40 protein-coding genes and 1 riboswitch are annotated in these 47491 nt (G+C 64.5%); of the genes, 12 read left to right on the forward strand and 28 right to left on the reverse strand.

Annotated features, from left to right (window positions below):
- Both NK214_RS21395 and NK214_RS21400 read right to left on the reverse strand, forming a co-directional pair.
- On the reverse strand, nucleotides 1-556 hold a 556-nt coding region (locus tag NK214_RS21395), incomplete at its 3' end, for a response regulator (RefSeq protein WP_253315458.1).
- A complete protein-coding gene (locus NK214_RS21400; RefSeq protein WP_253315459.1) occupies nucleotides 532-3885 on the reverse strand; it encodes an ATP-binding protein in 3354 nt (1117 codons plus the stop codon). The genes NK214_RS21400 and NK214_RS21395, both read right to left, overlap by 25 nt.
- 266 nt (nucleotides 3886-4151) lie before the next feature.
- Here NK214_RS21400 and NK214_RS21405 point away from each other — a divergent pair, with 266 nt between their 5' ends.
- Nucleotides 4152-4307 (forward strand): DUF5993 family protein, encoded by a 156-nt coding sequence (locus tag NK214_RS21405; RefSeq protein WP_158274275.1) that lies wholly within the window; start codon nucleotides 4152-4154, stop codon nucleotides 4305-4307.
- Between the two features lie 10 nt (nucleotides 4308-4317).
- Nucleotides 4318-4866 carry a disulfide bond formation protein B gene (locus NK214_RS21410; protein WP_107799321.1) on the forward strand — a complete coding sequence of 183 codons (549 nt, stop codon included), beginning with the start codon at nucleotides 4318-4320 and terminating at the stop codon, nucleotides 4864-4866.
- Nucleotides 4867-4884: 18 nt separating this feature from the next.
- Here the strand turns inward: NK214_RS21410 and NK214_RS21415 are convergent, their stop codons facing one another.
- Nucleotides 4885-5811, reverse strand: a complete 927-nt coding sequence (locus NK214_RS21415) for a DMT family transporter (RefSeq protein ID WP_107799322.1) — start codon at nucleotides 5809-5811, stop codon at nucleotides 4885-4887.
- Between the two features lie 120 nt (nucleotides 5812-5931).
- Here NK214_RS21415 and NK214_RS21420 point away from each other — a divergent pair, with 120 nt between their 5' ends.
- Complete coding sequence (locus NK214_RS21420) at nucleotides 5932-6837, forward strand: LysR substrate-binding domain-containing protein (protein WP_253315460.1); 906 nt, start codon at nucleotides 5932-5934, stop codon at nucleotides 6835-6837.
- 4 nt (nucleotides 6838-6841) lie between these two features.
- Here NK214_RS21420 and NK214_RS21425 read toward each other — a convergent pair whose 3' ends face one another.
- Nucleotides 6842-7117, reverse strand: coding sequence for a hypothetical protein (locus NK214_RS21425; RefSeq protein WP_107801776.1), 276 nt, complete (start codon nucleotides 7115-7117; stop codon nucleotides 6842-6844).
- A gap of 447 nt (nucleotides 7118-7564) precedes the next feature.
- Nucleotides 7565-8239 (reverse strand): hypothetical protein, encoded by a 675-nt coding sequence (locus NK214_RS21430; RefSeq protein WP_253315461.1) that lies wholly within the window; start codon nucleotides 8237-8239, stop codon nucleotides 7565-7567.
- A gap of 263 nt (nucleotides 8240-8502) precedes the next feature.
- On the opposite strand from NK214_RS21430, the gene NK214_RS21435 reads away from it, so the two are divergent.
- Both NK214_RS21435 and NK214_RS21440 read left to right on the forward strand, forming a co-directional pair.
- Nucleotides 8503-8979, forward strand: coding sequence for a MarR family winged helix-turn-helix transcriptional regulator (locus NK214_RS21435; RefSeq protein WP_253315462.1), 477 nt, complete (start codon nucleotides 8503-8505; stop codon nucleotides 8977-8979).
- Entirely contained in the window at nucleotides 8976-9500 is a 525-nt protein-coding gene (locus NK214_RS21440; RefSeq protein ID WP_107799326.1) for a DUF2269 family protein, read from the forward strand. The genes NK214_RS21435 and NK214_RS21440 overlap by 4 nt, the downstream gene beginning before the upstream one ends.
- Here NK214_RS21440 and NK214_RS21445 read toward each other — a convergent pair.
- Nucleotides 9469-10338, reverse strand: a complete 870-nt coding sequence (locus tag NK214_RS21445; RefSeq protein ID WP_253315463.1) for a LysR substrate-binding domain-containing protein — start codon at nucleotides 10336-10338, stop codon at nucleotides 9469-9471. The two genes, NK214_RS21440 and NK214_RS21445, sit on opposite strands and share 32 nt — an antisense overlap.
- 101 nt (nucleotides 10339-10439) lie before the next feature.
- On the opposite strand from NK214_RS21445, the gene NK214_RS21450 reads away from it, so the two are divergent.
- A complete protein-coding gene (locus NK214_RS21450; RefSeq protein ID WP_253315464.1) occupies nucleotides 10440-11513 on the forward strand; it encodes an alkene reductase in 1074 nt (357 codons plus the stop codon).
- Between the two features lie 33 nt (nucleotides 11514-11546).
- Here the strand turns inward: NK214_RS21450 and NK214_RS21455 are convergent, their stop codons facing one another.
- The 5 genes from NK214_RS21455 to NK214_RS21475 form a co-directional block, all read right to left on the reverse strand.
- Nucleotides 11547-12461: a tetratricopeptide repeat protein gene (locus NK214_RS21455; RefSeq protein WP_253315465.1), complete on the reverse strand. Its 915-nt coding sequence runs from the start codon at nucleotides 12459-12461 to the stop codon at nucleotides 11547-11549.
- A gap of 38 nt (nucleotides 12462-12499) precedes the next feature.
- Nucleotides 12500-13618, reverse strand: coding sequence for a hypothetical protein (locus NK214_RS21460; RefSeq protein ID WP_253315466.1), 1119 nt, complete (start codon nucleotides 13616-13618; stop codon nucleotides 12500-12502).
- Between the two features lie 120 nt (nucleotides 13619-13738).
- On the reverse strand, nucleotides 13739-14251 hold the full coding sequence (locus NK214_RS21465; RefSeq protein WP_253315467.1) for a hypothetical protein: 513 nt from the start codon (nucleotides 14249-14251) through the stop codon (nucleotides 13739-13741).
- A 600-nt stretch (nucleotides 14252-14851) separates the two neighbouring features.
- Entirely contained in the window at nucleotides 14852-15688 is an 837-nt protein-coding gene (locus NK214_RS21470) for a hypothetical protein (RefSeq protein ID WP_253315468.1), read from the reverse strand.
- Nucleotides 15689-15823: 135 nt separating this feature from the next.
- Nucleotides 15824-18655, reverse strand: a complete 2832-nt coding sequence (locus NK214_RS21475; RefSeq protein WP_253315469.1) for a valine--tRNA ligase — start codon at nucleotides 18653-18655, stop codon at nucleotides 15824-15826.
- Between the two features lie 117 nt (nucleotides 18656-18772).
- Between NK214_RS21475 and NK214_RS21480 the strand changes: the two genes are divergently transcribed.
- From NK214_RS21480 to NK214_RS21490, 3 genes are all read left to right on the forward strand, one after another.
- Entirely contained in the window at nucleotides 18773-19999 is a 1227-nt protein-coding gene (locus NK214_RS21480; protein ID WP_107801778.1) for a diguanylate cyclase, read from the forward strand.
- 179 nt (nucleotides 20000-20178) lie between these two features.
- Nucleotides 20179-22065, forward strand: coding sequence for an amidohydrolase (locus tag NK214_RS21485; RefSeq protein ID WP_253315470.1), 1887 nt, complete (start codon nucleotides 20179-20181; stop codon nucleotides 22063-22065).
- A gap of 138 nt (nucleotides 22066-22203) precedes the next feature.
- A complete protein-coding gene (locus NK214_RS21490) occupies nucleotides 22204-24039 on the forward strand; it encodes an amidohydrolase (RefSeq protein ID WP_253315471.1) in 1836 nt (611 codons plus the stop codon).
- A 96-nt stretch (nucleotides 24040-24135) separates the two neighbouring features.
- On the opposite strand, the gene NK214_RS21495 is transcribed toward NK214_RS21490, so the two are convergent.
- The 3 genes from NK214_RS21495 to NK214_RS21505 all read right to left on the reverse strand — a co-directional run bounded on the left by NK214_RS21495 (nucleotide 24136) and on the right by NK214_RS21505 (nucleotide 25613).
- Nucleotides 24136-24468, reverse strand: coding sequence for a multidrug efflux SMR transporter (locus tag NK214_RS21495; protein WP_081544619.1), 333 nt, complete (start codon nucleotides 24466-24468; stop codon nucleotides 24136-24138).
- Nucleotides 24469-24921, reverse strand: a complete 453-nt coding sequence (locus tag NK214_RS21500; RefSeq protein WP_107799342.1) for a multidrug/biocide efflux PACE transporter — start codon at nucleotides 24919-24921, stop codon at nucleotides 24469-24471.
- 242 nt (nucleotides 24922-25163) lie between these two features.
- Nucleotides 25164-25613 (reverse strand): multidrug/biocide efflux PACE transporter, encoded by a 450-nt coding sequence (locus NK214_RS21505; RefSeq protein ID WP_107799343.1) that lies wholly within the window; start codon nucleotides 25611-25613, stop codon nucleotides 25164-25166.
- A 136-nt stretch (nucleotides 25614-25749) separates the two neighbouring features.
- Here NK214_RS21505 and NK214_RS21510 point away from each other — a divergent pair, with 136 nt between their 5' ends.
- Nucleotides 25750-26610, forward strand: a complete 861-nt coding sequence (locus tag NK214_RS21510; RefSeq protein WP_107799344.1) for a LysR family transcriptional regulator — start codon at nucleotides 25750-25752, stop codon at nucleotides 26608-26610.
- A gap of 44 nt (nucleotides 26611-26654) precedes the next feature.
- Here the strand turns inward: NK214_RS21510 and NK214_RS21515 are convergent, their stop codons facing one another.
- The 3 genes from NK214_RS21515 to speA all read right to left on the reverse strand — a co-directional run bounded on the left by NK214_RS21515 (nucleotide 26655) and on the right by speA (nucleotide 29908).
- Nucleotides 26655-27089, reverse strand: coding sequence for a hypothetical protein (locus NK214_RS21515; protein WP_107799345.1), 435 nt, complete (start codon nucleotides 27087-27089; stop codon nucleotides 26655-26657).
- A gap of 219 nt (nucleotides 27090-27308) precedes the next feature.
- On the reverse strand, nucleotides 27309-27764 hold the full coding sequence (locus NK214_RS21520) for an RICIN domain-containing protein (protein ID WP_107799346.1): 456 nt from the start codon (nucleotides 27762-27764) through the stop codon (nucleotides 27309-27311).
- A 263-nt stretch (nucleotides 27765-28027) separates the two neighbouring features.
- Nucleotides 28028-29908 carry an arginine decarboxylase gene (gene speA / locus NK214_RS21525; protein ID WP_107799347.1) on the reverse strand — a complete coding sequence of 627 codons (1881 nt, stop codon included), beginning with the start codon at nucleotides 29906-29908 and terminating at the stop codon, nucleotides 28028-28030.
- Nucleotides 29909-30563: 655 nt separating this feature from the next.
- On the opposite strand from speA, the gene astE reads away from it, so the two are divergent.
- The gene (astE, locus tag NK214_RS21530; protein ID WP_253315472.1) at nucleotides 30564-31562 is read left to right on the forward strand and encodes a succinylglutamate desuccinylase; all 999 of its coding nucleotides are present in this window, start codon (nucleotides 30564-30566) and stop codon (nucleotides 31560-31562) included.
- 118 nt (nucleotides 31563-31680) lie between these two features.
- Here the strand turns inward: astE and bla are convergent, their stop codons facing one another.
- Nucleotides 31681-32568, reverse strand: a complete 888-nt coding sequence (gene bla / locus NK214_RS21535; protein ID WP_253315473.1) for a class A beta-lactamase — start codon at nucleotides 32566-32568, stop codon at nucleotides 31681-31683.
- 216 nt (nucleotides 32569-32784) lie between these two features.
- Between bla and NK214_RS21540 the strand changes: the two genes are divergently transcribed.
- A complete protein-coding gene (locus tag NK214_RS21540) occupies nucleotides 32785-33108 on the forward strand; it encodes a DUF3761 domain-containing protein (RefSeq protein WP_227108053.1) in 324 nt (107 codons plus the stop codon).
- 199 nt (nucleotides 33109-33307) lie between these two features.
- Here the strand turns inward: NK214_RS21540 and NK214_RS21545 are convergent, their stop codons facing one another.
- From NK214_RS21545 to NK214_RS21590, 10 genes are all read right to left on the reverse strand, one after another.
- Nucleotides 33308-34288, reverse strand: a complete 981-nt coding sequence (locus NK214_RS21545) for a sodium:calcium antiporter (protein ID WP_107799351.1) — start codon at nucleotides 34286-34288, stop codon at nucleotides 33308-33310.
- 56 nt (nucleotides 34289-34344) lie between these two features.
- A riboswitch (yybP-ykoY riboswitch) is annotated at nucleotides 34345-34489 on the reverse strand.
- 110 nt (nucleotides 34490-34599) lie between these two features.
- The gene (locus NK214_RS21550) at nucleotides 34600-36765 is read right to left on the reverse strand and encodes a penicillin acylase family protein (protein ID WP_253315474.1); all 2166 of its coding nucleotides are present in this window, start codon (nucleotides 36763-36765) and stop codon (nucleotides 34600-34602) included.
- 402 nt (nucleotides 36766-37167) lie between these two features.
- Nucleotides 37168-38277 (reverse strand): ABC transporter permease, encoded by a 1110-nt coding sequence (locus NK214_RS21555; protein ID WP_107799353.1) that lies wholly within the window; start codon nucleotides 38275-38277, stop codon nucleotides 37168-37170.
- Nucleotides 38270-39217, reverse strand: a complete 948-nt coding sequence (locus NK214_RS21560) for an ABC transporter ATP-binding protein (protein ID WP_107799354.1) — start codon at nucleotides 39215-39217, stop codon at nucleotides 38270-38272. The genes NK214_RS21555 and NK214_RS21560 overlap by 8 nt, the downstream gene beginning before the upstream one ends.
- 94 nt (nucleotides 39218-39311) lie before the next feature.
- Nucleotides 39312-40091, reverse strand: coding sequence for an amidohydrolase (locus NK214_RS21565; RefSeq protein WP_253315475.1), 780 nt, complete (start codon nucleotides 40089-40091; stop codon nucleotides 39312-39314).
- The gene (locus tag NK214_RS21570; protein WP_107799356.1) at nucleotides 40073-40705 is read right to left on the reverse strand and encodes a hypothetical protein; all 633 of its coding nucleotides are present in this window, start codon (nucleotides 40703-40705) and stop codon (nucleotides 40073-40075) included. Before NK214_RS21570 ends, NK214_RS21565 begins: the two co-directional genes overlap by 19 nt.
- Before the next feature lie 211 nt (nucleotides 40706-40916).
- Nucleotides 40917-42173 (reverse strand): thioester reductase domain-containing protein, encoded by a 1257-nt coding sequence (locus tag NK214_RS21575; protein ID WP_107799357.1) that lies wholly within the window; start codon nucleotides 42171-42173, stop codon nucleotides 40917-40919.
- 156 nt (nucleotides 42174-42329) lie between these two features.
- Nucleotides 42330-43094, reverse strand: a complete 765-nt coding sequence (locus tag NK214_RS21580; protein ID WP_227108043.1) for an SDR family NAD(P)-dependent oxidoreductase — start codon at nucleotides 43092-43094, stop codon at nucleotides 42330-42332.
- A complete protein-coding gene (locus NK214_RS21585) occupies nucleotides 43091-46183 on the reverse strand; it encodes a PfaD family polyunsaturated fatty acid/polyketide biosynthesis protein (RefSeq protein WP_253315476.1) in 3093 nt (1030 codons plus the stop codon). The genes NK214_RS21580 and NK214_RS21585 overlap by 4 nt, the downstream gene beginning before the upstream one ends.
- The gene (locus NK214_RS21590; RefSeq protein WP_253315477.1) at nucleotides 46184-47452 is read right to left on the reverse strand and encodes a hypothetical protein; all 1269 of its coding nucleotides are present in this window, start codon (nucleotides 47450-47452) and stop codon (nucleotides 46184-46186) included.
- Nucleotides 47453-47491 lie beyond the last annotated feature (39 nt).

The raw sequence follows: 47491 nt of genomic DNA on the forward strand, positions 1-47491 counted from the left end.
CATGTAACGTATTCCGGCCGGGCGGGCCGGGGCTTAGTCTGATCCTGCAGTGCAACAATTCCTCGCCGGGCCGGCCGCTGGTCGGGTCCGCCGCCAGCAAGGCCTGCCCCGAAGCCTCCAGCGCCTGCCGCGCCCGGCACAGCTGGCGCGCGCTGCCGATATGGGCGGCCAGCCGCGCCAGCACCTCCGCCGGCCGCAGCGGCTTGATCACGTAATCCGCGCCGCCGGCGGCAAACGCCGCCAGCACGTGCTCGCTGTCGCTGAGCCCGGTCATGAACACGATGGGAATCGCCTGCGTTTCCGCCCCCGCCTTCAAGCGCCGCGCCGTCTCGAAGCCGTCCATGCCCGGCATCAACGCGTCCAGCAGAATGATGTCCGGCCGGCACTCGGCGGCGCGGCACAAGGCCGCCGCGCCGTCCGTGGCCAGCAAGACCCGGTAGCCGGCCAGGTCCAGCGCATCGTGCAGCAAGGCCAGGTTTTCCGGCTGATCGTCCACGATCAGCGCCGTCGCCCGCTCCGGCCGCGGCGCGCTCACGCCGGCGCTCCCGGCAGCCATCGCAGCAACTCGTCCAGCCGGCAGCCGTCCAGCAGGCTCCGCGCCCGCGCCAGAAACGGTCCGTAAGCCGGGTCCGCCCCCAGCGCGCCCACCTCCAAGCGCAGCAGGGCGGCGCGCGCGCCGCGCAGATAGCCGCGCCGTAAAGCCTGCCGCAACTCGTCCAGCGCCTCCTCCGGCGGCCAGCGCAGCGCCGGCTCCTCGCCGCTCAGCCACTCCAGCTGCAAGCGTCGGCCTATCCAGTCCAGCAGCTGCTCGACGCGGATGGGCTTGACGAAGAAATCCTCGGCGCGGATGCCCGCGTCGTTGTCCTGCCCCCGTTCGAAGGCGTTGGCGGAAATCACCGCCAGCGCAGGCGCGTCGCCGTGCCGGCGCCGGATGCGCCGCAGGGTTTCCCAGCCGTCCAGGCCCGGCATCGCCAGATCCATGCACACCAGATCCGGCAGCGTCCGCGCCTGCTCCAGCCAGTCCAGGCAAGCCTGGCCGCCGGCCGCCTGCTCCACCTCGAAACCCAAAGGCCGCAAGGCGCTGGCCAGCATCTCCCGGTCCTGCTCATGATTGTCCACCAGCAGCACCCGCCGCCTCCGGCCCTGGTAGCCGACGCGCGCCGACAAGGGCGCCGCCGGCGCGGCGCCCAGCCGCGGCAGGAACAGGCGCAACGTGAACACGCAGCCCCCGCCCGGCCGGCTGTCCAGCCTCAGCTCCCCGCCCATCAGCGAGGTCAGCATGCCCGCAATGGTCAGGCCCAGCCCGCTGCCGCTCTGGCCGGCGGCCCCGCCGCCGCGCTCAAACGGCTCGAACACGCGCTCGGCCTCCTCCGGCGCGATGCCGGGCCCGGTGTCGGCAATTTCAAAACACGCCACCTCGCCCTGATAGCGCAGGCCCAGGCTGACCTCGCCATGCGCGGTGAACTTGACCGCGTTGCCCAGCAAATTGATCAGAATCTGCCGCAGCCGCCGTTCGTCGGCGCGCACCATGGCCGGCCACTCGCCTTGCGGCAGGAAGCGGAAGCCCAGGCCCTTGTCCCGCGCCTGCAGCTGGAACATCGCCGTCAATTGGCCGATCAGCGCGGCGAAGTCCAGCGGCCGCGGCTCCAGGCTGAGCCGGCCGCTTTCTATCCGCGCCAGATCCAGCGTGCCCTCGATCACCGACAGCAGGTGATCCCCGCTGCGGCGGATCACCGCCAGCGCCGGCCGTTTCGACGGCGGAATCTCCGGGTCCCCGTCCAGGATCTGCGCATAGCCCAGCATGCTGTTCAGCGGCGTGCGCAGCTCATGGCTGAGCGTGCTCACGTAGCGGCTCTTGGCCTGATTGGCCTGCTCCGCGTCGCGGCGCGCCTTTTGCAGCAAGGCGTCGGTGCGGCGGTGGGAAGCGATCTCGCGCAATAAGCGCTGGGTCTGCCGCTTGGACTCTTGCCGCGCCACCTGCCGGCTCTGCCGCAACAAGACCAGCCACCAGGCCAGCACGCTGCAGCCCAGCAGCAGGCCCGCGCCCAATTGCGGCAGCCGCGCCGCCAGCCCCTCCAAGGCCGGGCGGCTCCGCGCCCAAAAGGACAAGCCGGCCATAAGCAGGCCCAGCCCCGCCAGCATGGGCGTCATCAGCAGCAGATAATCGGCCAGGCCGCGTTGCAGATACGGCCGGCAGCCCCGCGGCAGCAGCCGGCTCAGCCAGGCGCGCCACTGCTTGTCCAGCCGCGCCTTGGGCTTGCAGCGGTCCTCGCAGCGCGCGTCCAGCGTGCAGCACAGGGAGCAGATCCAGCCGCGATACGCCGGGCAACTGACCATGTCCGGCGGCTCGTACAGGCGACGGCACAATACGCAGCGCTGCGGCGGAGCCGGCGGCGGAGCCGGCGGCGACGCCGGCTGTCGCGCCAGGTAATAACGGCCGCCGCTGAGCCAGGCCAGCGCTGGCGTGGCCAGCAAGGCGGTCAGCAAAGACAGGAAGGGGGCCAGCGGCTGCATCTGCTCGCCCAGCGCCCCCAGGTGCGCCGACACCGAAACCGCCGAGGCCAGGAGCAGCGAACCCAGCCCCACCGGATTGACGTCGTAGAGATAGCCGCGGCGGAACTCAATGCCCGGCGGGCTCAGCCCCAGCGGCTTGTTGATGGCCAAATCCGCCGCCACGGTCACCATCCAGGCAATGGCCAGATTGGCGAACAGCGCCAGCACGTGCGCCAGCGCCTGGAAAATCTCCAGCTCCATCAGCAAGAGCGCGATCAAGAGATTGAAAGCCACCCACACCACCCGCCCCGGATGGCTATGGGTCAGCCGCGCGAAGAAATTGGACCAGGCCAGCGAACCGGCGTAGGCATTGGTGACATTGATCTTCAGCTGCGACAGCAGCACGAACAGCACCGTCGCCGCCAGCGCCAGCCGGCCGTCGCCCCAGATCCGGGCGTAGCCGAACCAATACAGGCGCGCCGGATCCGGCGCCGGCCCGCCGGCCTGACCATGGTCCAGAACCAGCCAGGCCAGCAGCGCGCCGCCCAGCATCTTCAGCATGCCGGGCAATACCCAACCCGGGCCGCCGGCCAGGCAGGCCAGCCACCAGCGGCGGCGCTGGCCGGTGGCGGGCGGCGGCATGAAGCGCAGATAGTCCGCCTGCTCCCCCATCTGCGCGATCAAGGCGATGCCGATGCCGAAAGCCGCACCAAAACGACGCAGATCAAAGCCGCCCGCACCGCCTTCCGCCCCGGCGTAGTGCCAAAAGCCGCTCAAGGCCTCCGGCTGGCGCGCCAGCACGAAACCATAGGGCAGCAACAACAAGCCCAGCCACAGCGGCTGGGTCCAGACTTGCAGCCGGCTGATGGCGGTGACGCCGTGGGCCACCAGCGGCAGCACCGCCACGGTGCACAGCACATAGCCCCAGGCCGGCGGCAGGCCAAAGCCCAACTCCAGCGCATAGGCCATGATGGCCGCTTCCAGCGCGAAGAAAATAAAGGTGAAGGCCGCGTACAGCAAAGAGGTGACGGCGGAACCCAGATAGCCGAAGCCGGCGCCGCGGGTCAGCAGATCCATGTCCACGCCGTAGCGGGCGGCGTAGACGCTGATAGGCAGGCCGGCCAGCAGAATCACCAGCCCCACCGCCAGAATGGCCCAGGCCGCATTGACGAAGCCGCCCGCCGTCAGCATCGCCGCGCCCACCGCCTCCAACACCAGAAAAGCGGCGGCGCCGCCCAGCGCGGTGTGCGCCACCCGCCACGGCGACCAGCGCCGAAAGCTCTGCGGGGTATAGCGCAAGGCATAGTCTTCCAGCGACTCGCGCGCCACCCAACTGTTGTAATCGCGGCGAACTTTCACCGCGTAAAGCGGCGCGGGATGGGAAGCGGACATGGCGGCGGCCTTGAGGTGATGCTAACAACTGCTTTAATGCAAAAAGCCTGCCAAGCGCCGCCGCGCGCGGCAAAAGGCCGCCGCTTCCCATCGCCTCCCTGCGCGCCGTTTTATACGATACGAATGGCGAATGTACTGATTCAGTGGAGAATTTCGCGCCGCCGCCTGCAAACAAGCTATTCACACAACATTAAGCAAGCGCTAATATTGATTGGCAACCACCACCCAGGCCGGCTCCGCCGGCCCGCCACATTAAGGAATTCCCGATGGATACCCTGCTGTTTCTGCTATTGGCCGCCTCATTGCTGGCCTTGATCCTGCGCAAGCGCCAATGGGCCTACGCCTGCTGGGGCCTGGCCTTCGCGCTCACGCTGTACTGGTTCAAGTTCCACGCCACCAGCAGTCTGCCCATTTCGCTGTGAGGAGCCCGACATGACGCACAACCTCACCGACAAGTTGAACCAACTGGGCCTGCTGCTGATCAACCTGATGCTGCTGGTCGCCTTCTACTTCCAGTTCGCCCAGCATGAGCTGCCCTGCCCGCTCTGCCTGCTGCAACGCGTGGCCTTGTGCGCCATCGCGGTGGCGCTGGCCGCCAATGTGCTGCTGGGCGACAAGCCCGGCCATTACGGCATGATGCTGCTGGCCGCCGCCGCCGGCTTCGCCGTGGCCGGCCGTCAAGTGCTGCTGCACATCGCCCCCGGCGACGCCGGCTTCGGCCCGCCCATCCTGGGCCTGCATTTCTACACCTGGGCCGCCATCGCCTTTTTCGCCGTCTTCATCGGCTGCGGCCTGCTGCTGATGCAGTGCCAGCGCGAACACAGCTTCGACCGTCAGCCCCCGGCGCAGCTGGGCCGGCTGGCCAAGGCCGGCGTCGCCCTGACCATGGCCCTGCTGCTGGGCAACGCCCTGTCCGTATTCCTGGAATGCGGGCTGGCGGCTTGCGGAGAAAGCCCGATCAGCTATCTGCTGCTCAATTAAGCCCGCGCCGCGCCGCCGCTAGATCGACCAATCCTCGTCCGGCGCGGCGGCGCGCGCCGCCGGCGCTTCCGGCCGCAGCACCAGCCACAGCGCCAGCGCGATCAAGGCGCCGCCCAGCGCCTGGGACAGCGTCGCCGTCTCTCCCAGCGCCAGCCAGCTCCAGAAAATGCCGAAAGGCGGAATCAGAAACGTCACCGTCAGCGCCTTCAGCGGGCCGACGTCGGCGATCAGTCGGAAATACAAGACATAGGCCAGCGACGTGCACAGCAGGCCCAAGGCCAGCATCGCCAGCCACACCTCCGCCCCCGCCTCCGGCCACCCCAGCGGCTGGGAGCTCGCCTGCCAGGCCATCAAGGGCAATAGCAGCAAGACCGCGCCCAACTGGCTGCCCAGAGCCACCACGCGGCTGTCCAGCCCGCCGCGGTCCGCAATCCAGCGCTTGGTCAGAAAACCGGCCAGGCCGTAACAGGCGGTGGCCGCCAGGCAGGCCGCCACGCCCCACAAAGCCGCCGTTCCCGTCGCCAGCGGGCCCGTCTGCGTCAGCACCGCCACGCCGGCCAGACCGATCAGCACGCCGGCCAGCTTGTTGGCGCTAATGCGCTCCCCAAACGCCGCCGCGCCGATCAACACCCCCATCAGCGGCGTGCTGGCGTTCAGGATCGCGCTATAGCCGGCCGGCAACACCCGGGCCGCCAGCGCGAACAACAGAAAGGGCAAGCCGGAATTGATCACCCCCAGCAGCAAGGTGGCGGCCAGCTTGCCCTTGAAGGACAGCCCCACCCGCAACAAGGCGATCAGCCCCAGCAGGCCCGCCGCCCCCAGCGCCACCCGGCCAAACGCCGTCGGCAAGGCGCCCAGCGCCGGCGCGGCGATGCGCATGAACAAAAAGCTGCCGCCCCACAAGGCCGCCAACAACAGCAAACGACTCAAGCTCGCCATTCCCATGATGCCTCTCCCTTCGCCTTGTATTTAACTTTGCTAAACCAGATACTGAAATCATCAACCGCATAGATGCCGCAAACAAACGATTTTTCCTGCCTGACAATTTAGAAAATCTAAACTCATATGCCCAAACCGCCGCTGGAATCCCTGCGCTTCTTCGAAGCCGCCGCGCGCCGGCTCAGCGTCAAGCTGGCCGCCGAAGAACTGCACGTCACCCCCGGCGCGGTCTCCCAGCAACTGCGCAAGCTGGAAGACTGCCTGGGCCAGCCGCTGTTCGAGCGCCGCGCGCGCGGCCTGACGCTCAACGCCGCCGGCCGCGACTACCTGGCCGCCTGCCGGCAAGCGCTGGACCTGATAGACCACGCCACCGCGCGGCTGACCGGCGCCCGCCGCGTAATCCTGCTCAGCTGCACCCCCTCGTTTGGCGCGCAATGGCTGCTGCCCCGGCTGCAGGGCTTCATGCGCGAGCACCCGCGGATCGACGTCCACGTCAGCACCGGCAACCGCGTGGTCGACCTCGCCGCCGAAAACATCCACTTCGCCGTGCGCCACGGCCTGGGCGATTACCCCGGCCTCAGCGCCTGCAAGCTGCTGGACGACGAACTGACGCCGGTATGCGCGCCCGCGCTGCCGGCGCGGCTGGACGCCCTCGGCGGCGAGCGGCTGCTGCACGACGAACACCGCGGCGACTGGCGGCTGTGGAGCCGCGCCGCCGGCCTGGAACTGGACTGCGAACAAGGCGTGGTCTGCGTGGACTCCAACGCCGCCATAGAGGCCGCGCTGGCCGGCCGCGGCTACGCGCTGGCGCGGCGCTCCTTGCTGCAAGCCGAACTGGCCGCCGGCCGGCTGCGGGAACTGCCGGCGCCGCCGCTGCGCAGCGCCCTCGCTTATTACCTGATACACCGTCCGGATCTCATGCGCGACCCGGAAATGGGCGTCTTCAAACAATGGCTGCTGGAACAAGCCGCGGCGACCCAAAACAAAAGCCCGCCGGACGGCGGGCTTGTTGCGCAACAGCGTCTTGGCTAAGGGCTTACAGACGCACGTTCTCGATGCGGGTCACATGCGGCGGCTTGCCGCCCAGCGGCTGGTAGATGTACACCGCCACCAGATGCGGCTGCGCGCCGGGATACACCACCTCCGCGCTGGCCAGGAAAATATAGTTCTCTCCGGCCACCACTTGCGTGGACACCGCCAGCGGCACGTATTTCACGCCCAGCAAACCTTCCGTGGCCTGATGGAAAACCTTGCGGTCTTTTTCATCCACCGGCTGGAAACCGGACCAACCACCCAGCAATTGTTCAGACATGATCATGCTCCCGTAATGAGTTATCCAACACTGGAAACAACACGGAGCCCGCTTCGCTTGCCCCGCCCAATGCCGGTATAGCAAGGGCTTCCGCGCCAGGGCAAGGCTTTAGTTATTACTACGTAATTCATATTTCAAACTAAATTCCCATTTATCATTTTCATATCGCCAAACAGACTTTGGCCAGCCGCTCGGCGTCGCCGGCCAAGCCGCGCTCATATGAAAAAAGCCCCGCGCGGGGGCTGGATTCATCATGGGCATCGCGTCAGCATACGGACAGACGCGCAGCGTAAAGCGGCTCTCAGAACGTGTTTACGATCTCGCGAGCTAAGGCGAGCCAAGGCGAAAACCGCTGAGAAAGCGGAATGTACACACGGCATATGAGCATTTCGAAGCGCTACTCGCCGTGCCGCGCCTCACGACGCGCAGCAAATCGTAAACAGGTTCTCAGAAATTCAAAGCCCAATCCGGTTGCAAGGCCTTGATCAAGCCCGGCGGCAGACGCTCGCCCTCCACCAGCAAGGAACACTCCAGCGAGAAATGCCGGGGGTCGGACTTGGAGGCCGTCAACAACAAACGCGGCACGTCCGCGTACTGCTGCTCGGGCTTGATGGTTTTCCACGCGCCCTTGTCCCATTGGCGGTACAACGTACAGACGCCGCCCTTTTCCTTGTCGCAGCTGAATGTCAGATCCGGCCGCTGGGCGACGAATTGCTGGAGCGTCATATCCCGCTGCCCCAGCAAGCGGAAACCCCAGTTATAGGACTCCAACACCCCGTTGACGTCCATCGGACCATTGGTGTTGTGGAAGTGTTCTTCCACGTAATCGCGCAAGGCCCACTGCGGCGTCAACGCCACCGGCTGATCGATGGCGGAATGGCGCAGCAGCGACGTCAAGCCTTCGGACGCGCCGCTGACGTCCTCCTCCATCTCCAGCGCCTGATCGCGGACAGGCTGCATCCGCAACGCGGCGCGGCCGTTTTCCACCGTCACCGGCAGGCCGGGAACAGCCTTGCCGGGCTGGGCGATGTAGCGAAAGAAACTGCCGTCGCAATTGAACATCTGGCGCAGCGCCTCATCATCGGCATGGGCGTGCAGGCTGAGCAACATCAAGAAGGGCAAGCATTTTTTCATTGGCTTTGAACAGAGCTTTTTAGGAAGCCGACGATGCTAACATAGAAATTACATTTTCATTTTTGACTGTATTTACAAGTACATACGCATTCATCATCCATTGCCGCCCAATGAACGCGCCCGCCCGGCCTGAAGCCCCCGCCCTGCCTCGCCGCCTCCAAGCAACCGTATTCATGCCTAGACCAAAATGAGCTTGCAGTCTGACAACTAGTTGTCAATAATGGCAACCGGTTGTCAAATAGAGAAACCCCATGTCCACCCAACAAAACCATCGCCCTCAAGACATCACCGAGCTGATGTTGCTGATCTTCCGCCTGAACGGCGCCCTGCTGGAAAGAGGCGACCAACTGGTGGCCCACCTGGGCATCAATAGCGCGCGCTGGCAGGTGCTCGGCGCGGTGGGCCTGGCCGACGGCCCGCAAACCGCGCCGCAAATCGCCGCCCGCATGGGCATCAGCCGCCAAGGCGCGCAAAAACAGCTGTACAAGCTGGTGGAGGAAGGCTATTTCGACGTGCTGCCCAACCCCCAACACGCCCGCTCTCCGCTGTACCGACTGAGCGCCAAGGGCGAACGCACCGTGGCCGGCACCCAAGATTGCCAGGCGCGGTGGACCGCGCAACTGGCGCAACAGCTGCCCGACGCGGACTTCGACGCCGCCCGCCAAACCCTGCAACAACTGCTGCGCGTGCTGGAAACGCTCAGCCCGCCCATTGGAGAAGAGAAATGAACCGCTTCCTCAAACTCATCCACTTCATCGCGCTGGCCCTGTTCCTGGGCAGCATTCTGGCCTGGATCGTGCTGTCCGAAACCGGCCCGGCCGCCCCGGCACTGCTGGCGCAGACGCGGCAGTACATCCATATCGGCACCTGGGCGCTGACCGTGCCCGGCCTGTGGCTGATGTTGATCAGCGGCCTGCTGCTGGGCTACCGGCGTTACGGCCCGCGCAACCGCTTCTTCCAGCTCAAGCTGGGCCTGACGCTGCTGATCCTGCTCAACGCCAGCTTCGTGGTGGTGCCGGCGGTGGACATGGCCAATCAACTGGCCCAAGCCGCGCTGCTTGAGGGTGCGGGCGGCGAGCTGGGCGCGGACTTCCACGCCGCCACCCTGCGCGAGGCGATAGGCGGCGGGCTCAACATCCTGCTGATCGTGATCACCGCCGCCGTCGGCGTTTGGCGGCCCGGCGCTCGCGGCCGCTTCACGGCGGACGGCCATGGCGTCAACGCAGGCGCTGCTGTAAAAACTCGATGAAGCGCTGGGTCTTGGCCGGCAGCAAACGGGTTTCCGTCAGCGCGTACACCGGCACCGGCGTGCCGTGCCAGCCGGGCATGATCCGGCGCAGGCCGCCGCTGGCCACCTCGTCCGCGACAATCTCCTCCGGCATCAGCACAATGCCCATGTCCAGCGTCGCCAGCCGCTTGGCCAGGCCGATGCTGTTCAAGGCGAAGCGCCCGCCCGCCGCAACGGCGAGCTCCCGCCCTTCGCCGTGGAAGGTCCAGGCGTCGGGCTTCAGCACGCTCAGGCACTGATGCCCCGCCAGCTCCGCCGGGCTTGCCGGCTCGCCCGCGCGGGCCAGATAGCCGGGCGACGCGTACAGCCCGGGCGTCAGCGCGCCCAAGGTCCGCGCGATCAATTGCGAACTCTCCGGCGTCCCCATGCGCACCGCCACGTCGAAAGGCTCGCTCACCAGATCGACGCGCCGGGGAGTCAGGTCCAAATCGAAATCGATGCCGGGATGAAGCCGCGCAAACTCGGCGATCATCGGCGCCAGATAGGTCACGGCGAAATCCACCGGCAGCGAGGCGCGCAACACCCCGCTGGGCTGGGCCAGCATCTCGCCCAATCGCTCGTGCGCCAGCCGGGCCTCGTCGACGATGCGCCGGCAGCGCTCGTAGTAAAGCAGCCCGGCCTCGGTCAGCTCTATCCGGCGAGTGGTGCGGTGCAGCAGCCGCAGCCCTATCGACTTCTCCAGCGCGGCAATCCGCCGCGACAGCGTGGAGTTCGGCACCCCGATCGCCTCCGCCGCATTGCGGAAGCCCTTGGCCTTGACCACCTCGACGAACAAAGCCATATCGTTTAGCAATTCCACTCATTGCTCCAAAAATGGATCAGTATTATCCAAAATACCCTATTTATCTCACAAATAAAGCCGGCGATGATGAGAGCACCCCACCAATAGGAGAAAGCGCAATGAACACCGTATTCGACCCCGCCCGCCTCGCCGGCCTCACCCTGAGCAACCGCCTGGTCATGGCCCCGATGACCCGTTCCCGCGCCCAGGCGGACGGCAGCCCAAGCCCGCTGGCCGCCCGTTATTACGCCCAGCGCGCCGGCCTCGGCCTGATCATCAGCGAAGGCACCCAGCCGTCCGACGCGGGCCAAGGCTACCTCGCCACCCCCGGCATCTACACCGACGCCCACGTCGCCGGCTGGAAACACACCACGGACGCCGTCCATGCCCAGGGCGGGCGTATCTTCATCCAGCTGATGCACGCCGGCCGCATGAGCCACCCGGACAACACCCCGCGCCATGAGCTGGGCGTCGCGCCCTCCGCCATCGCCCCGGGCGCCGGCATGTTCACCGCCACGGGGATGCAGCCGATTCCCAGCCCGCGCGCGCTGAGCGCCGAACAAGTGCGCCAGACGGTGCAGGACTTCCGCCACGCCGCCCGCCGCGCCATTGAAGCCGGCGCCGACGGCGTGGAAATCCACGGCGCCAACGCCTACCTGGTCCAGCAATTCCTCGCGCCCAGCGCCAACACCCGCGACGACGAATACGGCGGCTCCCTGGAAAACCGCGCCCGTTTCGCCATCGAAGTGGCCACCGCCATCGCCGAGGAAATCGGCCCGGACAGAACCGCCATCCGTCTATCGCCCGGCCTGAGCATCTGGGGCATAGACGAAGGCGAACAAGGCCCGGCGCTATACCGCTATCTGGTGAGCGAACTGAACAAGCTGGGACTGGCCTACCTGCACCTGATGCACCTGGGCGACGAGGCCTTGCTGGCCGATCTGCGCCAACGCTGGCAAGGCGCGCTGATCCTCAACCGCCCAGGCCGCCCGCGCGAGCAGATCGGCGCCGATATCGCCGCCGGCCTGGCGGAGCTGGAATCCTACGGCGCCATGGTGTTGGCCAATCCGGACTTTGTGGAACGGCTCAAACGGAATGCGCCGCTGAACGCGGCCGACAAGAACAGCTTCTACGGCGGGAACGAGCAGGGTTATACCGACTACCCCGCCCTGAGCGACGCGCAGCCGGCTTAATAGCGGCGATGGCAGCGGCCAGCCGGGCGCCGGCTAGCCGCCCTGCTTCGCATACTGGACGATGTAGCGCCGCGCCAGCTTCTTGGCCGCCGCCAGCCAGGCGCCGCTCAACTTGGGCTCGACCTGCTCCAGACTGCGCGACGCGGTAGGGCTGCCGTTCACCTTGGCCACCGCGAACCAGGCGTAAGCCTCACCGGGATCCGCGCGTACACCCTTGCCCAGCAAATACATCCAGCCCAGGCTGACCTGCGCGTTGCCCAGACCTTGCACCGCCGCCAGGCGGTACAACTCCACCGCCTTGGCCGCATCCGCCTGCATGCCCAAACCGTTGGCGTACATCCAGCCCAGATTGACTTGCGCCAGGTCGTAGCCACGCGCCACACCCTTGCGATACCAGTCTGCTGCCTGGCCATAATCCTGCTCCACGCCGCGCCCGCCCTGATACATCCAGCCTAAGCTGACCTCGGCGTCCACCAGGCCCTGCTGCGCCGCCTTGCGGAACCAGTTAGCGGCCTCGGCATCGTTCTGCTCCACGCCAACGCCATGCAGATACATGAAGCCAAGATCATGCTGCCGCTCTGCCTCGCCTTGTTCCGCCGCTTTGAGCAGCGTGGCGAAGGCTTGACGGTACAGCTCGGCCGCCGCCTCATAATCCCCCTCCCTGCCTTCGGCAACATAAAGATTGGCCAAGCTAATCTGCGCGCTGGTATTACCCTGCTCGGCTGCCTTGCGCAGCCACAGCAAGGCCTGCTGTTTATCCTTCACAACCTTGACGCCGTCCTTGTACATCGCGCCCAACGCCGCCTGAGCGCTGGCGTCGTTGTTCTGCGCCTGCTGTCGTATCTGTTCCAGCGGCTTGTCCAGCCACGCCTGATAGGGCGTGGCCGCGTCCACACCGCCGGCCAGCGCCAACAATCCAAACACTACAGCACCTAGTTTTATCTTCATTAGCCTTCGCCTTTACCCATTCTCAAATACGGCCAGCTCTAGTCCGCACGCGGCACCTTGACCACGAAATGCTTGCCGCTCGTGAGCTTGCCCATAAACACCTCGCCGGACTTGCTCATCAAGAAGGGAAACGCCTCCAATTCCACGCCTTTGGGAATCTCCACTCCGTGTTGTTGCAGATAGTCGGTGAACTTGATCGCCGTGTCGGAATCACTCCAGATCACAGGGTAAGGATCGCCTGTTTTTTGCAAGCGGCGCGCGAACACATTCATCTTCAATTCGCTCCCACTGCCTATCATCACCCGGCCATCGGCGCTGATGCTGGATACGCCGCCCTCCGGTTCCGCGCCAATACCGTTCAGCACTTTCACGCCACCGCTCTGGGTCCAGACAATGGGCACGCTTTGAAACAGCCAACCTCCATTTATTGGCCGCTTGTTGTGATCGGCATGGCCAACAATGATCGAGCCATCCTGGCTGCCATCAAAGAAGACCGGCCCGCTAGCGCCAATTCCGTACAGCGCTTGCAAACTCTGCGGCTGCCAACCCAGGGCCCGAGTCCAGGTAAAGAAGGTGGACAGACCGGCCTCCTCTAACCTCTTCCCATACCTAACAGCCAAGAAGTAATGTTGGCCAAACTTCTTGGGGGTAAGCTTTTCCGTGGTCAAAAGGTCCGGCATCTTCGGCACCTCCTCCTGGCGGGCATTGGTGCACCAGGTATCGCCCTGCGGCAGCGCCGCCGCGCAAGCGTAATCACTCGCGACATAGGGCACCGGATAAGCTTCTCCATCCTTACCCACCGAGAAGCTGACCCAGGCGTTGTTGTTGTGATAGGTATTCACCACCGGGCCGACACCGTCCTGAACGAAGTGATATTCCGCCTCGGCATTCTCGCCGCCATAAGGCTTGACGCCTTGTTGGCTGATCACCACGAAGCGGCCCTTGATCTGCTTGAAGATAAAAGCGCCGCCACTGAGCTTGCCAGCTACCCAGGAACCGTCTTCCGCCACATGATCCAAACTCAAGTTGCCCTTGACCGGGAACTGATCCTCGACAATCCAAAACTGCTTGGCGGCGGGAAAACCCTCCGCGCGCGCGCCCATAACGGAGCCACATAACAGTAAGCCCAAGCCAATCTTCTGAACGATGCTGTGCATGCTTATTCTTTCTTTTTCAATAAAAAAACCCCGCCAGCGTCAACTGGCAGGGCATTCTATGAAATTAGCCTAAAGCCGCCAAGCACGGTTTGACCCAGGCCAAGCCGCGCTCAAGCTCGCTCAACGCTTACGCTTGCCCTCCAGCCACGCCATCAGATCCCGGCTGCGCTGCAACTGGTGCATCGCCTCCACGTGGCGATACAGGTTCAACTGCCGCCCGGCCACGCACAGCAAGGTCTCCAGGTAGTTGAAAAAGCCGCGGCGCAAGCCGTTGCGGTGGCTGCGGTCGCTGTGGTCCATATCCCTGGCAATGCGCAGCAGCAAGCCGCGGCCGGCGTCCAGCTCATTGCTTTTCAGCCACAGCGCCAGGTGCGCGGCGTACTGGCGGCCCAGCATGCAGGCCTCGGCGTAATCCTCGGGTTCGGCCGGCTGCCAGTAATGCGGATGATTGCGGCCCGGAATGAAGCGGACAAAAGGCAGGCGGGTTGCCTTGATTTCCACGGAAACACAGCGGTACTGCGAGCGCCGCAGCGCCGGCTGTTGCGGGGGAACGCTGTCCTGCTGGACGGCGGGATCCTTGGAATGGGATGGAGTGGATTCGATGTTGGGCATCGGACGGACTGACTTCGCCATTGCAACCTCCTTGGATGAGAGGGCCTGGCCGGCAAAGCGGCAAGGCGGGCACATGACAAGGCTAGTCTCACCGCTCCCTCGGACCGGCGCGCCCGTAGGCGCCCCCGCCATGGCCCGCCCAGATTTTAGGCAAAGCAATAGCAACCGGACACGAAAAAGCCGCGAAAACGCGGCGTGTCCGCCGGGGGAGATTACAGGAGACTAATCCTGGCGCTGTTTGTGCGGCAGCGCGGGGGCCATTGTTGGCTAGATGGCGGGGGGAGTCAAGCCAGAGCGGCTCCGGTTCATAGCAAACGAGACCGACTCGCCTGTTAGCTGCAAAGCTGGCCGCGCATCCGACGCGCCCCAGCTCCCTTCAAGCCTGCCGACGGGTGGCAGGCCCGAGGTTTTAAGCGGCTGCTTGTTCGAGCAGCGCGACGTTAGCGCGCTGCGAGTTCAGCCGCGCCTCGGGCCTGACGGGAACCGGCGGGACGCCGCAGGCCAGGCTTGCAGGGCGGCCTTTGGGGTGAAGGGGAATTTGGCCGCGCAAATTCCCCTTCCCGTTCGCCGGGCGGAACCGGCCCTAAATCATCATCCGCGCAGCGGATTCGATCCCAAACCTTACCTTCGACAAGGAAAATAATAAGACCTACCAGATTTTCTCACGCTACCATTGTAAATGGTATGTCTATGCTTTTTTACTGCTGCTTCATAATGTTTTTTAATATACTTTTTTTCAATATTAGTTCCCACCTGCCAAGAATATGCCGCAGGAAAGACCCAGGCAACAACAACCATTGGAACAAGATATATATGCAACTTTAAAGCCAACCACAGAGTAAACCCCAACAGAAGTTCAAGCAAAAGAACCGCATACGCATTTCCATGTTCCCGCATATGCCGATAAGAAGTCATTATGTCGCTAAAAGTGTAAAATCTCAAAAAGGTTAATTTGTCATAAAAATCAAACACATTAACGATATCATCCTCACTTTTTGGCTGCATCCCCATTTGTACAACAATCAGAAAAAAAACAATTACACCCAAAATTGATATTAGTTTAAATTGATGTCCGGTCAACTCCATATCAAAGTAACCACAAAAATAGAGAACTCCACCAGTCAAAGCTAGCCAACTGGAAAAAACAAAAAACACAGCCTTATCAAAGCATCGACCAATTGTTTTTTTCCTTTCTTGATAGCGAGAAACATGCAGCACCAGCATTGGCGCACTTGCGATATAACAAAAGGTCAGCCCCATAAAAGCCACAATCACATAATTTACAACCGTTTCTTTGGAAAAAACAAATGATCTTATTTGTGATGTTTCGGCCAAATTCAAAACCAAAAACCAACAAATTAGAGACCCGACCAAAGTTCCAAGGCTATATCTAATAATATAGCCCTCCCACCAATTTGATTTAGCTGACTCCACACTTAGCTTATCTTGACTCTGCATATTTCCCCCTAAATATCACACCAAACAATATGACGAAAGAATCAAAAATTCAAGCATGCAAATCAAATTAGCGATTACCCATGTAAAAAAACCCGCCTCACGGCGGGTTTCTTCACTTCCAGATCAGGCTTAAGTTCAAGCCAGCTTGGCCAACTGCACCTTGATCTTGTCCAGCTTGTCGTTCAGCTCGGCCAACTGCGCCTTGTCTCGCTCCACCAGGTGGGCCGGGGCTTTGTCGACATAGCCCGGCTTTTCCAGCTTGGCGGTGAGCTTGGCCAGTTCGGCTTCCGCCTTGCCCTGCTCCTTCGTCAGGCGCGCGGTTTCCGCCGCCTTGTCCACTTCCACCTTCAGCATCAGGCGGGCGTCGCCGGAGATGGCCACCGGGGCGTCGTCTTCCGGCAGCGCGGCAACGATGGAACCTTCGGTCAGCCGCGCCAGCAGTTTCAGGTAGGGCACGAAGTCCGCCACCGTGGCGTCGCCGGTTTCGATGAACAGCGGCGCTTTGACGGCCGGGCCGATGCCCATTTCGCCGCGCAGATTGCGCACCGCGTTGACCATGTCCTTGAACGCGTCCATCCGGGCGTTGGCGGCGGCGTTGATCTTGCCGGCGTCCGCCACCGGCCACGGGGCCAGCATGATGGACGGGGTGGTCTTGGCGTTGGCCAGCGGGGCCACGGTCTGCCACAGCTCTTCGGTGATGAAGGGCATCAGCGGGTGGGTCAGGCGCAGCGCCACTTCCAGCACGCGGACGATGGTGCGGCGGGTGGCGCGCTGCTGGGCTTCGTTGCCGGTTTGCAGCTGCACCTTGGCCAGTTCCACGTACCAGTCGCAGTATTCGTTCCAGATGAATTCGTAGATGGTCTGGGCGGCGATGTCGAAGCGGTAGGTTTCCAGCGCGTTGGTGACGTCGATCTCGGCCTGTTGCAGGCGGCCGATGATCCACTGGTCAACAAAGGAGTATTCCAGCGGCAGGCTTTCGTCCTGACCACAGTCCTTGCCTTCCACGTTCATCATCACGAAGCGGGTGGCGTTCCACAGCTTGTTGCAGAAGTTGCGGTAGCCTTCGGCGCGTTTGAAGTCGAAGTTGACGCTGCGGCCCAGAGTGGCGTAGCTGGCCATGGTGAAGCGCAGCGCGTCGGTGCCGTAAGCCGGGATGCCTTCCGGGAACAGCTTTTCCGTGGCCTTGGCGATGGCCGGGGCTTTTTCCGGGCGGCGCAGGCCGGTGGTGCGCTTGGCCACCAGCGGTTCCAGCGCGATGCCGTCGATCAGGTCCACCGGGTCGATGACGTTGCCCTCGGACTTGGACATCTTCTTGCCTTCGTGGTCGCGCACCATGCCGTGGATGTAGACGTCGCGGAACGGGACCTTGCCGGTGAAGTGCTTGGTCATCATGATCATCCGGGCCACCCAGAAGAAGATGATTTCGTAGCCGGTCACCAGCACGTTGGAGGTGAGGAAGGCGCGCAGTTCGGGGGTGTCTTGCGGCCAGCCCAGGGTGGAGAACGGCACCAGGGCGGAGCTGAACCAGGTGTCCAGCACGTCTTGTTCGCGGCGCAGGGTCTTGCCCGGCGCTTGCGCCTGGGCGTCGGCTTCGCTGCGGGCCACGTAGATATTGCCGTCTTCGTCGTACCAGGCCGGGATTTGGTGGCCCCACCACAGTTGGCGGCTGATGCACCAGTCCTGGATGTTCTTCATCCACTGGTTGTAGGTGTTGACCCAGTTTTCCGGGATGAAGCGCACTTCGCCGCTTTCCACGGCTTCAATCGCCTTGGCGGCGATGGATTGGCCGGTGGGGTCCGGATTGCCGTCTTTGTCCAGCGCCACTTTGTCCATGGCGACGAACCATTGGTCGGTCAGCAGCGGTTCGATCACGGTGCCGGTGCGGTCGCCGCGCGGAACCATCAGTTTGTGCGGCTTGGTGTCCAGCAGATAGCCCTGGGCTTGCAGGTCCGCCAGCATGGCTTTGCGCGCGTCCTGGGTGCTGAGGCCGGCGTAGGCGGCCGGCAGTTCGATCACGCCCTGGGCGCTGCCGTCGAAGCCGAAGATTTGCGCCTTGGCCAGGATTTTGGCTTCCAGGCTCATCACGTTGATGAGCTGGGTGCTGTGGCGCTTGCCCACTTGGTAGTCGTTGAAGTCGTGCGCCGGGGTGATCTTGACGAAGCCGGTGCCGAACTCTTTGTCCACGTATTCGTCCGCGATCACCGGGATCTGGCGGCCGGTGAGCGGCAGTTCCAGCTGCTTGCCCAGCAGGTGCTGATAGCGCTCGTCGTCCGGGGCGATGGCCACGGCCACGTCGCCCAGCAGGGTTTCCGGGCGAGTGGTGGCGACGGTGACGAACTCGTCGCTTCCCACCACCGGGTATTTGATGTGCCACATGTGGCCGTCTTCTTCCTCGGAAACCACTTCGAGGTCGGAGATGGCGGTGCCCAGCTTGGAGTCCCAGTTGGACAGGCGCTTGCCGCGGTAGATCAGGCCTTGTTCGAACAGGCGGACGAAGACTTCAGTCACCACTTCGGCGCGGGTGTCGTCCATGGTGAAGTATTCACGGTCCCAGTCCACGGAGCAGCCGACGCGGCGCATCTGGCTAGTGATGGTGCCGCCGGACTGCTCTTTCCATTCCCACACTTTGGAGGTGAAGGCGTCGCGGCCCAGGTCGTGGCGGTTGACGCCCTGCTCGGCCAGTTGGCGCTCCACCACGATCTGGGTGGCGATGCCGGCGTGGTCGGTGCCGGGCACCCACAAGGTGTTGTCGCCCTTCATCCGGTAATACCGGGTCAGACCGTCCATAATAGTCTGATTGAAGGCGTGGCCCATGTGCAGGGTGCCGGTCACATTGGGCGGCGGCAGCTGGATGGCGAAGGACGGTTTGGCGGTGTCCATGCTGGGCTTGAAGTAGCCGGCCTGTTCCCACTGATCGTACCAGCGACGTTCGATGTCGCCGGGTTCAAAGCTTTTGGCAAGTTCCATGGTGATGAATCGTAGTTCTTCTAGAATGGAAAAAATGGGTCGATTATACCCGGTTTTGGAGTGTTCTCCGAGAGCCGGCGCGGGCGGATCAGGCGGTAGGCAAGGGATATGCGGACGATGAGCGAAGAAACGCGCGTTTTGGTGATTGAAGACAGCATGGTGTTGATCCGCCCCTTGTGCCGCATGGTGGAGGAAATCGGCCTTACGCCGGTGCCGGTGTGTTCGCTGCTGGAGGTGCGCGAGGCGCTGACGTCCGGCCAGCATTTCCTCGCCGCGGTGGCGGATTACAATTTGCCGGATTCGCCCGGCGGCGAGCATTTGCCCTTGCTGTTTCAAGAGGCCATCCCCACCATCGTGCTGACTTCGCGCACCGACGGCGAGGTGCGCGACCGCATCTTGCAGCTGCCGGTGGTGGATTACGTCAGCAAGGAAAGCCCGGCGGCCTTTGATTACGTGATGCGGATGCTGACCCGCATCCGCAAGAATCCGGGCATCAAGGTGTTGGTGGTGGACGATTCCGCGTCCTACCGCCAGTTTCTGCGCGAAAACCTGGAGCGCCACCGCTACCAGGTGCTGGAGGCGGAGGACGCCAAGCAGGCGCTGGAGATTTTGCACCGCGACAAGCACATCAAGCTGGTGCTGAGCGACAACGACATGCCGGGCATGGACGGGGTACGGATGACCAGCACGATACGCCGCTTCCTGGATCACGACCGCCTGGCCATCATCGGCATTTCCGGCAACCAGGACCCCACCATGACCACGCGCTTCATCAAGGCCGGGGCGGACGATTTCCTGCAAAAGCCGTTTAACTTTGAGGAGTTCTTCTGCCGCGTCACCCGCAATGTGGAGTTTGTGGAGAATCTGGAATCCCTGAAGGAAACCGCGGACCGCGACCCGCTGACCAATTTGTCCAACCGCCGGCATTTTTTTGAGCAGGTGATGCAGTTGAAGAACGGCTACGGGGTGGCGGTGCTGGACATCGATCACTTCAAGCGGGTGAACGATCAATACGGCCACGATGTGGGCGATCAGGTGATCTGCAACACCGCGCGGCTGATGGAGCAGTTTTTCCCGGACGGCATCGTGGCGCGCTTTGGCGGCGAGGAGTTCGTGATTCTCAGCCCCAGCCCCATCGAGCTGGACATGGTGTGCCGGCTGGAGAGCCTGCGCCTGGCGATAGAGGGCTGTATTCTGACCACCGCCAAGGGCGGGCTGCGCTACACGGTGAGCATAGGCGTGGCGGCGTCCGACATGCCCGAGGTCAGCCGGCTGCTGAAGCTGGCGGACGAGCGGCTGTATCACGCCAAGCAGCACGGCCGCAATCAGGTGTGCGGCGGCTGAGAGCCGGTTCACAATCCGCTGTGCGCCGCGAGGCCGGGCGCGGCGGCCCGCCCCCGCCCGAATGGCCAGTTCGGCGTTTTTTTGCGCCGGGACGCCGCCTATAATGACATCGCTTTTTCCGTTCCTCGCGCGCGGCCCCGCGCTTCTCCCGGAGCCGGCGTTTCAACCGGACATCCGCCATGAGTCATCATCACCCGCACGGTCCAGGCTGCGCCTGCTGCACTCTTCCCTTGTTGGCTCAGCTGCACGATGAGCTGTTTGAGCGGCCGGACTGGCAGGACGAGGCCAAACGGCTGATCCGCCAGCAGGAAAAACGGTTGTTGCCGCCCTCGCCGCCGCAGACGCTGATCATTTACGGCGGGCCCATCCATACCCTGGCCAGCAGCGGGAGGCAGACGGTGGACGCCGTCGGCATCGCCAAGGGCCGCATCGTGGCGACGGGTTCGCGCGAGGAGGTGCGGCAGGCCATGGCCGCCGCCGGCCATAAGAAACCGGAGGAGATGTCGCTGGAAGGCGGCACCCTGCTGCCCGGCTTCGTCGATCCCCACATGCACATCCTGCCCAGCGCCTTGTTCTCGTCCTGGCAATACGTGGGCGCGTTCTCCGGCCAGACGCTGAAGCCGGATTACAACATCGCCGGGGTGGTGGACACGGTGCGCGCGGCGCTGGCCGACCCCAAGAAACAGCAAAAGGCCAAGGACGGCGCGGCCTGGGTGCTGGGTTTCGGCCTGGATCCCTCGCTGATGCGGGAGTGGACCGAGCCGGATCTGGACTGGTTCGCCCAGTTTGGCGATCAGACTCCCATTTTCCTGATGAACGCTTCCGGCCATATCGGCTACGCCAACGCGCCGGCGCTGGCCAAGGCCGGCATCAGCCTGGAGTGCAAGGGCGTGCTGGTGGAGGAACAGGTGCTGCAGATGATGCCGGCGCTGCCCTCCCCGTCCCCGACCACGCTGCTCGCCAGCATCAGCCAGGTGCTGCACGGCGCGGCCAAGATGGGCAACACCACGCTGTTCGACGCCGGCCTGGGTTCCGGCAAGGGGGTGTTCGAGGTCTTGCTGCTGGACCTGGTGGCCCAGACCGCGCTGAACCCGGTGCGCATCGCCGCCGCGCTGTTTTCCAACGAGACGCGGCAGATGGACGAGTGGACGCGGCTGTTCCGCCCGGACCTGGACGGCATGGAGGACAAGCGCTTCAGCATCAAGGCGCTGAAACTGGTGTCGGACGGCTCCAACCAGGGGCTGACCGGCTATCAGACCGAGGCCTATAAATGCTATCCGCAGCACCAGGTGCCCAATGTGCCGGCCACCGGCCTGTTCAATTTCCGCCCGCCCAGCGCCTTTACCCCGCATTTGCGGCAGGCGGTGGAGCACGGCTGGCCGGCCATGGTGCACGCCAACGGCGACCGCGCCATCGACGAGGTGCTGCAGGCTTACGAGCACGCGCTGAATCACCCGTCCGCGCCGCTGCGCCCGGATTGCGCCGGCGCGCGGCTGCGTCATCGCATCGAACACGCTTCGCTATTGACCGACGAGCACATTTCCCAGATGGCGCAGCTGCAGTTGTCGCCCAGTTTTTTGATCGGCCACGTCGGCTATTGGGGCCACGCCTTCCAGCAGACCATTCTGGGCGAGGCGCGCGCCAAGCTGCTGGACCGCTGTCTGTCCGCCAAGCGCGCCGGCCTGCGCATCAGCCTGCATTCGGATCACTTCGTCACCCCGCTGGGCGGCTTGCGCATGATGGAGCAGGCGATTTTCCGCGCGATGGAGGCGGCGCCGGAACAGGCCGGCGGCAAGCCGGCGCTGAATCCGGCGGAACGGCTGGACCGGCTCAGCGCCTTGCGCGCGGTGACGCTGGACGCCGCCTGGCAATGCCATATGGACCACGTCGTGGGTTCGCTTGAGCCGGGCAAGCTGGCGGATCTGGTGGTGCTGGAGCAGGACCCGCTGGACCCGGCGGTGAGCAATCTGCGCGATATCGCGGTGCTGCAGACCTGGCGCTCCGGCGCGCCGGTGTATCTGAACGCCAAGCTGGGTTGCGCGACGGAGTCGGCGCCGCCGGTCTGAGGCGCGCGGCGGCGCAAGGGCCCGGCGCGGGCCGGGCCTTGCTCAGCTTTTGTCAGCCTGGCGCCCTTGCCATCGGCATACAATTCGCCCTGTGCGCGGCGCCGCCGCGCCGTCCCGACGCCATGCACAGGAGCGCCCATGTCCCTTCCCCATCAACCCGGCTGCGCGTGCTGCACGCTGCCCCGGCTGTCCACCCAGCTGGACGCCTTGCAACATCACAACTGGACCGAAAGCCTGTCCGGCCTGATCCGCGTCGCCGCCGAGCGCGCCAAGCTGGCGCTGCATCAGGACGCGGCCATTTTCCACGGCGGCCCCATCTACACGCTGCAAGGCGGACAGTCCGGCCGGGTGGAAGCGCTGGGCGTCGCCCACGGCAAGGTGGTGTCGGTGGGCAGCCTGCGGCAGGTAGAGGCCGATATGCAGGCCCAGCCGCGCGCGGAGCGGATCGATCTGCGCGGCAAGACCCTGCTGCCGGGCATGGTGGACCCGCATATGCACATCCTGCCCAGCGCGCTGTACCGCAACTGGGTCAATCTGAGCCCCTTCGAGGATCAGATCCTGCGCCCGGGCTACAATCTGGGCTGGATTGCCGAGAAGCTGCGCAACGAGCTGACCGCCCGGCACGGCCACGCGCGCGCCGACGCGCCGCAATGGCTGACCGGCTTTGGCGTGGACCCCTCTCTGATGACGGAATGGCAGGAGCCGGATCAGCCCTTTCTGGACCAGATCAGCACCGAGACGCCCATCTTCCTGATCAACGCCTCCGGCCACCTGGGTTACGCCAACTCCCCGGCGATGAAGCTGGCCGGGCTGGACCCCGACACCAAGGGGGTCACCACCGAGGCCGACGTCGGCAAGGTGCTGGCGGTGATTCCCGGCCTGGCCGCTCCGCACTTGCTGAGCAAGCTGCAGGAAATCCTGCACGAGGCCGCGTCCAGAGGCATGACCACGCTGTTCGACGCCGGCCTGGGCGCCGCCATGGGCCAGCTGGAAATCACGCTGCTGCGCGCCTTCGCCCAAAGCCCGCTGGCGCCGGTGCGCATCGGCGCGGCGCTGTACTCCAACCAGGACTGGCTGCAAGAGCAGTGGCTGCACACCTTCCAGCCCAATCACATTCCGCACGACGACGACCGCTTCAGCATCCGCGCGCTCAAGCTGATCGCCGACGGCTCCAATCAGGGCCTGACCGGCTACCAATCGCAAGACTATTGCTGCGCGGACCAGCACAGCGTGCCCAATGTCTCTCCGCGCGGCCTGTTCAACTTCGAGCCGCCCATCACCTTCGCCGCCCAGTTGCAGCGCGCGCTGAACGCCGGCTGGCCGGTGCTGGTGCACGCCAACGGCGATCAGGCGGTGGATTACGTGCTGGCCGCCTTCGAACTGGCGCTATACGACGAAAACGCCAAGGACGGCGCGCCCAATCCCAAGCTGGCGCTGCGCTCGCGCATCGAACACGCCTCGCTGCTGAGCGACGCCAGCATCGCCACCATGGCGCGGCTGAAGCTGTCGCCCAGCTTCCTGATCGGCCACGTCGGTTACTGGGGCCACACCTTCAAGACCACCATCCTGGGCCGCGAGCGCGCCCAGATGCTGGACCGCTGTCAGTCCGCGCTCAAGGCCGGTCTGCGCATCAGCCTGCATTCGGATCACTTCGTGTCGCCGCTGGGCACGCTGCGGATGATGGAACAGGCGGTGACGCGGGTGATGGAGGCGGACCCGGAGCGGCAGGCGCTGAATCCGGCGGAGTGTCTGGACCGGCTCTCCGCGCTGCGCGCGGTGACGCTGGACGCCGCCTGGCAGTGCCATATGGACCACATCGTCGGCTCGCTGGAACCGGGCAAACTGGCGGACCTGGCCATCCTGGAACAGGACCCGCTGGACCCGGCGGTGCCGGCCGGATCGCTGCGCGACATCCCGGTGCATCAAACCTGGCTGGCCGGCAAGCCGGTCTTCCACAATCCCAAGACGCACTGAGCGGCGCTATCACGCAAAATAAAACCGGCCGGGATTCCCGGCCGGTTTTTGCGTTCCGCCCTCTTCCGCCGCGCGGGCCGAGAGCGGGACTTCGACTCAATGCGCCACGGACTTGGACATCAGATTCATCACCAAGACCCCGGCCACGATCAGGCCCATGCCTATCATCGCCGGCGCGTCCAGCTTCTGGCCGTACATGACCCAGCCGACGATGGAGACCAGCACGATGCCGACGCCGGACCACAGCGCGTAAGCCACGCCCACCGGGATCTGACGCAGGGTCAGCGACAGCATGTAGAAGGCCAGCATATAGCCGGCGGCCGTCAGCAAGGATGGGCCGATCCGGGTAAAGCCGTCGGAGGCCTTCAGCGAGGAGGTGGCGATCACCTCGCTGACGATGGCGACGGCCAGGAACAACCAGGTTTTCATTCAAGACTCCAGTTCGGCGCAAGGCTTGCCGCCGCGCTCGCGCAGCTTGGCGCGCAGGGCGTCGTACAGCCAGTTGAATACATAAGTGTAAGGCAGGAAGAAGGCGAAGAAGCCCAAATCCAGCAAGAAAGCCTGCCAGTAGCTGACGTTCAGCCACCAGGCCGCCAAGGGCACCAGCATGAACACCAGGCCGCCCTCGAACATCAGTGCGTGCAAGCAGCGCACGCCCACCGTGCGGCTCCAGCCCATCGCCGCTTCCAGGCGGTCGAACAGCATATTGAACACCACGTTCCACAACATGGCCGCGGTGGACATCATGAAGGCCAGCGCGCCCATGTGCAGCAGGCTTTGTTCCATCACCAAGGAAGCCAAGGGCACCAGCAGGGCCATCGCGCACAGTTCGTACATCACGGCGTGGAAGCCTCGCTCCAGCCAGGATTTTTGTTTGTCCATACTATTTCACAATCATGACCGTTTAAAGAATCCGTTCACGATCCGCTGCGCCGCGGCGGGATTGTTGGACAGAGGCTTGAAGACCACTTCGAAACGCGCATGAAGCGCTCGCGCATTCCGCTGTCTCGGCCGCAAAGCCTTGTCTCGCCATGGTCCGCAAGATCGTGAACGTCAAGATAGTCGCTATTCTGATTGGTTTTTCGGATGGTTAAAAAATAATAACCATCGATAAAACCGATACATCAAGCCATGCCGGCGCGGGCGCGGCTCAGGCGGCGCAACAGGCTGGCGCGCAGTCCGTCGTACAGCCAGTTGAAAACAAAGGTATAGGGCAGGAAGAACAGGAAAAAGCCGATATCCAACAAGAAGGCCTGCCAGTAACTGATCTCCAGCCACCAGGCCGCCAGCGGCACCAGCAGAATCACCAAGCCGCCCTCGAACAAGAGCGCGTGCGCCGCCCGCAACGCCGGGGTCCGCGTCCAGCCGCGCCGCCGTTCCACGCGTTCGAACAGCGCGTTGAAGACGATGTTCCACGACATCGCCGCCGTGGTCATCATCAGGGCCAGCGCGCCGATCTGCGCGGTGTCCTGATTCAATAGCCAGCTGGCCAAGAGCATCAACAACATCACGGCGCACAGTTCGTAAGCCACGGCGTAGAAGGCGCGCTCCAGCCAGGATTTCTTTACTTGCATCGATTCTCCTTGATCCGCCGCGGCGCTTGGAAGCGGTGTGCGACCTGCTGCGCCGCGGCTTGATTGGCAAGACAATGACGCGATTTTTATTGGTTTTTCGGATAGGATAAAGATGGATTAAATCGGAGAAACCGATATGAGCATGTCGCTAGACGCGCTGGCGGCGTTTGCCAACGCCGCCGAACTGGGCTCGTTTTCCGCCGCGGCGCGGCGGCTGGGCAAGAGCCAGTCCACCATCAGCGAGGCCATCGCCAATCTGGAAATCGATCTGGCGGTGCAGTTGTTCGACCGCGGCAGCCGCCAGCCGGCGCTGACCCAGGCCGGCCGTCATCTGCTGGGCTACGCGCGGCAGATGCTGGCCATAGGCGATGAATTGAACCAGCAGGCGCAGTTGCTGACCGCCGGACTGGAGCCTCGGCTGACCCTGGTCTTGTCCGACACCTACCAGTCATCCCGCTTTCAGGAGGTGACGCGGCAGTTGGAACGGCACTTCGAGGCCTTGGAGCTGGAATGCCTGGTGGGCGAGCAGGACGACGTGCTGGACTTGATCCAGACCGGACGCGCGCACCTGGGCTGCATGGCGGCGCTGGAGCAGTACCCGGCCGATATCGGCCACGCCACGCTGGGCGAGGTCAGCGAAGTGGCTTTGTACGTGGCGCGCAGCCATCCGCTGGCGGCGCTGGAGCAGGTGGACCGGCAGGCGCTGAGCGGCCACCGGGAGTTGCGGCTGAACACTTACACCGAAAGCAAGCCGGACACGCTGAGCCGGCGCTGCTGGTTTGCGCCCAGCTATCTGATGCTGCTGGAAATGGCGATCCTGGGCGCCGGCTGGGCCGAGTTGCCGCGCTGGCTGGCGGATTCCTTCGGCGCCGGCCGCCTGAGCGAACTGCATGCGCCGGGCTGGCCCAAGGCGCGCCACATCGATCTGGTGTGGTCGCGGCGGCGGCCGCTGGGCCTGGCCGCCGTCTGGGTGCGCGAGCAGTTGCTGCGCTCCTGACAAGGCCGCCGCGCGTGACGCCAGGCGCGGCGGACGCCGAGGACTCAGCCGCCGGGCGCGGTCATCGGCCGCAGAATCCACATCGGCGGCCGGCCGGGATGCAGCTTGCGCAGCCGCAAGGCCGGCGGGAAGATTTTTTCCATGCCGAAGCCGAAGGCCAGGGTGCGATCGGCCTGGCTGACGATGTTGCCGGGCTGGGAGAACACATCCCAGCGCTGGCTGGGCAGCGCGGGTTCCGGCAGCAGATCCAGTTGCAAGGGCGAGCCGTCGGCCACTTCATTGGCGGCGATCACCAATTGATTGCCGCTGGTGGCCAGCGCGAACAGCCCGCGGTCGAAGTCGATATTGAACAAGGCGGCGAAATTGTTCTGGAACGGCTGCAGGCTGAGCCGGGAGCCCTTGATCGAATCCTCGGCCACAATGGCGTAATCCGGGAAATAGGCCGAGGTGATGAAATACGAAGTGCTGCTGAAACCCATCTCTTGCTCCTTGCATGAACCCAAAAAGCGGCGGCGAGCCTTAGAACCTGTTTACGATCTGCTGCGCGTTGGCGAGACGGCGTTGAAAACTCCTTCGAAATGCTCATGTACCAACCGTACATTCCGCTTTCTCAGCCGTTTTCGCCTTGTTTCGCCCTTGCTCGCAAAACCTTGAACAGACTCTTTGCGCCCGCCGCCGCGATCTTTGCCCTTCGCTGATTAAGCGGTTTCCAGCACCAGTTCCGAGCGTTGCGCCGAGGTCAGCGGCTTGAGCGCCCATTGCTGAGCCGGCGAAGCGTTGAACTCGTACAGCCAGATCAGGCTGCCCACGCCGCCGCGGCTTTGGTTGTCTATCACCAGATTGTTGTTTTGACGGCTGGAGATATAGCCCGGACGGGAGAACAGGTCCCATTGCTGGCTGAGCGAGGACGGATTGTACGGACGCAGCACCAAGGGCTTGCCGCTGGACAGGTCGGAAATGTCGATCACCAGCTGGTTGCCGCTGGTGGCCAGCGCGAACACGCCGTTGGCGAAGTCGATGTTGAACAGCGACAGGAAGTTGCCTTGGATGGGCTGCAGGTACAGCTGGGAACCGCTCATCGAATCTTTGGCGGTAATGCCCAGCGCGGTGTTTTGGCTATAGGTGAGGAAGTAAGGAACGCTAGAGAAAGACATATGGCAACCCCCATGTTTATGCCAATCAATTATTGGCTTTCTCAAACTAGCAAGGTTTGCCCGTATTGCAAGCGCCGGCCCGAAACCGGCCGCGCCCGGCGTAAAATCCAGATAAAAATCCGATCAGAAACACGAACTTAGACGACGATAAGTGAAATTGCTTAAAGTCATCCGGCACAGAACGGTCTGCTCGGCAACAGACGCGGCGCCAACAAAAACAGCCGGGCGTCAGCCCGGCTGTTTTGATCCGTCCCAGCAGTCGATCAGACCGACAAATAAGACGATTGCTTCAGGCCGCGGCAGAACTCGGCGAAGAACAGGCTGCGCTCTTCGCTGCTGAGGTCGGCGGCGCGCGACTTGGCTTCGTAGCGGTTGAGGATGTCTTCCGGCGACAGGTGCACGTAACGCAGCATGTCTTCTATGGTGTCGTGCTCTTCCACGCCGGAGAACTCCAGCTCGCCGCCGTCGCGCACATAGACGTTGACCGAGTCGGTGTCGCCGAACAGATTGTGCATATCGCCCAGGATTTCCTGGTAAGCGCCCACCAGGAAGACGGCGATCAGATACTCGTCGCCCTGCTTCACCTCGTGCACGGACAGGCTGGATTCTATGCTCTGCTGGTCCACGTACTGCTTGAGCTTGCCGTCGGAGTCGCAGGTCAGATCCTGCAGCACCGCGCGGCGGGTGGGCTGCTCGTTCAGACGGTGCAGCGGGGTGATCGGCAAAATCTGGTCAATGGCCCAAGTGTCCGGCAGGCTCTGGAACACCGAGAAATTGCAGAAGTACTTGTCGGCCAGACGGTCGGTCAGTTCGTCGTACACCTGGCGCTGCGAACGCTGGCTGGCTTGCAGCTGGCTGTGCAGGCGGCGGCACAAGGCGGCGTGCACGTCCTCGGCCAGCGCCTTTTCCTTCAGCGACAGCCGGCCGGCGGCGTACAGATCGGTGACTTCCGACACGTAGTGGCTGGCGCGGTAGTAGATTTCGGTGACCAGGTCGTCGTCGTTGAGCTGAACCAGTTCAAACAGCTTGCGCACCGGCTGCGACAAGGCGGCGATGTCGTCCACCTGCGGCACTTCGTCCGGCAGGCGCTCCACATCGGTCACGTTCATGATCAGCACGGCGTGGTGGGCGGTCATCGCGCGGCCGGATTCGGACAGGATGCGCGGATGCGGAATGCCGTTCTCGCCGCAGAACTCGGACAGCATGGACACGATCACGTGCGCGTACTCGTCCATATCGTAGTTGATGGAGCTGTCGTTGCGCGAATGGGTGCCGTCGTAATCCACGCCCAGGCCGCCGCCCACGTCCACGTGGTCGATGGGCAGACCCAGCGCGCGCAGTTCCGCGAAGTAGCGGATGGCCTCGCCAAAGCCGCTGCGGTAATCGCCGATGTGGGCGATCTGCGACCCCATGTGGAAGTGCATCAGGCGCACGCAGTCGGCCAGGCCGGCGGCGGTGAGCTTGTCCGCGGCGGAGATCAGCTGACCGGCGGACAGGCCGAACTTGCCCTTCTCGCCGCCGGTATCCGCCCACTTGCTGGACGCCAGCGAGGACAGACGCACGCGCATGCCGATATTGGGACGGATGCCCAGCTTGCGGGATTCATCGATCACCAGCTCCACTTCGGATTCTTTCTCGATGACGATGAACACCTGGTGGCCCAGACGTTCGCCCATCAAGGCCAGGCGGATGTAGTCGCGGTCCTTGTAGCCGTTGCAGACGATGGTGCAGCCCTTGGGCGCCAGCGCCAGCACCGCCATCAGTTCCGGCTTGGAGCCGGCTTCCAGGCCGATGGACACGTCCGGCGTGGCGATGATGCTCTTCACCACCGCTTCTTGCTGGTTGACCTTGATCGGATAGATGGCGGTATAACGATTGCCGTAGCCTTGTTCGGCGATGGCCTTGTCGAAGGCCGCGCACAGACGCGTGACGCGGTCTTGCAGAATGTCGGGAAAACGCACCAGCAACGGCAGGTCCAGGCCCTTGCCGGACAGTTCGCCCACCAAACGATGCAGGTCGATTTCCTTGTTTTGGCGCACATTCGGACGCACGACGATATTGCCGTTGGCGCCCATGTCGAAGTACCCCGCTCCCCAATGCCGGATGCCGTACAACGCCCGGCTATCAGCCACAGACCAAGCCATGAGTTTTCCCCTCAAGAACTGACGGAAAGCCCTGAACCCCGCGCAATGATGGGTGGACAGGGATTTCCAAAGGACGCGCCCAGGCCGCCGCCGAAAAAGCGATGAGCCAGCCGCAGGAGCATCCTTATGATGGATAACCCCGCTCCTTAGTGCGCGGCTTTCGGGCTGAACAGCTTTTATGTGGGCCTGGGATGTCGGAGCGAAACAATTGAATTGTAGGTTTGCAAAGCTGCAAACGAGCGCGGATTGTAACAACATCACGCGGCTTGACAAGTAAAAAAATGTATAAAAATCCGCATGTCCAATTTAATCGACAAGCCCGCGCCGGGCGGCCCGGCAAGCCTTGCCGGGCAAGGCTTGAGCAAAAACAGCCCCCTATATTTTTCTCATGCCGGCAAGCGGCCGTTTCTCCGCCCGGGGACCTCGCGGTTCCGGCAATGGACTTGTCCAAAATATTCAACAAGAGCGCGCCCCGGCCCCTTGCTCCGCCGCGCCAAAAAACCACAGCGCGGCCCGGCGCGCCAAGCCGCGCCGAACAAGGCTTTTAGCCCAAATACGGCATGTTTTTTCAAATCTGCGCCACGCGCCGCCACCTGCCGCGCCGGCTCTGGTTACAATGCCCCGGTCATCACTAGCCGCAAGCACGAGCCAGCCCATGCGCGAGCATCACCACGATTTTCTGTCCTGGACCATGAATCCCGCCTCCCCGGCCTCCGCCGAATGGCAGCTCCACTCCGGCGTGCGGGCGCGCTGGCTGGATTACGGCGTCGTCGAGCTGGAACCCCTCTCCGCTGCCGACGATTCCCTGCTGCTGTCCAGCGGCGTGCACGGCAATGAGACCGCGCCTATCGAGGTGCTCAACGCCATCCTGGCCGACATCGCCGGCGGCAGGCTGGCGCTGCGCTGCCGGCTGCTGGTGATCTTCGGCAATCTGGACGCGATGCGGCTGGGCAAGCGTTATCTGGATTACGATATGAACCGGCTGTTCAACGGCGCGCACGCGCGCCAGCCGGAAGCGCGCGAAGCGGCGCGCGCGGCGCGTTTGGAACAGGCAGCGGCGGACTTTTTCGCCTCCGCCCGCGGCCGGCGCTGGCATTACGATCTGCACACCGCGATCCGCGGCTCGGTGTTCGAGAAGTTCGCCATCTACCCCTATCTGCACGAACGCCCGCACAGCCGCGCGCAACTGGCCTGGCTGAAGAGCTGCCAGGTGGAAACCGTGCTGCTGCACAGCCAGCCGGCCAATACCTTCAGCTACTTCACCAGCCGCCACTGCCAGGCGGACGCCTTCACGCTGGAGCTGGGCAAGGCGCGGCCCTTCGGCCAAAACGATCTGTCCCGCTTCGCCGGCATCGACCAGGCGCTGCGCCGGCTGCTGGCGGAGCCGGAGCAAGAACTGCCCGGCTACCGCGACGGCGACCTGCCGCTGTTCCAGGCCAAGTACGACATCGTCAAACACAGCGAAGCCTTCCGCCTGCACCTGGCCGACGACGTGGAAAACTTCACCGCGTTGCCGGACGGCTTCCTGATCGCCGAGGACGGCGAACACCGCTATGTGGCCGTCGGCGGCGATGAGCGCATCCTGTTCCCCAATCCCACGGTCAAGCCCGGACTACGCGCCGGCATCGTGGTGGCGCCGGCGCGGCTGCCTTAAACGCGATTCAAGGTTCCGCGCGGACGCCCAGCGCTCAAGGGGGCCGCGCGCGACAACGCCGCGGCCATGGCCGCGGCGTCGTTCATTCCGGCAGGACCTGCCCGCCCCGCGCGGCGTTTCAAGCGAACTCGGCGGCCGCCACCCTCGCCACCGCGGCGATCACCGCGTTGCGCTCGTCCATCATCGCCGTCGAGCCCCAGTAATAGACCGACAGCAACAACGGCGACTTGCCCGGCCGCCAGGCCACGGCCACATTGTTGGCGGCGCCGTGGCCGCCGCTGCCGGTCTTGTCCCCCACCCGCCACTCCGCCGGCAAGCCGGCGCGGATGCGCAGATTGCCGGTGGTGTTGCCCAGCAGCCAGTCGTTCAGCAAACCGCGCTGCCGCTCCGGCAATAGCGGGGAAAACAGCAGCGCGCGCAGATTGGCCGTCATCGCCGCCGGCGTGGTGGTGTCGCGCGGATCGTCCGGCTCGGCGCGGTTCAGTTCCGGCTCGACGCGGTCAAGCCGGCTCAGGCCGTCGCCCAACGAACGGGCGAAGCGGGTCACCTCCTGCGGCCCGCCCAACTGCTCCAGCAGCAGATTGGCGGCGGTGTTGTCGCCGAAGCGCATCGCCGCGTCGCACAAGTCTTTCACCGACATGCCCTGCTCCACGTATTGTTCGGAGATGGGCGAATAGTCGATCAATTGCTCGCGCCGGTAGCCGACATGGCGGTAGAGCAGATCCGGCTGCGTCGCGCTGCGTTGCAATAAGGCGCCCACCAGCAGCAGCGTGAACGTGCTGCACATCGGGAAGCGCTCATCCGCCCGGTAAGCCAGCGTCCGCCCGCTGTCCGCCTCTTGCGCGAACACGCCGATGCGGCCGCCGGCATTGCGTTCCAGCTCCGCCAATTGACGCGCGGCCGGGGCTTCGCCCGGCACCCGCAACGGCGGGCGCGCGCAACCCCAGATCAACGGCGTGGCGGCCAAGGCCGCCAGCAAGACGCGCCGCTGCGCAAAATCATCCATAGATCAATCCCCAGATTCGGTATGACGGCGCGGCCCGTCGCAACGGCCGGCCATCGCGGTTTAGTTCCCCCGATGCGCATTGCCGCTATCCGCCGCAATGACAATGAACTAAAGTGCGATACATATTCTTTTGCGCCTGAACCCAGAAAATAGATGCGTCAAAACATCACGAACAGGTTCAAGCACTTTTAATGACACATTAAACAATCGAATGACATGAAAAAGCCTGCACAGTTCCGTATCCCCGCTTTGCGGCGCATCGCCGGCCTGCTCGGCCTCAGCCTGGCCCTGCTGGCCGCGCCGCTTGAAGCCAAAACGCCGCACACGCATCGGCACGCCAGCGCGCCGGCGCAAGAGCAGTTGCTGGAACACGGCAGCTACACCAACTCCGACGGCGTGGAGGTGCACAGCCCGGCCCATACCCGCTCCGGCAAAGCGCCGGCCGGCGCCAGCGCGCGCTGCCGCGACGGCAGCTATAGCTTCAGCCAGCACCGGCGCGGCACGTGTTCGCATCATGGCGGCGTGGCGGCCTGGCTCTGAGAACCTGTTTACGATCTGCTGCGCGTCGGCGATACGGCGTTGAAAACATCTTCGAAATGCTCATGTACCACGCGTACATTCCGCTTTCTCAGCCATTTTCGCCTTGTCTCGCCTTAGCTCGCGAGATCGTAAACACGTTCTGAGAACCCGTTCATAGTCTGCGACGCTTCAGCGATACGGCGTTGAACGGGCTCTTGCCTCACACCAGACAGCCGGCAAACAGCAGGTACACCGCGCCCGCGCCCAAGAGCCAGCGGCCGTCCACGCTGCCGCGGCGGAACAACAGCCACAAGCCGGCGATCGCCGCCATCGTGGCCAGGCCGGACCACAGCAGGACGCCGTCGAACATCCACGGGGTGAAGAACAGGCCGAAGGCGCTGGGAATCGTCGCCTGTATCATCATCGCGCCGGAGATATTGGCCAAAGCCAGACGCTCCTTGCCCTGGCGCAGCCAGATCAGCGCGTTCATGATTTCCGGCAATTCCGTGGCCACCGGGCTCAGCAGCAAGGCCACCAGATGCGGCGCCATGCCCCAGTGTCCGGCCAGCGCTTCCAGCTGCGCGACGAAACCGTGCGCCGCCGCCGCGATCACCGCCAAGGCCAGCAGGGCCTGCGTCGCCGCCCAGCCCAGGCCGCCGCCGGCGCGCAGCTTCAAGGCGTCCAGTTCTTCCTCTTCCGGCGCGGTGTCCGCGCTGCGGATCTCGCGCCAGACATAGGCGGCGTAAGCGGCCAGGAACAGCACGCCCAGCCAGGGCTTGATGGCGAAGGCCAGCAGGCCCAGCGCCACCTTGAACGCGAAAATCAGCAAAAACGCCAGTTGGTCGCCGGCCAGCCGGCGGTGATCGACGCGCAGCAGGTAGTCGCCGCGCCCCAGCCGGCTGCGGTTGCGCCACAGCGCGAAGCCCACCACCGCGTACGCCAGCGTAGCCAGCACCAGCGGCCCGCCCAGGGCGGCGCCGACGCCGATGTCCTTATGTTGCGGCGTGCCGCCGAAGGCCATCGCGGTCAAGGTGACGGCGCTTTCCGGCAAGGCGGTGCCGAAAGCGGCGAGCACGGTGCCGACGGCGCTGGCGCCCAGGTTCAGATGGCGTCCGCACCATTCGATGGCGTTGACGAAGTATTGACAGGAAAGATAGATCAGGACGGCGAGGCCGAGCAGAAACGACAGGGTCAACAGCATAGATAGTCTTGGGCCGGGCAAGCGGATGGACAATGGCGCAACGACACGGCTTGCCCGGCGGCAAACGCATCGTGGCCAAAGGTCTCGCTTGGCGGCGCCGGCAATGCCGGCCGCTGACCGCGCCATGAGGAAAGCTCCTCAAGTTTGTTGACGCGGCCTCTTCGGTGGGGCCGAAGATGGCTACTCCCCAATGACAACGGCGCCATTGTGCCAGCCTGGGCGCAATGGCGCAAACCTAGGCGTCCGTCATGCGACGCCCACAGCGGATGAAGGCGAAGGGCCGCGACGTCGCCGCCGCGGCCGCCTCGGCGCTAGCGGCGGAACCACTCGCGCTTGGACAGCGCCGCCTCCACCTGCTCGCGATTGAGCAAGGCGTCGCGCATGGCGTTCCGCGCCGCCAGCTCCATCTGGTCGCCGTAGTAAGGCGATTGCGGCTGGCTGCTGTTGCCGTAGGTGTTGATCACCTTGGCGCGCAGCGGCCGGCCGAACTCCACCAGGGCGGTGAAGGTGTCGCCGAAGATGGCGCGCTGGCGGCCGTCGCTGTCGCCGATATAACTGAAGGTGCGGAAAGCCCCCAAACCCTCGGCGCCGCCGCTGGCCGGCTGGTCCAAGCGCGCCGCGCCGCCGGCGGGGCCGCGCCGCAGCCGGTAGACTTCGCCGAAGGCGATGTCCAGCGGCACGCCGGCCTGTTGCAAGCCCTGGGCCGCCGCGCCCAGCTTGCTGAGCGCGAAGCCGGCGTCGCGCAGGCCGGCGGGCGTGTCGTAGGGCTGCGCCGGATCCGCTTCCCGGCGGTAGCGCAAGGCCTCTTCGCCGCCGGAGGCCGCCACCCAGGCGGCGAACAGCACCGCGCCCTTGCTGGCGGCGTCGCTGCGCCGGTCCCATTGGGCCAGCACTTGCGCCGCGGCGATCAGGCCGGCGTCGCCGGAGGCGCGCGCATAGCCGATCAAATCGTCCAGCACCCGGTCCGCCAGCAGCAGCCGGGTGTCGTGCTTGGCGCTGAGCAGCGTATCCAGGGTGAAGGCCGAAGTCTGTTCGATCAGCTCGATGCCGCGCTGTTCGCGCAGCAGCGGCGACGCCCGCGGCGACAGATAGCCGGCGTAGGCGGCCGGGTCCAGCGCCGGCTTGCTCATATACCAGGGCGCGCTGTTGGAGTTTTGCACCCAGCCGCTGGCCGGGTTGGCCACCTGCGGCAATTCATCCAGCCTCAGCGCCTGGCGCCAGATCAGATCGCTGCGGCTGCCGTCCACCGGCTGCGCCCAGTAGGCGGCGTCGCCGCCGGCTCGGCGCGGGGTCAGGCCGCCGAAGGCCGCCCAGATATTGCGCTGGGCGTCGGCGTAGATGATGTTGTGGTAGGGGTTGCGCAGCCGCGCCACGACGCTGCGGAAGGCCTGGAAGTCAGGCGCCTGCGCCATATCCCACCATTGTTCCAGCACGCCGGGAGTCTGCAACTGATCGACGCCGACGATGCGCAGCGCGTAGCTCTGGCCGTCCTTGTCGAACACCGGGCCCTGCTCGGCGCGGCGCAGCGTCAGCTGCTCGGCTTGCAGGCTGCCGTCCGGCTGACGGATATACAGGGTTTCGCGCTTGGTTTCGAAGTCGCGCGCCACGCCGTCCAGCAGGTATTGCCGGCCGCTGAGCTTGAGTTGGTACAGGTCGCAGCCGTCCTGGGTGTTGACGGTGTGCACCCAGCCCAGCCGCTGGTTGAAGCCGATGCGCATCACCGGCAGGCCCACCAGGGTGGCGCCGTAGATATCGTATTCCGGGCTCTTGAATTGGGCTTCGAACCAGGTGTGGCTGCCGCCCCACAGCAAATGCGGGTTGGCCAGCAGCATGGCGTTGCCGGAACGGCTCTTGGCCGGCCCCAGCGCCCAGCCGTTGGAGCCGCCGATCAGATTGATGGGGGTGGCCACCGCGTCCGGGTAGATCAGCGAGCAATTGGCCGCGCCAGTGGCGGTGGAGCCGCTCAGATAGCCGAAGAAGATGCGCAGGGTGTGGGCCAGCACGTCCTCGCTGCGCACCGGCAGCACCGCGCGCGCCGCCGGGCTCAGACCGCCGCTGGCGGCGGCCTGGTCGTTGACGCCGGCGACGAAGGCGTCCAGATAGGCACGCATGCGCGGGCTTTGTTGTTGCAGCCATTGTTTGGAGCGTTCCGGGAAGCCCATCGCGCGCACTAGGCGGTCCACTTCCGCCATATTGCTGGGGAAGGGCTCGCCGGCCTCGAACACCGCGCCGTAGTATTCCGCGCCGCGGCCGCGGCCCTGGGCGTACAGCCGCAGCAGCAGCTCCGGATGCGCCTGCATCTGGGCGCGGCCGAAGGCGTAGGCCAGGCTGTCGGCGCGCGCGGCGTAGATGTGCGGCACGCCGCTGCGGTCCCACAGCACCTGGCTGCCGCGCGGCTTGCCGTCTTCGTCCAGTTCGCAGGCCGTCAGCAAGGACAGCATGGCGATGCCCAATAGGGCGAGGATCAAGCGTTTCACTACCTTTCCTCCTTTTTGACAACTTAACAATGAGCTGTCGGCCAGCATGCTCAACAGCGATGCTCGGTTCTTCACACTCTTGAAACGACGGAACTGGCCAGCAAGAAAGGAAGCACGTATCCAACGCGCCCAAAGTCCCTTCAAGTCTGCCGCCGGGTGGCAGGCCCGAGGTTTTAGCTAGGCAGAAACTTCGCTTCGCTCGTTTTAAGCGGCTGCCTGTTCGAGCTGCGCGACGTTAGCGCGCTATCACTGAGCGAATCCTTGATTCGCTCAGTGATAGGGGAATTTGGCCGAGTGGTTCCCCTTCCTGCCTTATTCCCTCGCGACGCTACGCTTGCCTCGCTCGGTCAGGGCCGCCCCGGCAATCAAAACCATCATCCGCGCAGCGGATGCCTCATGCCCCTAATACCAGCGGAACACCCGCGCGCCGCTGACGAAGCCGGCAATGCCGATCAGCGTGAGCACCACCGCCGAACGCGCGATTTCCAGCACTCCGGCCCCCTCGACGAAGATCATGCGCATGCCGTCCGCCAGGATGGTCAGCGGCAACACCTCGATCACCGCCACCATCCACTCCGGGAAGTGCTTGTAGCTGAAAAAGATGCCGGAAAAGATCACCAGGAACAGGATGGTCATTTCCAGCAGGCCGTTGGCGGTCTGCGCCTTGGTGGCGCGCGAGGCGGCCAGGATGGCGATGCCGGCGAAGCAGACGTTGCCGGCCAGCAGCAGCACGATGAAGGGCAGCGCCCCGCCCTGGGCGTGCACGTCGAAATAACTGCTGGCGAACAAATACAGCACCAGGGTTTCCAGCAGGCTGAACACCAGGCAGGCCAGCACATGGGCCAGCAGGAAGTCGGTTTTGCGCATCGGGGTGATGCGCATCTGCCGGGTAACGCGGGTGGCGCGTTTTTCGATCAGCGACCAGCCGACCGCGATCAGGCAGGTTTCCATCACCGCCATCGCCACCAGGCCGGGCACCAGGAAGTCGATGTAGCGCAGGCCGGGGCTGTCCAGCACCGACATATTCTTGTCCACCGCCTGGCTCAGCGCGTCCGGGTCGTCGCCAAGGAAGAAGTAAGTCAGCAGCGCCTCGTTGTTCTGCGGGTCCAGGTAGTAGATGCGCTTGCCGCTGTCGGCGCTGGGCTCCATGAACACCTGCACATCGCCGCGCTTGAGGCCGCGCAACACCGATTCGCGGTCCGGGTAGTACTGGAAGCGGTATTTCATCCGTATCAGGTGGTCGCGCTTGATCTCGTCCGCGTTGATGACGCTGGACAGCGGCTGGTTGCGGGCCTCCACCTTGCTGATCCAGGCCTTGACCGCGGCCTGCTCCTGCAAGCTGGGCGGCAGCACCACGCCTATGGTGCGCTCCTTGATTTCGCCGCCGGAGAAGGACACGCCCAGCAGCCACACCAGCAGCAGCGGGAAGCCGAAGGACCAGAACAGGATTTGCGGTTCGCGCAGGTATTGGCGGAATTGAGTGACGATCAGATTGAGCAAGGCGTTATTCATGGAAACCTCGGCCGGCCAGTGACAGGAATAAATCGTCCAGCGTTTTTTTGCGCACGATGATTTCGTCGATGTCGATTTGTTGTTCGCGGATGAACTCGGACAGACGGAACAGGAAGGCCGAGCCGTTGCGTACCAGCAGCCTCGCCTTGGCGGACGCCTGGTCGTAGCTGTAGCTGATGATGTTGTCCTTGTGCTTGGGCTCGGCGCCGCCGGCGCCGCTCTTGACCCGGTATTCGACCACTTCGCCCGGCTCGTGCGCGGCCAGCAGTTCGTCCAGCGTGCCCTGGGTCAGGATGCGGCCCTGGTGCATGATGCAGATGCGGTCGCACAGGTATTCGGCTTCTTCCATGTAGTGGGTGGTCAGCAACATGGTGGAGCCCAGCTCCTTGTTGAGCTTGCGCAGGATGTCCCAGGTGCCGCGCCGCACCTGCGGGTCCAGGCCGGTGGTGGGCTCGTCCAGGATCAGGATTTCCGGCTGGTTGAGGATGGAGATGGCCAGGGCCAGCCGCTGGCGCTGACCGCCGGACAGCCCTTCCACCATCACCTTGCGCTTGGGGGTCAGTTCCACCAGCTCCAATACCTCGTCGGCGCGGCTGCGCGGCCGGCGGTAGAAACTGGCGAACAGGTTGACGGTTTCGTCCACCCGCAGCTTGTTGATGAACAGCGATTCCTGCAGCACCCCGGCCAGCCGGTGGCGCAGATAGCTTTCGTCCTTCTGCCAGCTGCGCCCCAGGATGCGGATGGAGCCGGCCTCCGGCTGTTTCAGTCCCTCCAGCATTTCCACCAGCGTGGTCTTGCCGGCGCCGTTGGGCCCCAGCAGGGCGACGAATTCGCCGCGATAGATGTCCAGCGACACGTCGTTGACCGCGGTGTAGTCGTTGAAGCGCTTGGTCACCGACTGGAATTCGATGACTTTTTCTCTTGTTGTGGCTTGGTGCATTTCACTTTCCATAGAAGCCGAAGGAGAACCGAAGCAGCGGAAAACCCCGCGCAGCCGCAAGGCTTATCCGCCTCTTTTCATTGCCGCCGCGCGGTCAAACGAGTTGATAACGGTCCGCATCCTTCAGGAAAGGGAACTGGGCGCGCACATCGTCCAGCTGCGCGCGCGACAGCCTGGCCTGATACACGCTTTCCAGTTGGCGGCCGTGATAGAGGGTGTCGCCCAGCGGATCGATCAGCATGGAGTCGCCGCTGTAGCGGATGTCGTTGCCGTCCATGCCCACCCGGTTGACGCCGATGACGAAGGCCTGGTTTTCGATCGCCCGCGCAGGCAGCAGCGTCTGCCAGTGCTTGGAACGGCGCTCCGGCCAGCTGGCGATGTAGAGCGCCAAGTCGTACTGGCTCTTGTTGTTGCGCGACCAGACCGGGAAGCGCAGGTCGTAGCAGACGAAGGCGGCCACCGACCAGCCGTCCACCTTGACGATCAGCGGCGCGTCGCCGGCGGTGTAGTGCTCGTGCTCGCCGGCGAAGCTGAACAGATGCTTCTTGTCGTAGCTGAACAGGCTGCCGTCGGCCTTGGCCCACAGCAGGCGGTTGTAGTAGCGGCCCTGCTCTTCTATGGCCACGCTGCCCACCAGGTCGGCGCGCTTGGCGCGCGCGGTGTCGCGCAGCCATTGCACCGCCTTGCCGTCCATGGTTTCGGCGATCTTCTCCGGCCGCATGCTGAAGCCGGTGGTGAACATTTCCGGCAGCACGATCAACCGGCTGTCGTTCACCGCGCTCAGGTGGCGCTCCATCCGCTGCAGGTTCTGGTCCACCGATTCCCAGGCGATGTCGCTTTGCACCAGGGTGACGGCTAAGTCTTGATTTGGCATGGTTTGCTTTCCCAATGGGTCAATATCACTTCGTTGTGGTCGCCGCGCTCGCGGCTGCTCTGGCGCACCAGCACTTCGCCGCCGTCGTCGGACAGATACCAGCCGGTGCCGCTGATCTTGCGCCGCTTTGATTGATAGGCCACCACCCTCGCCTGCCGCGGCTGGCCCAGCAGGTCCAGGGTTTCGTCCGGCAGCCGCTGGTAGCGGACCTCGTCGATATCGAAGTGCTCCAGATCCAGCACCCGCAAGGTGGCCTCGGCCTGGCCGCCGACGAGAAAGCGCTCGGCGGCGTCTTCGCTGCTGGCGTCGAAATCCCCCAGCTTGAAGCGGCGCACCTCCAGCTGGCCGTCGTGCAGGCGCAGGGTCAGCACGCCCTGACGCAGCCGGCCCTTGATCACGGTCTTGTCGCCGTCCTCGTCGGAGACGCCGGCGTAGCGGCACAGGCCGTCCGCGCCGAAATCCATGCTCTCGTCCGATTGCAGCGAGTAGTCGAACCACAGCCCGCTGCAGCGCAGGTCCATCCGGTTGCTGACCTGCAGCACCGGCATGTCGTCCAGCCAGCCGCGGCGGCGTTCGGTCCGCAGCCGGCCTATTGGTTCGCCGTTGCTCAGCACCTGATAGTCCAGCAGCAGTTCCGCGACCGGTGGGGACCTCGAAAAACCTGCTGCGCCGTCCGATAGCTGCGTTGCTCCGTGCTCGCTCCCTCGCTGTACCCCTTGTACTATCTCGGTCGCTGCGCGCGGTGCGTCTTGCTCTCGAACCGCTCGCGACGGTTTTTCGAGCGCCCCCGGCGCTTCGATCAGCGCTTCCTCGTCGGCCAGCATCTCAGCGCACCGCCGCCGCGTCGCTCAGGTCGGCGTCGTACAAGCTCTCCATATAGCCGCCGGCCATGCTGGTGTGACGCTTGATTTCCGCCAGCGGGGTCTGCTCCGCCGGCGCGTTCAGGAAGCCCACCTTGCAGGCGTAGTCCAGATAGCGGCCGAACAAGGCCTGGTCCGAGTCCGGGCAGCGGATGTCGGTGTTGGCCAGCAGCTCCTGGATCTCGCTGGTGTCGTACTTGGCGTGCTCCTTGCAATCGCTGCCATCGTAGAAGATGGCCATCAGATCGGTGAAGGTGGAGCGGTAGCCGGTGCCGCCGCGGTGCATGCGGCCTTCCTGCAGCGCTTCGAAGTAGTCCTTGGACGATACGTCGCGCAGGGTGTAGCCGTAGCCGCGCAGGCGGGCGACGATGCCGTCGTAGTTGATCGGACGCGGATTGGTCAGGTTGTAGGTGCGACGATTGCTGGACTGCAGATTCATCGCCGCGAACAGCGTGGCCTGGGCCACGTAGTCCACCGGGGAGATGTCGAAGGCTTCGTCCGAGGCGAAGGTCAGGCCGGTTTCCACCAGCGATTTGAGCATTTCGTAGTAGATGCCCTTGACCTTGGTCTGCTTCAGCGGGTAGCAGCCGGTCCGGCTGTCGCCCCAGATATTGCCCGGACGCACGATGACCCAATCCAGGCCGCGCTCGCCGGCCTCGTGCACCATGCGCTCGGCGGTGAATTTGGAGCGTTCGTAGTCCATGTTGACGAAGCCCTGGCCCACGTCCAGATCGGTTTCGCGCAGCACGAAGTCCGGCTGGTACAGCTTGTCGCCCACCATGCTGAAGCTGGAGGTGAACACCAGCGGGGCCTTGCCGGCCAGGCACAGTTCGATCAGGTTGGCGGTGCCGCCCACGTTGACCGGGGCGATCTTGTTGTAGGAGGCCACCAGGCTGACGTTGGCGGCGCAATGCAGCACCAGGTCCGCCAGATGAGCCAGGTCGCGGTAGGCGCTGGCGTCCAGGCCCAGCATGGGCTGGCTGATGTCGCCCAGCACCGGGATGATGCGCCAGGCTTCGGTGGCCAGTTTGCGGCCCTCGTCGTAGCAATACAGCACGTCTTCGATGCGGGCGCGCGCGGCGTCCTTGTTCTCGGCCCGCACCACGCAATACACGTTGGCGTCGGTGGTGGCCAGTATTTCCTGCAGCAAACGGCCGCCCAGCACGCCGGTGGGGCCGGTCAGCACGATGTTCTTGACGCTGGTCTTGGCTCGGTAATCCATGACTTCACCTCTGAATTTGGTTTGGTTCCAGTCGGGGGCCGGCGCGGCCGGCCCCCTGTCACGCTATGCGGCAGAACCTGATCCAAGTCTCGCGAGCTAGAGCGAAACCGGTTTCAACGCCGTATCGCCGAAGCGCAGCAGGCCTTGGACAGATTCTTACAAGGTGCCTACCCGCATGCCTCCATCCAGCGGAATGACGGTGGCGTTCAGATAGTTGGTCTTGCAGGTGGCCAGGAAGGTGACCACCTCGGCGATGTCCTCCGGCAGCCCCCAGCGCCCCACCGGCACGATGGACTTGACGATGGCATCGTCGGACTGCTCCACCATCTGACGGTCGACGAACTGGCCCAGCATCTTGGTCTTGCAGATGCCCGGCGCAATCGCGGTGACGCTGATGTTCAGCGGCCCCAGCTCCCGCGCCCAGGACTCCGACGCCTTGATCAGGCCGGCCTTGGACGCCGCGTACGCCGACCCGCCGGCCGCGCCCCAGATGCCGGCCACGGAGGCGATGTTGATGATGCGGCCGTACTTCAGCCGCGCCATGTGGCGGGAGAACACCGCGGTGGCGTTGAAGGCGCCGTTGAGGTTGACGTCGAACACCCGTCTCGCCAGTTCCCCGCTTTTTTCCGCCATGCAGTAGCCGCGGCCGATAACGCCGGCGTTGTTGACCAGCACCGTGATGTTGGCGCCCATGCGCTCGACAATGGCGGCGCTGGCGGCGTCCACGCTGTCGGGGTCGGTCACGTCCATCACGAAGCCGCGCAGGCTGTCCGGGCAATCCAGCTCCCGGCCCAGCTGCTCCAGCGCGGCGGCGTCCACATCGGTGGCCGCCACCGCGTAGCCCACTTCCAGCAGCGACTTGACGATGGCGCTGCCGAAGCCGCCGGCCGCGCCGGTGACGACGGCGACTTGCCGGGTCACGCCACCTCTCCTTCCTTGAAGGCGATGTCGATCACTTTGCGGGCGTTGGCCATGGCGTCGAAGATGCGTTCTTCGAAGAAGCGCACGTCGTCCTGGTTCATCAGCAGGTTGGAGTAGATCCGCGACAGCGGCGAGAACTGGATGCCGTAGCGCTTGGAGATCTCGCGGATGATGATGTCGCAGAACTTGACCTTGTCGCTGTAGCCCTCGGAGCGGTCCACCATGGTGTCCTGCGAGTGGTAGACCAGCGCGGTGGGCATGCCCTGCACCACCAGCGGCAGATCGTTGGCGTGAGCGGCCTTGATGAAGGTGTCGGAGATCTGCTCGGTGAAGCGGCCCATGCGCTCGTAGCAGCCCGGGTCCTGTTCGATCAGCTCGAAGGTGCTCTTGATCGCGGCCAGGCCCAGCGGGTAGCCGTTGAAGGTGCCGGCGTGGATCACCTTGCCGCGGGTGTAGAGGTCCATGATGTCGCGACGGCCGGCGATGGCGGAGATCGGCATCGAGCCGCCGCCCAGCGCCTTGCCGAAGGTGGACAGGTGCGGGGTGACGCCGAGGATGCCCTGGGCGCCGGACAGGCCCAGACGCACGCCGGTGATGATCTCGTCGAAGATCAGCACGATGTTGTACTTCTCGCAGATTTCCTTGGCGCGTTCCAGATAGCCTTCGCGCGGGAAGATGCCGCCGCCGTTGACGCAGATCGGCTCCATCAGCACCGCGGCGATTTCATTGTGGTAGCGCTCGATGGTGGCTTCCAGCACCTGGATGTCGTTCCACGGCAGCATGAAGGACTGGTCTTCCAGCGCGCCGTCGGCGCGGCCCAGGGTGTCCAGCAGGTCGCCCTTGAAGGTTTCCGGCACCGGGAAGCTCAGGTCCTGGCGCTTGCGGCCGCCCATGATGTTGTCGGCGTTGCCGTGGTAGTGGCCGTGGAAGCGGATGAAGCGCTGCTTGCCGGTGAAGCCGCGCGCCAGGCGCAGCGCGTTCTGCACCGCCTCGGTGCCGCTCAGGCAGAAGCGGATCATCTCGGCGCAAGGGATGTGCTTGACCATCAGTTCGCAGACTTCGACTTCCAGGTCGCAAGTGTCCACCGAGGTCACTTTCTGCATGTAGCGGATCAGCGCTTCGTTGTAAGCCTCGTTGTGGTGGCCGACGAAGAGCGCGCCGAATTTGCAGAACAGGTCCAGATGTTCATTGCCGTCCAGATCCCAGACCCGGGAGTTGCGGCCGCGATTGAACGGCACCACCAGCGGCCGTTCCGGGTCGCCGAAGTTGTAATGGGTGCCGCCCGGCAGCAGCTCCCAGCATTGCTTGTAAAAATCCTTGGACTTGATCAGCGACAGCTTGGTATTGCCTTCCATATTCCTGCTCTCCTCTTGCTTGCCCTGTGATGCTACGGTTGGTGCTACGGTTGATGACGGGATGTCATTCAATTCGGGTTCGGGTCCGATGTCGTCTTCGTCCAGCGCCGTCATGCGGGCGCTGAGCGGGCGGTAACGCTCCAGCCGCTGCGGCGTCAGGACGCCCAGCTGGCGTAAGGCCGCCACGCGGCTCAGGTAGGCGGCGCCGGCCATCAGCTCCACCGCGATGTCGGCCACCTTGCGCTTGGCCACCGGCGCCAGCTCGCTGCCTTGCAGCCACTCGTTGGCCGCGCCCATCGCCGCGCCGCACCAGATCTGGTAATCGACCGCGCGCTCGGCCGCGCCGGAGATCGCCCAGCGCGAGGACTGGCCCAGATACCACTGGAACAGCAGCGCCATCTTTTTCTTGGGGTTGGCGTTGGCGGCGTCTATCAGCGCCTGGTTGCCGCGGCCGGCGAAGAAGGCCTCGGTGTCGGCCCATACCTGGGCCAGCGGCTGACGGAACACCTGCTGTTCCAGGCTGGCCACTTCGGCGGCCGGGATCTGCTCCAGGCCGGGGTACTGCTTGTACAGGCCGTGCAGCTTCTGCGCGCGCACCGCGTACATGCTGCCGCCCTTGAGCACCTGCACCTTGGCGCCCAGTTCGAACATATCGGCGGACGGCGCCATCGCCATGTCCGCGATCTTGGCCTTGCCCAGCAATTGCTTGACCGGGTCCGAGGTGCCGGCTTCGACGCAGGCCTGGTTGATGGAGCCGGTGACCACGTAGGCGGCGCCCAGCGAGAACGCCGCCAGCGTGGCGTGCGGGCTGCCGATGCCGCCGGCGGCGCCGACGCGCACGGTGAAGGGATAGCCCTGGCCGGCGCAGATTTCGTCGCGCAGCTCCGCGATGGAGCGGAAAACGCAGCTGAGCAGGCCGTTGTCGGTGTGGCCGCCGGAATCCGCTTCCACGGTGATGTCGTCGGCCATCGGCACTTTCTTGGCCAGCTCCGCCTGGCGCTCGCTGATCAGGCCGTCGGCCAGCAGCTTGCGCACGATCTTCTCCGGCGCCGGGCTGAGGAAATGCTGTGCCACTTCGCGGCGCGACACCTTGGCGATCACGCGGTTGCGGCGGACCACCGCGCCCTTGTCGCCGGCTTCCAGGCCCTTGACCCGGTAGTAGACGATGGCGGCGGACAGATTGACGTAGGCCGAGGCCTCCACCACCTTGACGTCCTGTTCGATGAACAGCTTGACGCAGTTCATCTCCCAGTCCGGCTGGCTGGGGTTGTGCAGCAGGTTGATCGCGTACGGGCCGTTGGGCAGCGCTTGCTTGATGCGGCGGATGGCGCTGCCGATGCGCTCCAGCGTCAGGCCGCCGGCGCCGAAGGCGCTGAGGATGCGGCGCGAACCCAGCGCGATCACCATGTCCTCGGAGTTGATGCCGCCGGCCATGGCGCCCGCGTAATAGGCGAAGCGCACGCCGTAGTCACGCAGGAAGGACGGATCGCCGAAGTATTCCGGCAACATCGCCGGCACCATGCCCAGGCAATCCACCTGGCCGTTGCCGGCCAGGCCGCCGGCCGGTTCCAGCAGCACCGCGTCCTGCTGGCGCAGCACGTGCAGCGGCCGCGCCAGGTCCAGCAACTGGGCCTGGGCCTGTTCCGGCGTCTGCTGGAACTTGCCGGCATGGCCCTGCCATTTGTACACCGGGGCCGCAAAGCGCGGCGCCACGCAAAGCTTGTCTTGGTTCATTCATGCCTCTATCGCTGTCAGCGCCGGCGCCGAAGCGTCCGCCGCTGCCGGCGCTCGGCTGAAGCCGGCGCCTAGGTTGTCGCACATACCGATGACGTTGCCGCGGTAGATGATCTCCGCGAGGAAGACCAGCGCCATCCGCTCCAGCTGGCCGTCGGCCTGGTAGTCGCAGTGGATGGATTTGCAGGTGAGCCGGTAACGCAGGGTGTCGGCCTCGCACTTCACTTCGCCGCGGAACTTGGCGCTGTAGCTGTGCGGGCTGAGCGCGTGCGGCACCATGCCCGGCAGCGAGTACAGCCCCAGGTAGCACAGGTAGAACTTGACCAGTTGTTCGCAGCCTTCCACCAGGAAGGTGCCGGGCATCACCGGGTCGTTCTTGAAGTGGGCGCGGAACACCCAGTGGCTGGGGTCGATGTCGCGTTCGGCCACTGCCTCGCCCAGGCCGAAGGCGCCGCCGGAGGCGGAGATGGACACCACCCGGTCCAGCATCTTGGCCGCCGGCGCGTACAAGCGCGGCGCACGCGACGCGGCGTAGGCGGCGTCGCCGAAGCAGGCGACGAAATCGCCGCGCTGCAGGGCCTCGATATGGCTGTTGTCGAAGGACGCGCGCCCGCAGCGCAGCGGCGGCTGGAACGGCTCGGCCGGCTGGCCGGCCTTCAGATAGGGCGCGGTGTTGACCCCCTTGGATTTTTCGATGTCCTTGGGCAGGAAGAAGCCGGAATTGGCCTCCAGCTTGAAGCTCAGCCTATCGCCGACGTAGCACAGATACTCGTAGGCGATCAGCACGTTCTTGCCCACCTTGAGGAAGGACTTGATGTTGACCCGTCCGCGCAGCACTTCGCCGGCCTTGGGCAAGGGACCGTAGACCGTGGTCTGGCTGTCCACCGCCCGGTAGCGCAGCTGGCCCTTGAACAGCTGGTCGCAGCCGATATAGGTGAAGGCGACGATCATCGCGTGCGAGGCTTCCAGCGACACGAAGGCCGGCACCAGGCCGTCGGACACGTACCAGGCGTCGGGGTGCAGATCGTATTCCCACTCGATGAAGCACGGCTCCAGCTTGCCCGGCTGCGCCGACAGCGCGGTGATGCGCGAGGCGAACATATACGGCGGCGACGGCATGCGGGTGCGGATCGGGTAGCTGTCGGCCTCGGCGTAATCCGGGCCCAAGACCTTGGCGATGGAGCCGTCGGTCAGCTCCACCAGCTGCGCTTCGTCGAACAGCGGACGCGGGCGCGGTGGCCAACGCCTCGCTGCAATTGAACAGCGCATCGCAGGGCCTGTCCGACAGCGCCTGCCGCACTTCTTCCG

This window comes from Chromobacterium sp. S0633 (genome assembly GCF_024158805.1).
In the GTDB taxonomy this organism is placed as follows: Bacteria; Pseudomonadota; Gammaproteobacteria; order Burkholderiales; family Chromobacteriaceae; genus Chromobacterium.

Coding starts and splice junctions, on each gene's coding strand:
- NK214_RS21400 (WP_253315459.1), bottom strand. CDS start 3,885: ATGTCCGCTTCCCATCCCGCGCCGCTTTACGCGGTGAAAGTTCGCCGC.
- NK214_RS21405 (WP_158274275.1), top strand. CDS start 4,152: ATGGATACCCTGCTGTTTCTGCTATTGGCCGCCTCATTGCTGGCCTTG.
- NK214_RS21410 (WP_107799321.1), top strand. CDS start 4,318: ATGACGCACAACCTCACCGACAAGTTGAACCAACTGGGCCTGCTGCTG.
- NK214_RS21415 (WP_107799322.1), bottom strand. CDS start 5,811: ATGGGAATGGCGAGCTTGAGTCGTTTGCTGTTGTTGGCGGCCTTGTGG.
- NK214_RS21420 (WP_253315460.1), top strand. CDS start 5,932: ATGCCCAAACCGCCGCTGGAATCCCTGCGCTTCTTCGAAGCCGCCGCG.
- NK214_RS21425 (WP_107801776.1), bottom strand. CDS start 7,117: ATGTCTGAACAATTGCTGGGTGGTTGGTCCGGTTTCCAGCCGGTGGAT.
- NK214_RS21435 (WP_253315462.1), top strand. CDS start 8,503: ATGTCCACCCAACAAAACCATCGCCCTCAAGACATCACCGAGCTGATG.
- NK214_RS21440 (WP_107799326.1), top strand. CDS start 8,976: ATGAACCGCTTCCTCAAACTCATCCACTTCATCGCGCTGGCCCTGTTC.
- NK214_RS21450 (WP_253315464.1), top strand. CDS start 10,440: ATGAACACCGTATTCGACCCCGCCCGCCTCGCCGGCCTCACCCTGAGC.
- NK214_RS21455 (WP_253315465.1), bottom strand. CDS start 12,461: ATGAAGATAAAACTAGGTGCTGTAGTGTTTGGATTGTTGGCGCTGGCC.
- NK214_RS21460 (WP_253315466.1), bottom strand. CDS start 13,618: ATGCACAGCATCGTTCAGAAGATTGGCTTGGGCTTACTGTTATGTGGC.
- NK214_RS21465 (WP_253315467.1), bottom strand. CDS start 14,251: ATGGCGAAGTCAGTCCGTCCGATGCCCAACATCGAATCCACTCCATCC.
- NK214_RS21470 (WP_253315468.1), bottom strand. CDS start 15,688: ATGCAGAGTCAAGATAAGCTAAGTGTGGAGTCAGCTAAATCAAATTGG.
- NK214_RS21475 (WP_253315469.1), bottom strand. CDS start 18,655: ATGGAACTTGCCAAAAGCTTTGAACCCGGCGACATCGAACGTCGCTGG.
- NK214_RS21480 (WP_107801778.1), top strand. CDS start 18,773: ATGAGCGAAGAAACGCGCGTTTTGGTGATTGAAGACAGCATGGTGTTG.
- NK214_RS21485 (WP_253315470.1), top strand. CDS start 20,179: ATGAGTCATCATCACCCGCACGGTCCAGGCTGCGCCTGCTGCACTCTT.
- NK214_RS21490 (WP_253315471.1), top strand. CDS start 22,204: ATGTCCCTTCCCCATCAACCCGGCTGCGCGTGCTGCACGCTGCCCCGG.
- NK214_RS21495 (WP_081544619.1), bottom strand. CDS start 24,468: ATGAAAACCTGGTTGTTCCTGGCCGTCGCCATCGTCAGCGAGGTGATC.
- NK214_RS21500 (WP_107799342.1), bottom strand. CDS start 24,921: ATGGACAAACAAAAATCCTGGCTGGAGCGAGGCTTCCACGCCGTGATG.
- NK214_RS21505 (WP_107799343.1), bottom strand. CDS start 25,613: ATGCAAGTAAAGAAATCCTGGCTGGAGCGCGCCTTCTACGCCGTGGCT.
- NK214_RS21510 (WP_107799344.1), top strand. CDS start 25,750: ATGAGCATGTCGCTAGACGCGCTGGCGGCGTTTGCCAACGCCGCCGAA.
- NK214_RS21515 (WP_107799345.1), bottom strand. CDS start 27,089: ATGGGTTTCAGCAGCACTTCGTATTTCATCACCTCGGCCTATTTCCCG.
- NK214_RS21520 (WP_107799346.1), bottom strand. CDS start 27,764: ATGTCTTTCTCTAGCGTTCCTTACTTCCTCACCTATAGCCAAAACACC.
- speA (WP_107799347.1), bottom strand. CDS start 29,908: ATGGCTTGGTCTGTGGCTGATAGCCGGGCGTTGTACGGCATCCGGCAT.
- astE (WP_253315472.1), top strand. CDS start 30,564: ATGCGCGAGCATCACCACGATTTTCTGTCCTGGACCATGAATCCCGCC.
- bla (WP_253315473.1), bottom strand. CDS start 32,568: ATGGATGATTTTGCGCAGCGGCGCGTCTTGCTGGCGGCCTTGGCCGCC.
- NK214_RS21540 (WP_227108053.1), top strand. CDS start 32,785: ATGAAAAAGCCTGCACAGTTCCGTATCCCCGCTTTGCGGCGCATCGCC.
- NK214_RS21545 (WP_107799351.1), bottom strand. CDS start 34,288: ATGCTGTTGACCCTGTCGTTTCTGCTCGGCCTCGCCGTCCTGATCTAT.
- NK214_RS21555 (WP_107799353.1), bottom strand. CDS start 38,277: ATGAATAACGCCTTGCTCAATCTGATCGTCACTCAATTCCGCCAATAC.
- NK214_RS21560 (WP_107799354.1), bottom strand. CDS start 39,217: ATGCACCAAGCCACAACAAGAGAAAAAGTCATCGAATTCCAGTCGGTG.
- NK214_RS21565 (WP_253315475.1), bottom strand. CDS start 40,091: ATGCCAAATCAAGACTTAGCCGTCACCCTGGTGCAAAGCGACATCGCC.
- NK214_RS21575 (WP_107799357.1), bottom strand. CDS start 42,173: ATGGATTACCGAGCCAAGACCAGCGTCAAGAACATCGTGCTGACCGGC.
- NK214_RS21585 (WP_253315476.1), bottom strand. CDS start 46,183: ATGAACCAAGACAAGCTTTGCGTGGCGCCGCGCTTTGCGGCCCCGGTG.
- NK214_RS21590 (WP_253315477.1), bottom strand. CDS start 47,452: ATGCGCTGTTCAATTGCAGCGAGGCGTTGGCCACCGCGCCCGCGTCCG.